General features: G+C 43.1%; 36 protein-coding genes and 1 pseudogene. 24 read left to right on the forward strand and 13 right to left on the reverse strand.

The annotated features are described in order from the left end of the window. Positions 1-269 precede the first annotated feature (269 nt). Positions 270-1,187 carry a helix-turn-helix transcriptional regulator gene (locus AB6D58_RS18795; RefSeq protein ID WP_136978104.1) on the reverse strand — a complete coding sequence of 306 codons (918 nt, stop codon included), beginning with the start codon at positions 1,185-1,187 and terminating at the stop codon, positions 270-272. A gap of 287 nt (positions 1,188-1,474) precedes the next feature. Here AB6D58_RS18795 and AB6D58_RS18800 point away from each other — a divergent pair, with 287 nt between their 5' ends. From AB6D58_RS18800 to AB6D58_RS18845, 10 genes are all read left to right on the forward strand, one after another. Continuing rightward, entirely contained in the window at positions 1,475-1,990 is a 516-nt protein-coding gene (locus AB6D58_RS18800) for a hypothetical protein (protein WP_372158047.1), read from the forward strand. 69 nt (positions 1,991-2,059) lie between these two features. Further along, positions 2,060-2,575, forward strand: a complete 516-nt coding sequence (locus tag AB6D58_RS18805) for a hypothetical protein (RefSeq protein WP_136978102.1) — start codon at positions 2,060-2,062, stop codon at positions 2,573-2,575. 35 nt (positions 2,576-2,610) lie between these two features. Beyond that, entirely contained in the window at positions 2,611-5,325 is a 2,715-nt protein-coding gene (locus tag AB6D58_RS18810; protein ID WP_372158050.1) for a TcfC E-set like domain-containing protein, read from the forward strand. A 10-nt stretch (positions 5,326-5,335) separates the two neighbouring features. After that, on the forward strand, positions 5,336-6,058 hold the full coding sequence (locus AB6D58_RS18815; RefSeq protein WP_372117660.1) for a hypothetical protein: 723 nt from the start codon (positions 5,336-5,338) through the stop codon (positions 6,056-6,058). After that, positions 6,058-7,089 (forward strand): hypothetical protein, encoded by a 1,032-nt coding sequence (locus AB6D58_RS18820; RefSeq protein ID WP_372117662.1) that lies wholly within the window; start codon positions 6,058-6,060, stop codon positions 7,087-7,089. The genes AB6D58_RS18815 and AB6D58_RS18820 overlap by 1 nt, the downstream gene beginning before the upstream one ends. Position 7,090: 1 nt before the next feature. After that, positions 7,091-7,888, forward strand: a complete 798-nt coding sequence (locus AB6D58_RS18825; protein ID WP_372158054.1) for an outer membrane beta-barrel protein — start codon at positions 7,091-7,093, stop codon at positions 7,886-7,888. A 177-nt stretch (positions 7,889-8,065) separates the two neighbouring features. Further along, positions 8,066-9,088, forward strand: a complete 1,023-nt coding sequence (locus AB6D58_RS18830) for an OmpA family protein (protein ID WP_136978097.1) — start codon at positions 8,066-8,068, stop codon at positions 9,086-9,088. Between the two features lie 421 nt (positions 9,089-9,509). Further along, positions 9,510-10,178, forward strand: coding sequence for a hypothetical protein (locus AB6D58_RS18835; protein WP_136978096.1), 669 nt, complete (start codon positions 9,510-9,512; stop codon positions 10,176-10,178). A gap of 199 nt (positions 10,179-10,377) precedes the next feature. Then, positions 10,378-12,966, forward strand: coding sequence for an Ig-like domain-containing protein (locus AB6D58_RS18840; protein ID WP_372158057.1), 2,589 nt, complete (start codon positions 10,378-10,380; stop codon positions 12,964-12,966). 95 nt (positions 12,967-13,061) lie between these two features. After that, complete coding sequence (locus AB6D58_RS18845; protein ID WP_136982830.1) at positions 13,062-13,364, forward strand: hypothetical protein; 303 nt, start codon at positions 13,062-13,064, stop codon at positions 13,362-13,364. Positions 13,365-13,627: 263 nt separating this feature from the next. Here AB6D58_RS18845 and AB6D58_RS18850 read toward each other — a convergent pair whose 3' ends face one another. The 5 genes from AB6D58_RS18850 to AB6D58_RS18870 all read right to left on the reverse strand — a co-directional run bounded on the left by AB6D58_RS18850 (position 13,628) and on the right by AB6D58_RS18870 (position 15,743). Further along, positions 13,628-13,897 (reverse strand): reverse transcriptase domain-containing protein, encoded by a 270-nt coding sequence (locus AB6D58_RS18850; protein WP_136978105.1) that lies wholly within the window; start codon positions 13,895-13,897, stop codon positions 13,628-13,630. A 207-nt stretch (positions 13,898-14,104) separates the two neighbouring features. After that, complete coding sequence (locus AB6D58_RS18855) at positions 14,105-14,398, reverse strand: transcriptional regulator (RefSeq protein WP_372158060.1); 294 nt, start codon at positions 14,396-14,398, stop codon at positions 14,105-14,107. Positions 14,399-14,515: 117 nt separating this feature from the next. After that, on the reverse strand, positions 14,516-14,758 hold the full coding sequence (locus tag AB6D58_RS18860) for a hypothetical protein (RefSeq protein ID WP_136978093.1): 243 nt from the start codon (positions 14,756-14,758) through the stop codon (positions 14,516-14,518). Positions 14,759-15,080: 322 nt separating this feature from the next. Continuing rightward, positions 15,081-15,485, reverse strand: a complete 405-nt coding sequence (locus AB6D58_RS18865) for a TfoX/Sxy family protein (RefSeq protein ID WP_276605621.1) — start codon at positions 15,483-15,485, stop codon at positions 15,081-15,083. A 24-nt stretch (positions 15,486-15,509) separates the two neighbouring features. Then, on the reverse strand, positions 15,510-15,743 hold the full coding sequence (locus AB6D58_RS18870) for a TfoX/Sxy family protein (RefSeq protein WP_372158064.1): 234 nt from the start codon (positions 15,741-15,743) through the stop codon (positions 15,510-15,512). Between the two features lie 125 nt (positions 15,744-15,868). Between AB6D58_RS18870 and AB6D58_RS18875 the strand changes: the two genes are divergently transcribed. From AB6D58_RS18875 to AB6D58_RS18890, 4 genes are all read left to right on the forward strand, one after another. Next, a complete protein-coding gene (locus AB6D58_RS18875) occupies positions 15,869-16,177 on the forward strand; it encodes an Hpt domain-containing protein (protein WP_136978091.1) in 309 nt (102 codons plus the stop codon). Between the two features lie 10 nt (positions 16,178-16,187). Then, entirely contained in the window at positions 16,188-18,512 is a 2,325-nt protein-coding gene (locus AB6D58_RS18880) for an ATP-binding protein (protein ID WP_136978090.1), read from the forward strand. 265 nt (positions 18,513-18,777) lie between these two features. Next, positions 18,778-19,638 (forward strand): helix-turn-helix transcriptional regulator, encoded by an 861-nt coding sequence (locus AB6D58_RS18885; protein ID WP_136982826.1) that lies wholly within the window; start codon positions 18,778-18,780, stop codon positions 19,636-19,638. After that, on the forward strand, positions 19,631-20,833 hold the full coding sequence (locus tag AB6D58_RS18890) for an EAL domain-containing protein (protein ID WP_372136971.1): 1,203 nt from the start codon (positions 19,631-19,633) through the stop codon (positions 20,831-20,833). Before AB6D58_RS18885 ends, AB6D58_RS18890 begins: the two co-directional genes overlap by 8 nt. A 54-nt stretch (positions 20,834-20,887) precedes the next feature. Here the strand turns inward: AB6D58_RS18890 and moeB are convergent, their stop codons facing one another. Continuing rightward, positions 20,888-21,640, reverse strand: a complete 753-nt coding sequence (gene moeB / locus AB6D58_RS18895) for a molybdopterin-synthase adenylyltransferase MoeB (RefSeq protein ID WP_372158069.1) — start codon at positions 21,638-21,640, stop codon at positions 20,888-20,890. Positions 21,641-21,652: 12 nt separating this feature from the next. Then, a complete protein-coding gene (gene moeA, locus AB6D58_RS18900; RefSeq protein ID WP_017061724.1) occupies positions 21,653-22,888 on the reverse strand; it encodes a molybdopterin molybdotransferase MoeA in 1,236 nt (411 codons plus the stop codon). 215 nt (positions 22,889-23,103) lie between these two features. Here moeA and folE point away from each other — a divergent pair, with 215 nt between their 5' ends. Then, on the forward strand, positions 23,104-23,757 hold the full coding sequence (gene folE, locus AB6D58_RS18905) for a GTP cyclohydrolase I FolE (RefSeq protein ID WP_017061725.1): 654 nt from the start codon (positions 23,104-23,106) through the stop codon (positions 23,755-23,757). Between the two features lie 261 nt (positions 23,758-24,018). Here the strand turns inward: folE and AB6D58_RS18910 are convergent, their stop codons facing one another. The 4 genes from AB6D58_RS18910 to AB6D58_RS18925 form a co-directional block, all read right to left on the reverse strand. Beyond that, a complete protein-coding gene (locus AB6D58_RS18910) occupies positions 24,019-24,672 on the reverse strand; it encodes a hypothetical protein (RefSeq protein WP_240492681.1) in 654 nt (217 codons plus the stop codon). Further along, positions 24,665-25,204, reverse strand: a complete 540-nt coding sequence (locus AB6D58_RS18915; RefSeq protein ID WP_017061727.1) for a YaeQ family protein — start codon at positions 25,202-25,204, stop codon at positions 24,665-24,667. Before AB6D58_RS18915 ends, AB6D58_RS18910 begins: the two co-directional genes overlap by 8 nt. Before the next feature lie 117 nt (positions 25,205-25,321). Further along, on the reverse strand, positions 25,322-25,531 hold the full coding sequence (locus AB6D58_RS18920) for a cold-shock protein (protein WP_010430417.1): 210 nt from the start codon (positions 25,529-25,531) through the stop codon (positions 25,322-25,324). A 448-nt stretch (positions 25,532-25,979) separates the two neighbouring features. Beyond that, positions 25,980-27,065 (reverse strand): PQQ-dependent sugar dehydrogenase, encoded by a 1,086-nt coding sequence (locus AB6D58_RS18925; RefSeq protein ID WP_372056859.1) that lies wholly within the window; start codon positions 27,063-27,065, stop codon positions 25,980-25,982. A gap of 270 nt (positions 27,066-27,335) precedes the next feature. Here AB6D58_RS18925 and AB6D58_RS18930 point away from each other — a divergent pair, with 270 nt between their 5' ends. The 9 genes and pseudogenes from AB6D58_RS18930 (at position 27,336) to AB6D58_RS18970 (ending at position 39,579) form a co-directional block, all read left to right on the forward strand. Further along, positions 27,336-28,529 (forward strand): multidrug effflux MFS transporter, encoded by a 1,194-nt coding sequence (locus tag AB6D58_RS18930; protein ID WP_372158073.1) that lies wholly within the window; start codon positions 27,336-27,338, stop codon positions 28,527-28,529. Between the two features lie 478 nt (positions 28,530-29,007). Continuing rightward, complete coding sequence (locus tag AB6D58_RS18935) at positions 29,008-29,820, forward strand: crotonase/enoyl-CoA hydratase family protein (protein ID WP_372158076.1); 813 nt, start codon at positions 29,008-29,010, stop codon at positions 29,818-29,820. Between the two features lie 93 nt (positions 29,821-29,913). Continuing rightward, positions 29,914-31,083 (forward strand): OmpP1/FadL family transporter, encoded by a 1,170-nt coding sequence (locus AB6D58_RS18940; protein ID WP_372158079.1) that lies wholly within the window; start codon positions 29,914-29,916, stop codon positions 31,081-31,083. Beyond that, positions 31,083-31,771: pseudogene (locus AB6D58_RS18945) on the forward strand (hypothetical protein). Before AB6D58_RS18940 ends, AB6D58_RS18945 begins: the two are co-directional and overlap by 1 nt. Before the next feature lie 287 nt (positions 31,772-32,058). Continuing rightward, complete coding sequence (locus AB6D58_RS18950; RefSeq protein WP_371706344.1) at positions 32,059-33,171, forward strand: NADH:flavin oxidoreductase; 1,113 nt, start codon at positions 32,059-32,061, stop codon at positions 33,169-33,171. 419 nt (positions 33,172-33,590) lie between these two features. Further along, positions 33,591-34,226 (forward strand): CatB-related O-acetyltransferase, encoded by a 636-nt coding sequence (locus AB6D58_RS18955; protein WP_371706345.1) that lies wholly within the window; start codon positions 33,591-33,593, stop codon positions 34,224-34,226. Between the two features lie 151 nt (positions 34,227-34,377). Beyond that, positions 34,378-36,024, forward strand: a complete 1,647-nt coding sequence (locus AB6D58_RS18960) for an ABC transporter transmembrane domain-containing protein (RefSeq protein WP_372158082.1) — start codon at positions 34,378-34,380, stop codon at positions 36,022-36,024. Then, complete coding sequence (locus AB6D58_RS18965) at positions 36,021-38,273, forward strand: peptidase domain-containing ABC transporter (RefSeq protein WP_372158085.1); 2,253 nt, start codon at positions 36,021-36,023, stop codon at positions 38,271-38,273. The genes AB6D58_RS18960 and AB6D58_RS18965 overlap by 4 nt, the downstream gene beginning before the upstream one ends. Then, positions 38,266-39,579, forward strand: coding sequence for an HlyD family type I secretion periplasmic adaptor subunit (locus AB6D58_RS18970; RefSeq protein WP_017061737.1), 1,314 nt, complete (start codon positions 38,266-38,268; stop codon positions 39,577-39,579). The genes AB6D58_RS18965 and AB6D58_RS18970 overlap by 8 nt, the downstream gene beginning before the upstream one ends. A 76-nt stretch (positions 39,580-39,655) precedes the next feature. Here the strand turns inward: AB6D58_RS18970 and AB6D58_RS18975 are convergent. After that, positions 39,656-45,339 (reverse strand): VCBS domain-containing protein (locus AB6D58_RS18975; protein WP_372158088.1); only part of this gene is annotated, 5,684 nt, incomplete at its 5' end.

Consider the following 45,339-nt stretch of genomic DNA (forward strand, 5'->3'; position numbering starts at 1 on the left):
TTACCGACTATAAGTTTAGACGGTGGGTGGAAGTGTCCATATCATTAACAACGCCAGGTAAAACTAAAAGCCAATCTTCGCACCACATGCGAAAAACGTTCGATTCGATAAGTAAGGTTTACTGGAAAGAGAACATTGTTTTGTCGTGAGGTTACTTTGCCTGTAGTGAATAAGTCATGGCCAATTATATAAGACAATAGGGCGACAAGGATTCGGTCAACTCTGCATGGAGCTGTCGCTGTAAATGCTCCGTGAATGCATCGGGGTATCTAATCTCCTAATAAATTGTGCATGTGATCCTGAATAAATGGAAGCATACTTGATATTAATTTCGATGCGAGAATACTTTCAGATTTGATTCTAATTTGCGCATATTGGTAATTTTTCCCAAAAACTTTAACGCCTCCGAAAGGGATTTCGTTACCTTTTGATACAAGTTCATAGTCTGTACCCGCTTCGAACAGCGCATAGGCTTCTTGATCATGACAATTTAATACTAGATTTTTGATGCGAGTATTTTGGCACAATATATCTAACATAAACATAATACTAACCATTCTAGGGGTAGGCAAAGTACCGAACGTAGAGATTACATACAGATCTACAGGTTGTTCCATGCTTTTTTCTATATCTACAAAGGGGCAGGCTGATAGTTGGTTTGGATTAAGTGATGAAGCTTGCTGCTCGATCGGCACAAAACCGTAAAGTAAATGTCCTACTAACATACTTGAAGAGTCACTAAATGTATTCAAACCCATTTTACTTTGTTGTATATCCCCAGCGTCGACACATATACCCATATAGTTTTGGTGAAATCCAACCAACTGCTCACACAAACTATGTTGTTTAGCTAATGAGCCGTGATAGTAATGAGAAAACGTTTCAGGAGCTGTTGAGTATGGCTGAAGGATACGGTTGGTCATTTTCTCAAAATGACGTTTATTCTTTATTTTGCCTTCAACGTCTGGATCAATGAGTTTTAAGACGTCTTCATCCATCAATCTCGCTATGAGTAATTGCTTAGATAATTTGGGTGATGTTACTCCTCTCTCCCAGCGACTGAAGGTTGTGAGGTCAAGCTTAGAAAAATCCGCGTCAGAGCTACTAAGTAAGTCGACCATTTCCTGTTGTGTCAATTTTTTATCTGCTCTTACGTATTCTAAAAACTGGGAAAATGTGAGTCTCATTCTTTTGTCCTGTGATTATTTTTAATTCTAGTATTGTTTAGTTCATTTCATAGTTCAAGCGCTCTAGGGGAGTTGGATTAAATGATTGAGGCCTGTGTCAACTAGATAGGATAAAACAAACTCGCATGTGAGCGTTGAATCGAGTTGGCACTCTTGTATATATAAATTTGTTAATGCCCAATATTTTCCATCAGTGGTTCCGCATAATTCATTTCATCCGGTTAGCGAGGAACGTCAATAACGGGTTTAATCATTAATGAAATATATAAACTTAAAGGAAAGTAAAAATGTCAAATTTCAAAAAAAGCGCACTAGCATCAGTTCTTCTAATGGGTATGGCGGCAAACGCTAACGCAGCAGACTCTGCAAGTGCTACAGTTGTTTGGACTGGTCTAGTTCCAGGTTCTATTGCATCAGATTCGTTAATCATCACTGGTGAAGATTCTAGCACACTCGAACTAACAGGTGTGATTGTCGCAGAAGCTGATGGTACATTTCAGACATCAAATGTTGTTCTAGAAGCTCATAAAAATACGGCTACATCAGGAGCTGAACCTGTAATTGGTGCGCTAGCTTCAGCTAACTGGACAGTTCATAGTATGAACGCTACCTACGACAACGCAGTACAACCAGGTCAAATTCTTGAAGCCTACGTGGATGGTAGTAAAGTAGCGAAAGGAGACTCTGTCGATAATAAACAGTCTATCTCAGTTTCACTAAAGCAAACTGCTGAACTAGATTCAGCCAACGTTGCTGATACTACTGTACAAGCGTCGCTAACGGTTATGGCTGACGTTGTTTAATTTGTAGACAATTCCCGATTTTAAGGCTCGTAATAATTACGAGCTTTTGTTTTTTTAACGGTGGTCAATATGAAAATAGTCTTAATACTATTGGCTTTCATAAGTATGAATGCCGATGCCGCTTTTAAAGTGCTTAACATTACCACGAGGCTAGACGTAGGCAATCTATATACAAACTCAATTACTTCTGTTGAATTTATTCCTGCAGTTTTGGAGTTAGCATCAAACCAAGATAAAACAAAATTTGATGACGTTAATACCACATTAAGAATTGAAACAGATATTCCATTTGAATCTTCGGATATTCCTTATGTTTCAACGTTGACGAAAAATACGTCAACTTGTACTGACTACTCTGGAGTGAGCAATGTTCAGGATGATTTCGTTCAATTAACGATTGATGGACAAAGCATATCGGAGGGAGAATCCGTCTCTTTTTTAAATTTCAATTTAAATGATGGCGATAATAAGTACAGTGAGCATGACATTGTATTAAATTTTAAGTCATTTAAAGATATCACCACAACAGGCCAACCGGAGAGATGTAATGGTGAGATAGAGTTCAATATTGAGGTAGATGTATAATGTTCAGGTTCAAACTCACAACAATGGCAATTTTAATGCTAATGCCTTTATATTCTTATTCAAGTTATAGCCAAAATATTCCAGAAGGTTTTGAAGAACTGTTTGAATTGAAAGAATCAATGGTTCGTATGCGTAACTTAGATGGTTCCCTTACTTCACCGATCCCATTTTTAACGTCGTTTAACACGTTAAAATTAGACTCGAATAATAAAAAAGCGATCGCAGAGGTATCTGACTATTTAAATGATAATGCAGTGTCGGCTGAGTACCAGCAGAAAATCATAGAACAATTAATGGTTGGCATACAAGATCAGTCTGAGTGTTTAGGTAAGCTCGATAAATGTAAGTTGTACCCAGAAACATTTGAAATTGTTCATAACTATAACGATCAAGAAGTCTATGTTTTTGTATCTCCACAGATACTGTCATACTCTAATCTCGACGAAGAACAGGCATACCACTCGTCTCTGAGCCAGCACAATGGGTTAATTAATTCATTTGATCTGTACGTGAGTGAATATCAAGATCAAGACTCGATCGTTTCTTTAAATAATAAAACGACACTGGGGCTGCCTTACGGGTACCTCAAAACTGATTTCAATGCCAACAACAGTGATAACGGTTCTGAATTGTATGAAGCGGCGTATCATTTAGATATCGATTCTTATTCAATAAAAGCCGGCCATTTTGAATTTGAGCCAGAGGTTAACTCTACCGACTTCTTGAATGACACTGCTCGTGTTGCTCAAAACTCGATTACGGTAGGTAACTCTAAAAAGTTACTCGTAGGTGGGCATAATAACGATAAAGTTTTAAGCTTTTATGCACCAACAAGTGGTGGAGTACAAGTATCCCGCGATGGTCGATTAATTTTTCAAGATAACGTACCAGAAGGGCAAAACTCAATTCCTTACAGCAAGTTACCATCAGGTCGCTACGAAGTCGTACTGGAAGTGACAAGTGGTGGACAAGTTATCAATACCCAGACTTATCAAGTATATAACACCAAAAGTGACTCTCTGACTCAAGGGGAAGTGGATTTCGTTGCTAGTGCCGGTATGTTTTCAGGAAGCCATTACGACTACATGGAACATGGCATTCAAAACATTGAAGATGATGCTTTTGGCAAGGTATTAGCTAACTACCAACTCTCCCGTTCGCTACAAATAGGCTTGGGCGGATTGGTAACGGATAGTGGCACCATGTACACTGTTGGTGGTGCATATAATCTGATTGATTGGGATTTGAGTACCGAAGCCGTTTACAGCCAATTCGAAGATGCATCTCACTTGAACGCTAATATTGGTATCCCTTATTTAAGTCTCTCTTACGAATCTTTAGATAATGAGCTTGGAGATCCAGTTGCTTCTTATATGTACGGATATGCTGATTATTCACGTCTATCGTTGAATTCTTCGTACAGCTTCCGTGATGGACAATCTGTGTATGCGGTTTACTCGCTTAATAACGACAAGCAGCTAGACAATTTAGGTAACTCGGATGAACAGGAACAACAGTTTATTTCCGTTGGTTACAGCACGCCCACAGTTTTAGATTCTCGAGTTAATATTAACGTCGATTACTCTGAGGCAACGGACGACACATCAATTAATTTGTTATGGAGTGTTCCGTTGTCAGACACCGTAGAAACCATCGTGGGACTGACGAGTGATAGTGATGACATTAATCAATTTAAAACAACCGTAAGACGAAATCAGTTAATTGACTCAGACTCATTTAATACGTCGCTTGAGGTGAGCAACACCTACAATCGACAACAAGATGATATGTATCAAGATGTACTGTTGGCGACAAGCGGCACGACTAAATACGCTCGAATGAACGCCTCCGCCCATACGTCAACTAATGGCATGAATGGTATCAATGCAGGTTTGTCTAGTACACAAATAGTGACAACTGACGGTGTTTATATTACCGATAAAGCAGCAACATCTTATACGCTTGTCGATATTCATCAGTCGCAGAACACAGAGCAGGCGCTTGATGAGAAGGGTTACTTCTCTCTTAAAAAAGAAGGGAAAAACAACAGTAAGTTCATCGTATATAGCGATGAAACCATTGTGCCTTTGGAATCTTATAGTCAATATCGCGCGAATTTTGATTCAGAGAGCGTTGACCTTTATAACTCTGGTGATAGCAACGTAACCGTGTTTACACACCCAGGAACGGTTGCTTCTATAGAGCCAAGAGTCAGTCGAGTAGTTTCGTTCGTCAGTGCTTTTAATGACATCTCAGAACAACCGATTACAGAAGTAGAGTGTCATGGAGAAGGTTGTATCGAAGTTAATGAAATGGCCGATGGTGTTTATCGAGTAACTGTATTGGAAAGCATGAACTTTGAATTGTCAGCGAAAGAAAGCCAGTGCTTATTGCCTTATGAGTTTACTTCAACAAATCAGATGAACTTTGGTCAAAACTATTGTTTGCCAATAGCTCAAGACAAACAGATAGACTTGATTGATGCAGATGAACGGCTACAAGCGATGTATTTAGGTGCATACGAAAGCTCGACTCAACTGAATAAAGCGCTTAAAAAGCTCGAGTCACACGGTTATCGAGTTATTCAGAAAGAAGTCGGTTCGTTTAAGGCAATCTATATAGCTCATGAATCTATAAACATGGCGGAAACAATAGCGCTTCATAAAAGAGATATCGATCAGTTAAAACTGCTGGCAAAGCGACTTTATCGCACCAACGCCATTACATACCCTGTCGCACAAGCTAATTAAGGAGAGCGAAATGAAATCAAATAAAGTATTATTAAATTTAGTATCACTCACCGCCATATTGTTATCTATAAGTGTACAAGCTTTTACGGTAGATAAAATGGTTATTGTCTCTGATGATAAAGGGAACGGTATCGTTACGTTAACCAACGACGAGTCTCAACCAATATTTGTCCAAGCGAAGGTTGATGAGATAAATATTGTTGACGGAGAGCAGGTAGAAAAAAAACAGTACACAAGAGACAACTTAAACGATTGGAAGGTGTCATTAACGCACCAGAAGTTGGTTTTGAAACCCGGAGAAGAGAAAGACGTTGGCATACGTAGTTTATGCCACAACGCTGCATGCGATAATTCGCAAGATTTGATGTTTATGTTGTCTTTTTCTCCAAGTGAATACAGGCCTGATGAAGTAGTGAGTGGTGTGGAAATTAATTACGGATTCGCACCCGTTTATATTATTCCTACAACACAGCCGAATTATGCTTACGAATTGACCAATAACGGTGACAGCCTGAGAGTCGAAAATAAAAGTAATACTATGCTCAACTTTTTTGTTGATGCATGTAGCGCTGTAAATACAGCCCAATGCAAACAAAAGTTTACTGTTGTATCGGGAAGAAACAAGACGTTCCCTCTAATTGAAAGTATGCAAAATAACGAGTTGACCATCACCGTGACATCTCACGACAAAAGCTATTCAAAGAAAGAAACGGTGACGAGAGGAAAAATCTAATGCCTGGACGTATCCTATATATTGCAGCGCTTATTGCATTAATGACGACAAATATGGCTCAAGCTGCGTTTGAAATTCGCGCGGAAGTTAAGGCTGGTGGTGTTCGTTGGGACAATGTGACACGTTACAACGGTAAAATGCTGCCAAGTAAGTGGGAAACTCCTCCTATGCTGCAGGCTTCAGAGGCGTGGGCGGCCGCGACGTTTTCGGCCCCCCCCCCAACTTCGATGACTTTAATCGGGGGAAGTGGAAATACTTCACCATCAATATCGATCGATATATCGGGCGTTCAATACAATACCACTGGAATTGAATTTGCCCAGTCAGCGAATACGGTGGGTGGTGGTTGCTCATTTGATGAAGTGTCATTACCAATTGTTACTGTTGAAGGTGCGAACTGTGTTTCTTCTGTTCGATTGATTAATAAACAAAAATCGAGCCCATTTATTTTCCTGAGACCTATTTTCGATATTAACGAAAGTGAAATAGTATCTGCATTCAGTGGGCTACCAGAGGGGCTATATTCCGCCTCAGTTCCGGTAAATATTCGTTACTACTACGAAAATGACGGCATAATGACTTATCGCAACATCAATGAAGTGATGTTGTTTTCATTTGATTATCAGCCTGTGCAACTCGACAGCGTGCTTGTAACTGGAGATGGTGTCATGACGCCAGTCTACGACACAATTGGGAAAAGAATAACATCGACAACATCATTCGATATTACAGCGAACGGTTATTTTAATGACGGAATTGTTTTAACCATGCCCCAACAGTCATACAAACTGGTTAATTCAAATAGCCATGGTGTGGTTATTCCTTATAGCATAAATTGCGTTCAGTGTGACCCTAGTAACTTAGTCAATGAAGGGGAATTAAGGAATCAAACCACGGCTATTTCAGAAGGTGCTGGAGTGCAAACAAGTATCAGCTTCACGTTGGACTTTGATTACGATATCGAGGGCAGCTCAGCTGTTTCCGGTGATTATTTTGATGAAGTTACGATCATGTTGGAGCCTGGTATTTAATATGAAAAAAATAAACCTAATGACATCGATTATCGCTGTGTTCTTATCCATTAGTACGTCAGCGAAAGATTTGCCTATCCAGATGAGTGGTGGTATGACGTTTTCTGCATTTGATGACAACATGGGTCAGACTGAAGCTCTTGGTTATAAGGCCTCGGTCGGATATAACATTAATGAAAACGTACTATTTGAGCTAGGCTATGCTGATTTTTCTGCCTTTTCTGACCCTGAAATAGATAGCCTCCGAGCGGTGATGATTGAGACAGATTTACTGTTACCTGTCAGTGATTTTGCTTCATTATATGCAGGAGTCGGAGGGGCGCTTTCTAGTGATGATACCAATTTAACGGCATCACTTGGTCTTAAATACCAATTGAGTAAAAATTGGAGCGCCGACCTTGGTTACCAAGGCGTCTTTGATTTAGCTCGTCAACAAGACGATCTATACGCATTTAATGCACTGTTGGTTTATCGTTTTTCAAGCCATGAAGCCGCAGAAGGCCTTTCAGATATTAACCCAAGGCCCAATGTTGACCAGCTTGTTGAAGAGTCGACCCAAGTATCAAGGCCGAAAACCCAATTGGCGTCTATTGTCCCAATTAAGAAGGCGCCATCGTGTCAGCAGCGTTTAGTTGAATACCGAGTGGTTCCTGGCGACTATTTGCACCGAATTGCAAGAGCATTTGATAGCTCACTTGATGAATTAGTCGAAGCAAATCCAAATCTTAATAATCGTGATTTGAATTTGATTTACCCTGAAGAGAAAATACTTTACCCGAAAGTTAGCTGTTTAGATTAAGTTGCCTTCCTTGAAACAGAAACACTGCCATTTTGGGCAGTGTTTTTTTTCGTAGCTATAAAACTTCGACTATCTCTAAATATCACCTGTTAAAAATCGATTTTAGGAATGCTATTTAGTTTACTTTAAGGTTGTCTATAATTTACCTTTCAATTAATTAACTTAGAAAATGGAATAATGAAATTAAACTATTTACTTGTTTGTACAGCATTAATATCATCAGCAACCGCATACGCTCAGTCAAACCAAAGCGATGTATTTGTCGGGCTACAATCCGGCTATAACTTTGCAGATGAAGTTAAAGATGTTGATGAGATGAAAGACAGTTGGCTTCTCGGTATCTATGGTGGCTATCAATGGAACAAGAACTGGAGCGTTGACCTCGGTTACCAACATTGGGACACCTTTGATGCTAACAACAATGCCTCAGACATTGAGACAAGTATCATCCAGTCTGGTGTTCGTTATGATTGGGTGTTTTTAGAACAATGGTCTGCGTTTGGTAAAATCGGTGCTGCATATTGGAATTTAGACAATAAAAGCAATCAGTCGGGCAGAAAGCAGAGTGACTCAGGCGTTTCGCCAATGGGTGAATTAGGTTTAGCATACAATATTTCAAGACATTGGCAGGTGAATACTAGCTACCAATACGTTCATGAGGTAGGTGATAACTCACCTTCGATTGGGTTGTTTAATAACCACAGCGCATTGTTAGGGTTAAAATATCGATTTGGATTAGGTAAGGAAACATCGAATGAAGTTATTGAGAGTCAGCGTCCTAGTCAACTAATCGAACCTAACGTTGTTGAAAGCAAACTAAAAGAAGAGGTCGAAAATACAAATAAAGTACCTTTAGTGCTACCTACTAGCGTTGACATCGATTCGTTTGCCGTGTCGAGTTCTGACTTATCAAAAGTACAGGCCTTTAAGGTAGATAAAATCATTCAATTGATGAAACAGAGGCAAGAGTTGCAAGTGATTATCGTTGGCCATTCTGACAATGAAGGTTCGGAAACTTTGAATAAGCAGCTAGCAGGAAAGCGTGCAAGTAGTGTTGCTCAATATCTTGAAAACGCACAGATTAGCCGTGATCGAATGAATGTTTTTTCTGATGGCGAGACCAACCCAATAGCAGATAACAATACTAATGCTGGACGTGCCAAAAACCGTCGCGTAAATATTGGGTTTGCTTATAACTAGATGATTATGGTGACACAAGTACAAAGGGCACAATCGTGCCCTTTGTACTGTTTTCTTTGTCTTACATTTTATCAACCACATCAATCCCGCATCCCGCATCTTAGAAATTCAGAAATGCCCAATACCTTCAAACCTGAACGCGCGATACTCCTCATCAATCGAGCTACTCACCTTTTATCGGTTGGGCTCGTAAATATGCCAATTAATACCTCAGTTATATACATGAAGGTCAAATATAAGAGAGCGGAGTAATGATCGGATCAAATATTTTAAACATGTATGTACTCATTCTTTTCGCGCTTGGTGCTATATACGCACTCAGTAAAATAGACGAGTAACATCAATAAATATATCATTTTTAGTAGAGAGAAACATGATAATTAAATCTAATCTATTCACAGTATTCGTAATTAGTGCGGCAATGACTTCTACCGCAGCCAATGCTTTTAATGTCGATAAAATGATAGTCGTCGCGGATCAAAAGGGCAATGGTGTCGTGACACTTATTAATGACGAGCCTCGCTCGATTTTTGTTGATGGAAAAGTAGAAGAAATTCAAGTGGTTGATGGTGACAAGATCGTTCGCCATCGTTATACAAGAAATAACCTGAATGATTGGAAAATATCTCTTACGCATCCAAGGTTAGTTTTAAAACCTGGTGAAGAGAAAGACGTGGGTATTCGTAGTTTATGTCACAACATGTCTTGCGATAACAGCAAAGATTTGATGTTTATGCTGCCATTTACTCCTAGTCGTTATAAAGAAGAGGGAGAGAACATTCACGGTGTCGAGATAAACTATGGTTTTTCACCAGTTTATATTATCCCAACGACAATGCCAAGTTTTGATTATAATATTTACAATCAAGGTGACAATTTGCGCATCGATAATAAGAGTAATACGTTAATTTATGTCGATGTTAATTCATGTAATATCGATAATAAAGTGCAATGTAAGCAAAAATTCACTGTTATGTCAGGCAGAGATAAAACGTTTCCTCTATTGAGTGGTGTTCAAAGAGAGCAGCTTAATGTGACTGTCACGTCTTATGATAAGAGTTACTCTAATGGAATGAAGTTAATTAACTAAGAGTGGGTGATTGTATTGTAAATTATTAGTGTCTATTTAACTGATTAATTTTAATTTAGGATGGTTGGTCTTTGATAAATTTAAAAATAACAGACATGGCACTTTGATTTATAAAAAAATCACATATGCCCAATGTATTTTTGTTGGCAAAGGGTAATATGAAATTTAAAAATGTATGAAGAAATTAGTGAGAAAAACTATGAACGACTTAAATAAAAACTTGAGGTGCGGTATAGGTCCGAGCTTAGCTTTTGCAGTAACACTTGGTCTTGTTGGGTGTGGCGGTGGCGGCGATGGCGGCGAAAGTAGTACCGGGCAGTCTTCTGAAACTCAATTAGCAACAGTTTCAGCTCAAAATGCCACTTACTCAACTGGTTATTCAGAATTATTTGAAGTTGACCTATCATCAAAGGTCTTTTCATCTACTGGCGGCGGTTTTGCGCTGAGTGAAGTCGAGGTCTTGTCTAACGATAATAGCTGCCAAGTAGAAAGTATGACAGAAACTGGGTTTGTAATTCAGGCCTCTGATACCAAGGTGTGTGATTATCGGTATCATGTGACCCCTAGAACATTGTCGCCAATGGGACGTGTAGCTGAAGCGCCAATGGCAATGAGCAATAATAGTAGTGGAGAAGATTCGAACTCTGCGATCGCACGCATTGCGGTAAGTAGCGATCCTAGCTCAACCGAATTGGTTCCAGTGAGCGCAACAACACTGATTAACGAAGATGTGAGCGTTTCACTGAAAAGCGAACTGGATAAAGTTGGCTTTACGTTAGGTGACGAGTTTGTATTAACGGAGCTTACACTGCCGTACGCTCGTTCTAGTTCAGTTAAAATAAATGATACAGATGATCAGGTCTTGGAATATACACCGCCGCAAGGTTTTACCGGCATTGACCGTGTGCTCTATACCTTCGAAGATTCAGGGAACGGCTTAGTATTAATGGGTGTTTTGGATATCGCAGTAGGCTATGAGGCGAACCAAGGCTTTACGATTAATGATCCTATTGAATATCCCGATGCTGTTAACGTCTCTACGGAAATAGAAATCGACATCAGTGAATTTGTAACATCTGATGATGGTGATGATTATCAATTAGTTTACGTTAATACATTCAACGCCGAAGCAGCCTCTAAAGATCCGCAGAACACCGGGAACAAAAAGATCGTCTTTCAAGCATCAAAGCCGGGCTATCACTACATAAGTTTTGCCGTCAGTGATCATAATGGCGTTTATGATATGGGTTTGATTCGTGTAGAGGTTGTAGACCCAAATCAGTCAGGTAAATGGGGAGACATTCCTTATTTAGCGGATGTGTTTACTGCGCCCCTTACTGCGGTTGACGCAGCAAATCAAGGCCTAGCTTACGATGCCAAACTCAGTGATACAGCGTACTCGCCGGCAATCGACATGGCAGGGGTGCGTTACCCAACAGCGGTAGAGTATTGTCAGCAAAGCGGTGCTTCGCTGCCAACGGTAGAGGAACTTTCGCAGATGGGAACAAACATCAATGTGCAAACTCTGCACAATTGGCCTGCGGACTACACGTACCTTGCTTATGACGATGTGGCTGAAGAGGCTAAGTGGGTAGACTTGTCTGACAGTGGCAGCGTTCAGACGGGAGCCCTTAGTCCGACAGGCTATTACTATGCGACATGTTTCAAGCAAGGCCTGATTCAGGTGCAACCTGACTCAAGTACAGAGGTGGTGGCGAATGGTACCGATGTTGGTACGGTATCTGTGGAGCTGAAACTGGGCGATGAAGTTAGGCCAGATACGCAAATCAGTGCATCGGTCTCTGGTGATTACGCAACACTTTATCCTGAGACGCAAACAACCGACAGCCAAGGTATCGCTGAGTTTACATTAAGCAGCACGAAAGCTGAGACGGTGACTGTAACTTTTGATGTCGGCGGTGTGACTCAAACTCATGAAGTAAAATTCATTGGCGATGAAAAGACCGCAGGTGTGACATCAGAAGCGACGATCAACAACGCTTCCTACACCTCAGTTGAAGGTAACCAGGTAACGGCAACCCTGAAAGATGCCTATGACAACCCGGTAGAAGGTTATTCGGTTACGTCAGAGGTAAGTAGCGGCGAGCACCCTGACACGTCCGAGATTGTCAAACCCCTTTTGGTAAAAGAGACGGAAAACACAGATTCGAAAGGTGAGCAAAAAGTCCGCGTAACATGGGATCCGCAGTATCAAACGCCGAACGCCAACATGACGTTTAGCGTGAACTCGTCTTACACCACCACAGATGGCATGACTTCTGATTCAACCAGTCAAGTGACCTTTAATGCCTACCTTTGTGGGGGGCAAGTCGGCGATGATGATAAAGCAAACGCCGCGGGTGACTGCATCAAAGTGGCGGAAAACGGCGGAAAGCTGTATACCGGAAACCCAAGTGTCAGCTTTTTACAGGCTATAGACTACGCTGAGTATAGTGGTACTTACAAGGAGTCTGGTGACCGCGGCCCTACTAACGGTGTGTTTGCTCGTTTCGATCCCTCTAAGGCCGTCCAACTTTGTACTCAATATAACAACATTAACCTCCTAGGTAAGAGTAATTGGCGTTTAGCAACGAAAGATGAGTTGGTGAGTCTTTATAGCACCCATTCAAATATGTTTACTGCGAAGGGTTGGGCGGCCAACCTCTACTACAGGTCGTCGACGCCTCTTGGTTCCACCCTCGACTACACCGTGTACCTCTACAATGGCAGCGTCAACAGCACCAGCGCAACCGGTCAGCTCTACGCCTCGTGCGTTTCAGGTTCTTAGGGTTTCACGTTCAATGTTTAGAGTTTGCGGCCCGCAGGGCCGTTTTTTCTTTTTAAAAAATTAAAGGTTTATTTTTAAACTCAGTAAGGATAGAGATGGATATTGAAACAAAACTCAAGCTGAGTCAGCAACAAGGTAAAATCATCGGTATTCATGAAGGCATATTTGTTCGCTTTTATGACCAAGCGCTCTACGCATGGCAGCAGTGGGTGGAAACTCGCCCCTCTTTGCCTGCTTTAAAAGTCTCGGCTAAAGTGGTGAAAAAAATCGGTTCACAATGTGTTCTATCGGGTGGGTTACCCGCAAGTAGCCTTGCGAAAATAGGCGTGTATCCTGACAAAAAAGGCGTCATCAGTATTGATTTTTGTGCCGATATGTCTAATTGGTCATCCATATAACGAACGTTACCTTTTACTTTAACTCGTGCTCAATAAAGTGCTCTAGGTCATTGAGGTAATAATTACCCATTATTGGCTCGTGACGCTACCTATCGGCAGGCCTACCCTTAGGTAAGGCGCTTATGTTTAGGGATCGCGTGCAAAAGAAACTGCTCCCCTGTTCGAGTAAGAGCTTCACGTGCGGTATCGTGAGTAATAATTTCCTTGGTTACTTCAATAAGGCAACGCTGTTTAAGTAGGGTAATGGTGGCATTGGCAACAAGCTACTCTATTTTATTGAGTAGAAGGGATTCATCTATCTGGTTAAAATAGCTGTATATGTCCAACGACATTGCCCATTGGAGCTTTGGTTGCCTCATTAATTTTTGGCTTTTTTCTATAGCCGCGTAGGTTCCTTTCCCTTTACGGTTTGCGTAAGTGTCGTCAATAAAACGCTTTTCCATTAGCGGGATTAAGTGACTACACACCCACATTTGAGCAATTCGGTCTTTGAATGAAGGGGCATAAACCTCTCTGAGTTTAGGTTCGGTAATGGCGAAGTGTTGGTGGGCTCAAGGCATACGAGCCGCTAAGTATGGCATGATAGAGCTCGTGGCAGTGTGTTGTAACTGCAATGTCTGTGTGGCCTTTTGTTGGCTACGACCTGCAAGTTGCGCACTACGGAGTAACTCAGAGACAAGTTTGTGACGAATTGACTAGGGATAATTATGGGGCAAACTCACGGGAAAACACGTATTTCGTCAATTTTTATGCAGACTGTAGCCAACCCTATAAATGGTATTAATTTCAATCCATCCACCTAACCTAAGAAGCTTCTTTCTCAAAGACATGATCACCATATTTAACGCATTATCACAAACGTACGAATTGGGCCAACCAGTTTGGAGCAGGTGATATTTTGTTAAATGTTCCCCTTCATGAGCGAGTAACTCTTCGAGAACTAAAAATTCACTGAGTGTGAGCTGGATGGGTTTTATCGTTGGGTGGTCGGCTAGCGAAATTCTTAGCGACCCTTTATGTAAGATTAAGTGCATAAACAAACAGCCAGTTTAATTATCATACCCGTATTATTTCTCTTCTGTGCTTGAGGACAAGGTCGGGTTGCATATTAAATTGGTTGTTATGCCTACCTAATGGCTTTTCATTTTAACTTACAGATCAAATGAGACCATCTTGTTCTCTGTTTTGGTCGTCGTGGTTACTTCACTTTGTTTGAGCTCTAGCTTGCAGCGTTCACTGAGTGAGTCGAACGCGACTTGATTGCTAATAGGGTTTGAAGCGCAGTCAGAAGTCGGTACTTTCCCTGTCCAACGCACAGTGACATTTGCGGCCGCCGAGTGAAAAGAGATAAGTGTTGATAATACTGCTGTTGAAATAAAGAGTAACGAACGCATATTTAGGCACCTTTTGCCATTGCTGTATTCATGTGCCTAGTTTGGTAGCTATAGGGCAGGTTGTAAAATAAATAGTTATAAATTCAGTTGCATTGAAACTTGAAAAGTAATTTGTAGCAGAGGGAATAATAGGAAACCAAAATAAAGGCTGGCAGTGAAAATTAAAACGGAGTGGGCGATGAAAGGGGAGGTTAATCTAAGGACGTTAAACTTGAGGGAAATCATTTAAGGGCAACGGGTTAGCCTAATGAACCGTAGTTAGGAATAGCCACGGCATCAAATTAACCGCATTTGGAATTAACAAGAATCTAAGCTTCGTAGGCTAACAATAACTTTGAGCTTGGGTGCGCAATGCATTTTTTAGCTTCGTCGGCAGTTGTGAACGGTGTATACCCTGGATAGCACCCTCTAACGACCAAACCAATTCGATGGTTGGCTTATGGCGGGTATGCTGTTGGATAGCCTCTACAGCCCCAATCGTGCCCAGATTTTTGAGTTTCTCAATGGAGTTGATGCCCGCTTTCTCAAGAAGTTGCTCGGTTGAGAATCGCATGTTGGGTAAGTCTTTGAGCCTTTCTGGCTCAGAAAGATAACTACTACGTGATCTTTTTATTTGGTCTAGTGCGAATTCCGTTTCACATAGGGTTAAAGAATACTTGCTCCAAGGGCTTGCTGGTAACTTGTAATAATCCGCATTCTGACATATTCCTAGTGAGATTGCATTCACCTTGGGATAGTTTTTGTTAATAAACTAGCTTTCTTGTGCCGATGTACCTCTGAGATACAGCTCCCCACTTTTATGTAGCACGAGCAAGACGTTATCTACATAGAAGGCCGTTACGCCAAATATTTGTTTTATAGACACTCGACCTAATTGTTCCAAGTGTCTAAAAGTATGTCTGAAAAGATGAGCCATTATTTTTATTCGATGATTGTACATAGTCACTTTTATTATCCAAATATAGCCGCGTAGTGAATATGGCATAAGTCAAATTAAAAAAACAGTAAATGCCATGGGCATGCCGGTTATTTAAATTCTCGATCTGCCATATCAGTTTTGTAACAGACGTTCAAAATTAAGGGTTTTCATGGAAGGCGGGAGAAATTGGTATGTATAGCATTGACACAAAAGTATTTTTTATGGCGACGGGTTGTAACTTTCAATCGGATATTGGCGTTCGTTTTCGTCAAATTGTTATTAGGAGTTTGCACAAGGTTAGTGACGATATTCTTAACGGGAGTGAGTCCAATCGAGCGCTTGCCCATAAAGTGAAAGGCATTGCGTTATCTTGCGGGGCTATAGAGATTGCAAGAGTTTGTCTCAAGTTGGAGCAATATGACGCGGTAATCAATGAAAGTGCCGGGAAAAAGATTTTGATAGATGTCTCTAACGCCATGATTCGCCTTTGTGACGCTTAAGTTGGAGGGTATGAACGTGTCATTCAAAAACAAAATCATTTTCACCAACGCAGCAATACTGGTTCTATTTGTGGTATTGCTTACGTACTCTGCTATCGAAATCGTCCAGGTTTCTTCACAAAACCAACTTGAAGAGATAAAGGAGAGCATTACTGGGAATAACAAAAAGCTTCTACTTACCTTTGTGAAAGCTCAAAGTGTAAGCCTTGATAAAGAGGTCGAGTTGGTCACTGAGGAAGTGGGTCATGTGGCGATTGATTTTGCTCGTGATTTTGTTAATGAATCGAAAAACGAGGCACTTCGTAATATACAGTTGGCTTATATCAATACTAAGCTTAAGCCCTTTATCAAAAAGGTCCGTTTTATTGACACTGAACGTAATCAAGAAGTCTCTATCACCGAAAATGGCATTGAAAGCCGCTATATTTCTGTCGATCTTAGTCGCATGATCCACTATAAGAATCTCTATATAGATAAAGAAGTTAAAGAAAAGCGCGTCGTTAGGTTTACCATTTATATTCGTCCAGAGCACTGGGATAACGCGTTACTCAAATTTGATGTCGATTTAGAAGATTTTTCTCGTTCACTGACTTTTGAAAATATGATCGATGAATTCCAATATCGTTATTTCTTAATAGACGACAACGGCAAGCTTATCGCGTCGAATCTACAACAGAATGTTGACCAATTGATGTCTGAAAGTGTTTTTGATGAACAAACTCAGAAGAGTGTCGAAAGCTATATCATGTCATATAACTTGGGTAGTTTTGTGGTAAGTGGCGAGAAGGGCGTGTTCAATGTCACTTTTGTTAAGAACCGTCTAACCGGCTGGAGGTTAATTTTGGTCACGCCAGAGCATGTGATTCGTTCTAGCTATGTGACCACCGAAGCGCTGGTTTTATCTGGTGATAACTCGTTGATCAAAAGCCTGTTCTTCGCCTATATCCTTTTGCTTGGTTTGTTTTTGGCTATTAACTCAATCGCGGTGAATAAGATGCTCGTGCCTATTACTAAATTGATTGCACAAGCTAAACATTTAAAGCAGCGTGATTTTAATAAAGCCATACATACGGTTCACAGTAATGGAGACGAAATTGAGCAGCTTTCTAAGGCTTATTCTGAGGCTGGGGTTCAGATTAAAAATTTAATTGAAGGGCTTGAATATGAAGTTGAAGAGCGTACGAAACAGTACGAGGTAGCAGCGCAAGAGGCGAGTGAGGCGAATAATCAGAAATCAGTGCTGCTTTCAAATGTGTCCCATGAGGTTCGCACGCCACTGAATGCGATTATTGGTTATACGCATATGCTAACTAACAGCAAATATTTTGATGACCATAGCCATCAGCTGAATGGCATTTCGAGTGCGAGCAATACTATTTTAGGTATTGTGAATGACCTATTGGATTTTGAAAGAGTAAAAGCAGCAAGCTATTCATTAAACCCTAAATGTCTGTCGGTGATGAGTTTAATACGCGAAATTGAAAATACGTTTTTGCCGCTTAGCGAGTCTAAACAATTGTCGCTTGATATTATCTGCAACGTCGATTCTTCGACAACATTGATGATTGATGAGCTTCGTATAAAACAAGCGATCAGTAATATAGTTTCGAACGCATTGAAGTTTACAAATAAGGGGGGAGTGACAATCGAAATTTCATCCGACGATAAAGTATTCAATATCTCAGTAAGCGATACTGGAGTCGGTATTCCCCAAGATAAATTGGATGCGGTGTTTAACGGCTTTGAACAGGTTAATCAAGAAGATCATCAGTTTGGTTTTGGTTTGGGCTTGGCAATAACTAAAACCATCGTAGAATTAATGAAGGGTTCGTTGCGTGTTGAGAGTGCGCTCGGCACCGGTAGTACTTTTGTTATCTCACTCCCTGCCCAAGAAATTATGGATGTTCTTGAGTGTTCAAACGGTGTTGCAGAGCTGACATATGATATTAGAGAGCGTTTAGACTACACAAGTAAAAAAGCCTTGATCGTTGATGATGTTGAGTTCAACCGAGAAATTCTAGAGTTCCACTTAAACGCGTTGGGTTGTGAATGCATGACCGCGAATGATGGTTTGGAGGCTTTGGCGCTCGCTTCTGAACATGAGTTTGATGTTGTACTTACGGATATTTCTATGCCGGTTATGGATGGTATTGAGCTTGCTTCTGAGTTAGAAAAGCGTAAGCCATCGTTGCCTATAATTGCCGTTACGGCACGGGCCACCATTCAAGAAGAGTCTCGAATGAACCAATACTTTTCGTGCTATTTAACCAAACCGCTTAACCCGAGCGATTTAAAGCTAAAGCTTCATTGCGCTTTATCAGGTGGTACTTGCTAACTTAGTTAAATACTCCTGCCAATAATCTGAGGGTAAGCAATCTTCTGATCTTCACGTGTTATTTTCATCTTTTTTTTTGACAGTTATGATGAGCATTGCCATCAAGGCAATGCTCAAACTGTTATGAAAATAACACTCATCCAATAAGTGTTGATTGTGACTGGTTAGGCATTTCTAAATTATTCAATCACAGTTTGCCCTTAGCTTTTGTTCGTATTTAATTAAAAATAAGCTAAACCACAATAAAAAATAAGAAAGTAAAGCTATGTTTGGAAATATTATACGTACGTTTCGTGTTAACAATGGTTTCTCTCAAACTAATTTTGTTGATGCGATTCAAAGAAGTAGCTCTAACTTTAATAACTTGGACGTTGTAACACTAAGCCGCTGGGAAAGGGGAGTAACAACTCCCCACTTAAAACGTCAAAACGAGTTACTGGATCTTATTGGAGTCAACATATTTGATGTTTGGGAATCAAACGACTCACACTCAGTCCTCACAGGGTTAACGAATAAATTTAATAACAACGGTTATATTGACATGAACATGCACGTCCAAACAGAAGTAACGACGATAAACTCAAATAATTCCTTTCTTCTGGGAAAATTAACCAAATTAATTGATGTCATATTTGAATATGAAGATAACGTTATTCTAAGTAATTTAGAAGATTTAGGTCTGAGTAGAAAGGCAATTATTGAAAAAATAATAAATCAATATTCTGGGGAACTAACGCTTGTTACGGTTAATGGGCAATTAATTGGGCACTTATTAAGTGCCAACTATAAACTTGCAGTAGATTTTTTTGAGACAGTCTTAGTATCTAAAGAAGATAGAGCACATTTAGTGGTTACTTTTAACTGTACTCATTATTCGTCATTTACAGACACAATGGGCAGAGAGGCCTACAAGTATCTACAAAGCCTAAATCCAAACAAGGATCTTTATATACTGTTGAAAAATAGGAGGATTTTTGATCTGTTCTTTTCGTTGGGCTGTGAGTATCGAAGTGTAAGAAGTAACGATAGAACAATGAAGGTCATGAATTTGGATTCAAAGAAAATGAAATCACAACGCTCTTGGATGGATATTATTGCAAACTATAAAGGTGAAGAGAATGAATAACACAGTATTGATTGTTGACGATGTTGAGCTATCAAGAGAAGTCATTAAAAATGCGGTCTCTTCATCTAATAAAAAAACATCTGTACAGTTTGCAGAAAATGCGTTCGACGCAATGAGCAAAATGAAAAACACATCATTTGATTTGGTTATCATGGACATTATGATGCCCAATGGGGATGGATTTGAACTCTTGAGTATGATGTCGCAACAAAATATTGAGTCTAAAATAATCATTACTTCAGGTTTGGATAAATCCATTGTTAGCTCGGTGAGCATGCTTGGAAAGCTCTATGAGTTAAATGTTGTCGCTTCATTAGAAAAGCCTATTTGGTCTAACCAGATAAGCGAGTTGGTTGATAAAACACTTGAAGTTGAAACCATAACTAAAGGCGAGAATGGCTTTGGTCATCGTGCGACAATCATTGATGATGACTTTCCTATAAACCTGGTTTATCAGCCGCAAGTTGTTTCGGATATAAATGTGATTTCGGGGCTTGAAATGTTGTCACGATGGTCTGATGTAAACGGGACCTTACTTCCACCGAGCTATTTTTTGCCAGTAATTGAAGAGCTGGGAAAGCAAAAAGTTTTTACCAATATCGTGATAAATAAATTTATTCAGGATTATCACCTTTACTTCAGTGAATTGGACAAATCGTTGAGGTTCTCGATTAACATCGATCCTAATTTGCTGATTGACGAATCTGTTGTCGATAACCTACTTGATATTTATAAGCAGGGTATTGAGCATACTATCGTTGTAGAGCTGACGGAAAAGGGTCTTTCTGGTAATATTGAAAAAGAATTGTTGGCAAATGTTTTACGACTTAGGCTGAATGGTTTTGAGATCTCTATAGATGACTTTGGGATGGAAGCGTCGAATATTGAACGTATTGTCAAATTGCCTATTAGTGAGATAAAGATAGATAAAACCATTACATGGGGACTTTGCCATAACATCGATTACATGCAAAAAATCGATGAAGTTAAGAAGCTCGTTTCGGTTAAAAACGCGCGTATTATCTATGAGGGTGTTGAAAACAAAGACACCTGTGTGTTTCTGGAAGCTCTAGGCGGCTTTAACCAGCAAGGTTTTCTTCATGGGGTTCCATCACTACCAGAAATTGTGGTTGAGATTCTCGCAGAGCAAAAGGAGCTAGATTACGTCGCTTCTGAATATACTTCTAATCATTAACAACGTATTAGGGTAACGAGCCAAAGCCAACTCAATGGGCTTTGGCTCTTTTTATTACTTACCACACACCGAACAATTAGGCATCTTTATTAAATTCATTTCACGCCAGCTGTGAGACATGGCATCGAGAATCAAAAGTTTGCCTTGCTTTGGTTGTCCAAACTTGGCAATAACCTTGATAGCTTCCAAAGCCTGAGCCGCGCCTACCATGCCAACAACAGGTGCCATCACACCGGCTTCAACACAGCTTAGAGCAGCGTTGCCAAATAGAGCGCTTAAACACTGGTAACAGGGTGCGTCAGCATCTTGATAAGTGAAGACACTAATCTGACCTTCCATGCGAATCGCAGCGCCCGATACAAGTGGCGTTTTTGAGGCGTAACACAAACGGTTAAGTTGATTGCGCGTTTCAACGTTGTCGCTGGCATCAAGTACTAACGAATGCGCTTCAATGAGCTTTGCTAGTGCCTCGTCATCAAGTCTGTGGTCGACCGTTTCAACTTTAAGGTGTGGGTTTAACACCTGTAATGATTCAGCGGCTGAAACGACTTTCTTCTTACCAATATCAGCATCGGTGTGAAGCACTTGTCGTTGCAAGTTTGAAAGCTCGACAACATCGTCGTCGATCAGCATTAGCTTACCAATACCCGCAGTCGCAAGGTATTGAGCAGAGGCACAGCCTAAACCACCCGCACCTAACACCAAAATCGAGCTCTGTTTCAGCGCTTCTTGACCCTCAAAATCAAACTGCTTGAGAATGATCTGGCGGTTATAGCGAAGCATCTCTGCGTCAGACAGTATTTCCATCAGCAAGCCTCGTTAGTAAAGCGTGGAGTTAAACAGTTGAATCTGAACCGTTTCACCGACTTCAACACGGCCACGTTCGCGCTCTAGTACCACAAAGCAGTTTGCTAAGCTCATTGAGCGGAAAGCGCCAGAGCTTTGGTTACCTGTTGTTTCTACTACAAACTTACCGTTTTCAATCGAGTAAATACCACGTTGATAATCAGTACGGCCTGGGCCTTTTTTGAATGCAGATTTAGTGATCGCAGGAATCGATTCTGGTGCTGTCCACGCAGTGTGACCGGCAAGTTTAGCCAGCATAGGTTGAACTAACACGTACATGGTCATCATTGCAGACACTGGGTTACCCGGTAGGCCACAGAACCAAGCGTTGTCTAGCTCACCAAATGCGAATGGTTTACCTGGTTTGATTGCTAGTTTCCAAAAGCCGATTTCGCCAAGCTCTTCAAGAATGTCTTTGGTGTAATCAGCTTCGCCGACACTTACGCCACCAGAAGTGACAACTACGTCTGCCAGTTCTTGCGCTTTTACAAAGGTTTCTTTAAGCGTTGCAGGGCAATCAGGAATAATACCTAGGTCAATTGCTTCGCAACCAAACGCTTCAATCAGTGGTTTGATACCGTAGCGGTTGCTGTCGTAGATCTGACCATCTTCAAGAGGCTGACCTAATGGCTTGAGCTCATCGCCAGTAGAGAAGAAAGCGACTTTAGGTTTGTGTGCCACAGTTACATGACTCACACCGAGCGAAGCAATCATTGGAATGTCACGAGGTGTTAAACGTTCGCCACGGCTAAGAACGATATCGCCTTGCTTGATGTCGTCACCGGTAGGGCGAATGTTATTGTTCAGCTTGATGTCGTCTTGCTGAATCTCAATGCCAGCGTCAGTTTCAGCAGTGTTTTCTTGCATGATTACGACGTCACAACCTTCCGGGATCTTTGCGCCAGTCATAATGCGAATACAGGTGTTTGCTGGCCATTCACCTTCAAAAGGTTGACCTGCAAAGGACTTGCCCGCTAAAGGCAGCACTTTACTGTTCTCTAGGTCTGCTAAGCGCAGTGCATAGCCGTCCATTGCTGAGTTATCAAAAGGAGGTACGAAAATAGGGGATAGAATATCTTCAGCAAGTACGTAACCCAATGCTTCTGCCAATGGCAGTGATAAGGTCGTTCGAATAGGTTGAATTGGCGATAGCAGCTTATCTAGTGCTTCTTCAATTGGCATCAAGCCCGGAGCGTCGCAACAGCCCATAATTGAAATCCTTTGATCGTTATTGTTTTGATTTTGTGGTTGGCAATGGTGGTTAAATAGTGATCAGAGCACCTGATTCGCCAACGAAATTCTAGCCACTCTAGCACAGTTTAAGCCCCGTAAATAATGACCTCCCTTAAAATATGGGTGTATTTATTCAAAATTCCGAGTATCCTTGTTTGCCATCCAGAAGGGGTAATAAAAGAGGAAGTTCAATGTCAGGTCTTAGCGAATCAGCGAAGTTGGTTAAAGATGCGCTAGCAAGCCGTGGTTTAGAGACACCAATGAGTCCAAACCAGGTTAGCCGAGAAGAGAAAAAGGAACGAATCGAACACCATATGCGTGAGATTCTCACTCTCCTTGAACTTGATCTTACGGACGATAGTCTGGAAGAAACACCGCAACGTATTGCTAAAATGTACGTGGATGAAATTTTCTCTGGTTTGGATTACGCCAATTTCCCTAAAATTACGGTAATCGAAAACAAGATGGGCGTTCGTGAGATGGTACGAGTAAAAGACATTACCGTGACCAGTACTTGTGAGCACCACTTAGTGACGATTGATGGTAAGACTGCGGTCGCTTATATCCCGCGTGGAAAAATCATTGGTCTTTCAAAGATTAACCGTATTGTTCGATTCTTTGCTCAGCGCCCACAAGTTCAAGAGCGTATGACGCAGCAGATCCTTGTTGCATTGCAAACGCTACTCGAAACCGATGACGTTGCTGTCACCATGGATGCGGTTCACTACTGCGTGAAATCTCGCGGTGTAATGGATGCAACCAGCGAAACGACAACAACAGCTCTAGGCGGTATCTTCAGATCAAACCCAGCAACGCGCCACGAGTTCTTACACGGCCTGCGTTGATTCACTGCATTATTAGATGAATTCAATTTAGCCTCTGTAAATTGATGTTCATTGAAATATATTCTAAGCCTCGCTTTATGCGGGGCTTTTTTACGCCTGTAATGAAGTCAACTGTAATGGCTGAGAATGCTGTTATTCCCTAAAGTGAAGAATGCACGTAATAGGGAATCTGTTGCGGCCAAGCAGAAAAAGCACGCTCTATATCTTAACGTTTGTTGAAAGCATATAGAGCGTAACTAGAATCAGTCGCTGGTGGAGTGCTTAAGAAAGGTTAAACAAACGCTTTAAGTGGTGAACAATACCGGATGGCTTGTTCTCGGCTTGATAGATGCTCAAACCATCGTAAAAACTCGCCATGAACTCTACGCGAATCTCATCATCACTGCTTCTCGATATACGAGACAGTAGCGTAGCGGCTACAGCTGCGTGATCATTGGCTAGGCTGTAATCCATTCCTAGTCGTCCTTGAATGAACAACCACAAATGCGTGACTAGTTTTAACTGTTGAGCGTTAGAGTTTTGAAACTTGTCGCTGTGCTCAGTTCCCACTGTATTATCGAATACATTTTGCATCGCCTCATTCGCTTCTTTATTGCTTTCAAAGCGATAGCTTGCATCGATATGTTCCTTGGTTAGCAAGCCAAGCAACGTCTGACGTGCAGAGTTCTCCGGCTTGTTCTCGCAAGCGTGTTTAAACAAAGCGTGGTTTTCATCAATAAATGACGACAGCTCTTTCTCGTAGCCTGTCGAGAGCGCTTTGACTGAACCTAAACCTGCTTCTTTTAAACACTGGTGAAGCTTGGTTCTAGCTTGTTGTTTAGCTTTGATTTCTTGCTGCGCGTCGGCTTGTTGCTTGGCTTCTTCTAGCTGGCTAGCTGCTGTTTGCGAATTATTCGGGGTTGGACGCTCAGTCATTACTCTGTAGCTCTTCCCACGTTACTTCTGCCGATTGAGTATCGCTGTTAATGAAAGCAGAGTTACCCGTCAGCATGACTGAAAGATCCATCGTACGTTGTGTCATCGCCGCTAGCTGCTCAATACCATCGTTGTCTAGACGAACGATCTGAGCTTTTAGGTAGCCGAATTTACCTTTGTTCTGCTCCCACCAAACGTTTGATTTAGTGTTGAAGCTGAATACGCGTACTGATTTAGATAGGCGAGTTGCCTTCTTAACACGCTCTGGATCGGGTTCGCCCACATCGACCCATTCTAGGATTTGATCGTCTAACGACTTCTGCCATAAATCGGGTTCTTCAATGCTAGACAATCCTTTAGTGAACTCAAGTTCAGGAGATGCATTGATACAGAAAGCCATGATTCGAGCCATCATTCGCTGTTCTGTTTCAGAAGGGTGTTGTGCAACCGTTAGATTGAAAGAGTCGTAATAGTCGCGATTCATATCGGTTAAAGAGATACGAAACTTGTAGATTGTGGGTTTAAGAGCCATTGAGAGGGTGTCTTAGGTAGAAATAGTGAAGGGGAATATTACCTTAAATCTCTGAATAGCGGGTAAAAAAATAGCCAGCAGAGGCTGGCTATTTTTAGAAAGCTTTAAAATACTAGATTAAAGTACTTTGATGCTGTCAGCTTGTGGGCCTTTTTGACCTTGAGATACTACGAACTCAACTTTTTGGCCTTCAGCAAGAGTTTTGAAACCGTCGCCAGTGATAGCAGAGAAGTGTGCGAATACGTCTGGGCCGTTTTCTTGTTGAATGAAGCCGAAGCCTTTAGTTTCGTTGAACCATTTTACTGTACCAGTAACTGTGTTAGACATGATGATATCCTAAAATTAAATTTTTATTTTGAGCCAATTGTGGCACTGATAGCGTGGAAAAGTTTATTGCTATTGCGTACAACACAACGGGGTTACTAGTAATCCAACGAAATGTTTATATACAAAGAACTTTCTTTCTAGCCGGGAACGAGTCTAAATCAAATCAGGGGATAGTCAATCGAATACATAGGGAAAGGTTGCAGAAACTTGGGGGTAGTCAAACTTTGCATTCCTTAAATATCATGGAGTTACAGTTGTATGGTGATTTGTTGTAGTTTTTGTGAAAAAGGTGGTCGAAATTGATGACGAATTTGGAGTAAATGCACTGTTTTAGCGCATTCATTTTTGCAAATTTAAAGTCGCTAACTGGGCGTTGAGCCCACTTTTAACGGCTTATATTTATAAATGTCGTTGTAAGGTAAGTGCCTTTACTTGAACGAGGTCTCGGCTACTTTTTCAAGCGGTACAGGTTGCCATTATCAGTGCTGAAGAAGATGTCTCCGTTTGGTGAAGTTTCGATGTCTCTTATCCTTTCGCCCAAGTCCTCTAAAATGCGTTCTTCCTCGATTGCCTCACCTTGTTCATTGACTGTCACAATATTGATGTGAGTAAGTTTTAGTGCGCCAGCCAGCAGTTTGCCTTTCAGCTCTGGGTATTTGTCTCCTTGGTAAACAATCAAACTGCCCGGAGCGATTGAAGGAACATAGACTTTTTTTGGCGCTTCAATACCATCTTTGGTTTCCGATTCGCCAACGCTGATAGGGCCCCAATACTCTTTTCCGTGTGAGGTGACAGGCCACCCATAGTTGGCACCCGCTTTTATTAGGTTAATTTCATCACCACCGCGAGGCCCGTGTTCAATCGACCAAAGCTTTTGAGTCGGGAAATCGTAATACAGACCTTGTGGATTACGATGGCCAAAGCTCCAAATTTCATTGAGCACTTTGTTGTTATCCGTGAATGGGTTATCGCTTGGTGTGCTTCCATCGGCATTCAGTCGTAATATTGATCCGGCGTGAGTCATGGTGTCTTGGCCGTTGTCTCGATCACCACGGTCGCCGATTGAAAAATACAGGTGGCTATCATCAAAGGTGATACGGCTACCAAAGTGACGTCCGGTGTCCGTTCTAGATTTAGATACAAACACATCTGTCCAATTGGTGACTTCATTATTGCTGTAATTAGCAGAAGCCAGTGTCGTTACGCCTTCACTATCGACGTCTTTACTGTAAGTGACGTAGAACTTTCCGTTTTCAAAAGGGGAGAGTGCGATATCCAATAATCCACCTTGGCCTTTCGCCCATACATTGGGCAGCCTGAACAGTGTGTTTTGATCGCCTGTTTTTAAATCGACATGTTTAATGACGCCTGATTTTTCTGTGACTAACATGGACTTATCGTTGACATAAGCCAGCCCCCAAGGGATCACGAGTCCGTCGGTGATCTTCTCTGCCTGCCATGCAAAGGCTGACGTTATAGGACCAGAGGCAAGCAGCGCCAAAGCACATGAAAAAATACGGTGATGAGTGTTCATTGAAATCCCTTGATTATGAGCATCTAGTGTTAGTCTAGCGCTTGTGACCGATTGGCGGAAAGCCGAGGTTGCTGAAAAGTGACTATTCACATATTTAGTTGAACGCCTATTGTATGATTATACAAGCTCACGTATGTTTACTGTGCCTTTCTCTATTTGATCCCGTCGGAGCATTATGAACAACTCACCAGCAGCATTTTCGCTATTTTCTCAGTTTTTATGTTGTGAGTTAGATACGCACGATTTTTCTTCGAACGGACCTATTAAACGATGAGTCGTGGATTTGATTTTAAATCGATCTTACTTGCGTGTTTGGTCATCAGTATCGGCCAGCTCAGTATGGGCTTGGTGTTTCCTTCTTTGCCTTGGATCGCAAAAGATTTTGATGTCTCGCTAGAGCAAGCCCAGCTTTTGGTGAGTGTGTATTTATTAGGCTTTGGCCCTTCCCAGTTTATTTATGGCCCTATTTCCGATGCTTTGGGACGCAAGAAGGTACTGCTAAGCGGTTTGTTGATTGCCATGCTTGGGTTATTGATGATCATCTTCTTCAGCCATTCGTTTACTAGCATGGTGATGGGGCGATTCCTGCAAGGCTTAGGAACCGGTTGTTGCGCGGTACTTGCTCGTGCTTCTACGCGAGACAGATTCAGTGGGGCAGACTTGCCTTTGGCGATGTCTTACATTGCTATGGTTGCGTCTATAACACCTTTGATCGCGCCCGTTATCGGTGGATTCATTAACTTCCATTTTGGCTGGAGCATGGTGTTTATCTCGCTACTTGGCTATGTCTCATTAGCTTGGGTGGTGTTAGCGTTCAAATTTAAGGAAACCGTCACTCAGGTTTCGGCGATCCCTTCGCCTAAGAGAATGGTTTCTCAATATAAAGAGTTACTCACTTCTCGTTATTTTATGAGCTTTGCGAGTATCGGTTGGCTTAACTTTAGCTTGATGATCACCACTGTGTCGGTGATGCCATTTATCATGCAGAACCAGATTGGTATGACGTCAGATGAATACGCAATGTGGGCGGTGATTCCAGCATTAGGCATGCTTGGCGGAACAGGCTTATGTAACCGTATTCGCCCTATGCTGGGTAACAAGAAAACTCTGTTATGCACACCTGTATTGCACGTTGCTGCGGCCTTGTGGCTGTTCTTCTGTCCACTCGAACCTTTGTATCTCATGCTTGGCCAGTTCTTGATGATCCTTGGTAATGGTATTGCGTTACCTTGTGCTCAGGCGTTAGTGATGTTGCCTTATAAGAAGAACGCTGGCGCGGCGGCTGCGATGTCTGGTGGCGGGCAGATGGTGGTGTCTTCAATGGTGAGTATGGGCCTGGTTCAGTTAGGGTTAGGGGAAGCGTGGCATTTATCGCTCGTTATCATGCTGTTCACATTGATTACCCTGTTTAACATTTTGCGTGGTTTCAGAAGCCAAGAAGCGAGAGAGTCTCAGCTCAGTTAGTTGCTTAGGTAATTAGCTAGCTGCCTGGCTAGTAGGAACGAGAAGGCCATTGAAATGATGAATTTCAATGGCCTTTTTAATGTTCAGCGCTTTGGTTTAAGTTACCAGAATATATGCTATTTTCTGACTGCTTAGGGCTAGTGGTAGTGTTCCGAGCGCAGCTTGCGGCAGGGACGTTAGTTTCCATTATTGCTGGCAGCTACTTTATCTTCTTGCTACTGAAATCTCGAAGAACATAGGTTTTGCTCATGACCGAAAGCCATTGCTAATCAAAGCTACTGGCAATCAAAGCCATTGGCGATAAAAGCTACGGATGAAAAGCAGTGAATGGAGCGATCCATCACTGCTTTTTTGTTGATGTCGTTTGTGTAAAGGGAAAGACGTTAAGCAACACAGGTCTCGCTTCTTAATGTGCAAGTTTGGCATATGTTAATAAAATGTATAACCTAAAGGTCTGACCACTGATAAGGTAGCCACCATGCCAAACCTCGATCGTATTACTTGTTCTATCGATGAAAACCAAATTGCGACGGTTGTGTTGAATCGACCCGATAAGCTCAATGCTATTGATATGGCAATGTTTCAAGGCGTGAATAACATGGTGACTCAGCTGAAAAAGAACACCGAGATTCGTGCCGTAATAGTAAAAGGTGAGGGTTCTGATTTTTGTTCAGGGCTTGATGTTAAGTCCCTATTAACCAGTAAATCTGGGGCGATGAAGCTCTTGTTTAAATGGCTACCGACATTGCCTAACGCTGCACAACGCTTTTCATTGGGTTGGCGAGATATTCCATGCCCTGTCATTTTTGCGATTCATGGTCGTTGTTGGGGAGGCGGCCTGCAATTGGTCAGTGGGGGTGATTTTAGAATTGCTAGCCCGGATGCGAACTTCTCTATATTGGAAGCAAAGTGGGGTCTGATTCCAGACATGGGAGGCGCTATCGCTTTTAGAGAGCTGATGCGTAAAGATCACACCCTTGAAATGGCGATGACGGCCAAAGTGATCGACTGTGAAACCGCTAAAGAATATGGGTTGGTGACCAAGATTGCCGAAGATCCTTACGCTGAAGCCTATGCGTTGGCACTTGAGTGTGCGAATCGGTCGCCAGATGTCGTCGCTGCTAACAAGAAGCTCTACAACAAGACTTGGTGGTCAAGCCCCGGAATGGCTGTGTTCTACGAAACTTGGTATCAGATCAAAGTAGGGTTAGGTAAGAACCGAGCGATAGCAGCACAGCGTGAAATTCATCCTGACAAGCCACGCTCTTACTTAGCAAGAAAGTTCAAATAATGTTTGTACAGGAATAATCGATATTCCCTTTGTTTATTGAGCTTTGCGGTAACCTTAGAGCAATTTAATGTCTAAGGCTAAATGAGCGCTCTGATGAACAAAACTTTTACTTACTCTCTAGCTGCCACTGCAATTTTTACGAGCTTAAATGCATTCGCAAGTGGCCTGTTTTTGCAAGAAGCTGTCGTTGCCAACGCTGGTACTACTGGCGCTGGTGATGGTGTTTACACTCGATCTGCAGCGGCGATGTGGACAAACCCTGCCACTATGTCTCACATGGGCGAAAGCAAAACGACCATCAACACCATGGCATTCGATCTTGAAATGAAGTATCAAGATAACGGTGGTAATCCAGATGGTAAAGCTCATTCCGTAATGCCGTCATTTGGTGCCTTCCACGCTCATCAAGTCACAGACAAATTACACCTTGGTATCGCGCTTGGCGCTGTTGGCGGCTCTAGCCTTGATTACGGCAGTGATTGGGCGGGTGCTGCACTTCTAGAAGATATCACTCTTACTGCAATGCAAGTGAACCCATCACTGAGTTATAAGCTGAATGACCAATGGTCAGTAGGCGCGGGTGTGCAATTAAGTTGGGCTGCATTACAGCAATCATCCTCTCTTTTTACAGCTAAGCAAGACACTGATTGGGCTTATGGCTATAACCTTGGCGTAATGTACAAACCGACAGACAAGCTTAAATTGGGTGCTAGTTATCGTTCTAAACTCGAACATGAATTTAACAATGATGTGAATGTATTTACTGGCGGCCAGCGTTCATTAAATACTGGTATAGATGTACCTGAAATTGTTGATGCCAGTTTGAGTTATGCATTTAATACTCAGCTTGATCTATTAGCTAGTGTGCAATTTCATCGTTGGAGTCAATGGGATAGCACTGTTTTAGATTTGGGTACAAACCAAAATGGTAACCTTCCAATTAATCAAACACTATTGCGCGATTGGGACGATGTATGGAAGTTTGCAGTTGGTGCAGATTACCAACTTAACTCAGACTGGCGTTTGAAAGCCGGTTTCTCTTACGAAACTTCTCCACAAGACGACCCGACAATGCAGTATGTTGATCTTCCCGTTGGTGAGCAGTATCGCTACTCAGTGGGTGCATCTACCTATTGGGATGATATCTTAATTGATGTGTTCTACGAATATGCTGACTTGGGTTCAGTAGATATGGACCGATTCATGGTTGACGGTTCATTCGATGGCCGTATCCACTTTGTTGGTGTTAGCGCGACCTTCTAATGACATTACGTAATCTACTAATCATTACTTTAGTGTCTTTATTTTCAACGGGTGCTTTTGCTGAAGAGAAGCACCCTGATGATCCGACTAAAATCGTAACCAAAGCTGGCGTTGCTTATAACGAAGATCTGCAGTTCTCTGGGTCTATTGGGCTTGATGAAGCGCGAATGATCAACGCTCGTGTTAATGCTGACGGTGAAGAGTGGCGAGTAGGCGGTTCATGGTTGTTGCCTATGGGGATCGTCAATTTCAACTTTAGCCGCTCTGAATACGACAACGATGCTTATAAGAACAACTACAGTATTGGTACGTTTATACCACTGAGTTATTTCGACATTGAGCCGTTCGGTTGGCAAATCTTCCCTATGGCTGGTTACAGCTATAATGACGGCGAAGTAGCGGTTTTCGATGATGATAATGTTGGTTCTGACTATGTATTGATGTCGAGCTCAACACACGGTGGCTACATTGGTGCGTTTGGTTTAAAACGATTACTGATGAATGGTCTATCATGGGCTTCGGTGGCGGTTCAATGGGGTCTGATGATTATTCAGGGTATTGGGCAGGCGTCGGTGCTAGCTACAAGTTGAGTGACGCTCAATCATTCAACTTCTTCACTATTTTTGCTGAGGACGATTTCGGTGAAAATAACAGTGTTGGCGCGTCTTACACCTATGAGTTCAAATAACTGTTAGCAGGCAGAAATTCGCAGGTGGACACCTCTCGTAAGAACCATTGACTTAGTCCATATTAAATTGAACAAAGTCGCTTATTAAAACTTAGCGACTTTCTTTTGTTACCATTTCTCCAATCTTTTTTATCTCTTTTTGATGCTTTCTATATCTTTCTCACATGAGAGTGCCGCTCTCTTAATCTAGATTAAGTTTTCGCTGCCTTATTCTCTGTAGTATCCGCCTGAATCAGTGCCCATGCTTAATGGGTAACTTGCGTAACACGATTTTGAGAGGAAGACACTTGAGCACTTTGTTTACAGAAACCCACATTGGCAAGATAACACTAAAGAACCGCTTCATGAGAAGTGCAACGTGGGAAAATATGGCCACCGAAGATGGGCATATGACAGATAAACTGTACGCTATCTATGAAGAGCTGGCTCAAGGCGAAGTCGGCCTGATCGTGACGGGTTACGCGAACATCGTTGAAGAAGAAAAGCCGAATGCGGGCATGATGGGTATGTATAACGACTCGTTCATTGAAGAGTATCAGAAGCTGACTCAACTGGTGCACGACAACGACTCTAAAATCGTGATGCAGTTGGCTTATGGTGGCACCAAAACCACACATGATCTTGGTGAACGAGTAATCTACGCACCAAGTGAGGTTCCAGAAAAAGGAACTCAAACACTAGGCAAAGCGATGACCAAAGACGAGATCGACTACATTGTTGATGCGTTTGCTCAAGCGTCTTTGAGAGCACAGAAGTCAGGTTTTGATGGCGTTGAAATTCATGCCGCTCACACCTACCTGATTAACCAATTTCTAAGCCCTTATTACAACCAACGTGAAGATGAATACGGCGGTAGCTTAGAAAACCGCATGAGATTTTTGTTAGAGATCTATACCGCGACACGTAAGCTGGTGGGTGATGATTTCCCTATCTTAGTTAAGCTCACGGCATCCGAGTTTTTTGAAGGTGGCGTCACCTTTGAGGAAACACGTATTGTCTGTAAAAAGCTTGAACAAGTGGGTGTGGATGGCATTGTCGTGTCAGGCAATATTCATGGCAAAGCAGACACTATGATTGGCGAGTCGCACGATGGTTTTACCATTCAAGCTGAAGGCTACTTCCATGAGTATGGTCACGCGATTAGCCAAGACGTTAATATCCCAGTGATCACGGTAGGTGGTCTAACGGATTTTGATGCTATCGAAGCGATTGCAAACAACACGGGCATTGAGTACTTCGCGCTTTCAAGACCGCTGCTTTCTGAACCGTATTTAGTGAAGCGTTGGAAGGAAGGGGATAGAAGCCCTGTTGAATGCGAACGATGCTCTAAGTGTCGTACTAAGCGCGGTAACTTCTGCGTGGTGAATAAAGACAGAAAAGTACAGCTTGCACGCATGTAGTCGCTGAGCCCAGCTCCAAGCGAGCTCCGAAGTTTATAGCTGAGTCTAAGTTTTAGCCTGTGTAATCGCGCAGGCTCTTGTTCATTCCGTATTCCACGAAACGAAATTTGAAACCTTATTAATCACATCTTCCTGTCAAATTGGCGCGACTAAACAGTTACACTACGCCTGTAAATTATCCAACCAAGTTATCGATAAAAACTGAGCAAACTTTGAAACTACTTCCTCTTCTTAAGCAACCTCGAATCCACTGACGCCTCTTTAGTTTTAGCGACATTGCTATGATTTAAGCGTGATACTCACTATTAATCCCAGTGAACCCTGTGTTTATAGGGCGTTAGTTTGTGCACCTTGGATTTGCATCGTCGAACATTTTGATAGTTAACGAATAAAACTAAATAGATCATTCAGAGGTAAAAATGCAAAAGAAGCATTGGTCCAAATTCGAGTTGCTGCATGAAGTCGTAACCAACCCCAATATTCATGTAAAAGGTCAACACAGTTATTACAGCGATTGCTGGGATAATGGTTTTGAACAATCGGTAGTGCGCTATTTACACGGCGACGAAGTCAGCCGTCAGTGGGAGCCTCGATGGGAAATCGACGAACTCTATATCGGTGATTATGTCTGTATTGGCGCAGAGGTCGTGATTTTGATGGGTGGCAACCATACCCACAGAGTTGATTGGTTTTCGCTGTACCCATTTATGGATGTCATCGACGATGCCTACATTGGCAAAGGTGGCACTCACATTGAAGATGGGGTGTGGTTAGGCATGAGAGCGATGGTGATGCCCGGTGTGACGATTGGCGAAGGCGCTGTAGTTGCAGCGAATAGTGTGGTGACTAAAGACGTCGCTCCATACAGCATTGTCGGTGGTTCTCCAGCTAAAGTCGTCAGATACCGCTTTGATGAGTTCGTTATTGACGAGCTCATTTCATTCAAAATATACGAGTGGCCCTCAGATAAATTTGAAGCGCTGAAACCGTATTTATGTAACTCAGACTTTTCAAAGTTAAAGCAGGCGATAACGGATTACGACAATTGTTTGTAAGGAGCGATTTAAGGTACGGGTTTAGCCACAGATTTGTGTAAAAAGATCTGTGTCATATTTATATTGAAAAACACGTTAAATCAGTCCGTTACCTTGCAATACTGAACATGGTGTACCAATCTTATTTCATAAGCATGGATAAGGATTGTGTATGCCCGTAAGTTCAATGAAAAACAAAGGGGTGGTGGGGAAAGTCCTACTGCCTTCTTTACTCATAAATCTTCTCTCTCTCGCCGTTCCGTTAACGGTTTTACAAATTTACGATCGTATTTTACCTAACCAAAGTTACGGTACTGCCACTCTGTTGTTGGCGGGTGCAGCGTTGGCTGTTGCCATGGAAGCATTGATCCGGTTTGTGCGTACTTGGCTTTTGTCAGCCGCGGCCAGCAATACCGAGAAAGCGACCTATCAAACTTTGGTTGAAAGAGTAACAACGGCTTCATCAGGCCATCTTCGCCACATTGGTGTTGGCGGCGTGGAAGAGGGGCTGGGCTCAGTATCAAAAGTCAAAGATTGGTATTCCGGTGGTGTGATTGCAGGCTTTATTGATTTGCCTTTTGCATTGATCTTCTTGGGCTTGGTGGCTTACATCGGCGGTGAGCTGGTGGCGATACCTTTGGCAGTTTGGCTGATTACTCTCGGAATCGTTTGGTTATCTTCTATTCGCGTTAAAAGCTTAAGTGAAGAAGCTTCCCAAGATGAGCAGGAGCGAAAAGCGTTCTTGATTTTACTGAGCCAAACCATTCAGGGAATCAAACGCCAGGCCGTTGAGTCTCGAATCTTCAATCAGTTTAAATCCCTCAATAATGTTCGCTCTCAGTCTAAAGCGAGAGAAGAAGAACAGAATGCCTTCGCCCAAGAATGTATTCAGCTTGCTGCATTAGCCACGTCAGTTTTACTCGTGATTACGGGGAGCTTGTGGGTGTTGGATGGCCAGTTAACCACTGGTGGATTGGCGGCATGTTCTATCTTATCGGGCAGAGCCGTCGCACCTTTAAGTGCTTTGGTGGGAGTTCGAATTAAGCTTAATTCAATACACAGTGCTAATCAGGCAATAGAAAAATTGAGTGACTTATCACTATCGGATTCTTCAGATTCTGAGCAAGCCGAGAACTACTTATCTGACTTTGAGACGTTGGAAATTAAGCAAGCGACCGTTGAAAGATACGGTGAACTCTCTCATGCAGATGTCACCTTGAATAAAGGTGAGTTGGTATTGTTAGAGAGTGAAGATCGCCACACCAACAGTCATTTATTGTCGTCGATTGCAGGTATTGATGATCTAAAAGCGGGTGAGTGCTTCATTAACGGAGCTGCAGTTTCAATCGCATCCGTAACCAATATTGTGGCCTACTGTGGCGTTAAAGGGCAGTTGGTGTCAGGTACTATTCTCGACAACTTGTGCGGGTTTGACCCTGAGAAAACGCAAAGCGCCAGTGACTATGCAAAGCGTTTGGGTTTAACCAAAGAGATTACTCGATTACCCGATGGACTAGAGACACAAATTGGCCATACGAGTGCTTCTTTGTTGAGTATGGGTAACGTGAAAATGCTCAATATCGCGGCTCAATTGGCAAGTGATAAACCCATAATCATGTTGGAAAGGCCGGATTCTTCACTTGATTTAGACGCCCTTGGGAATCTAGCTAAGGTGTTGGAAGAAGAAGTAACGGCAGGACGCACGATACTGATGGTGAGCTACCATTCGAAGCTTCGCGAATTTGCTAATCGAATCATTACAGTGGAAAGTCGAGCTGTTACGGTCGACAGCGAGAACAACCAGGAGGCCGTCGTATGAATCGTTTAGATATTGGTAACCCTTCAGGTACGAACAACCGTGCAGATACCAGCGGTCGACAAGAGGTGATGAATCATTTAGAAACTGAGAGCCTTTCCGTTCTTAAGCAGTTGGAAGTTAATGCTAATATCCAGTTGTTCGCACATCAATGGGTCGATGAAAATGGCATTGAATCAATCGACGATATGTTTGCCTTGTTCGACAGGCTTGCACTGCCTTATCGCTTGGTTGCCAACCTAGATGAAGTTGGTGAACATAAATTGGCCTTACTGGTACTTGGTGAACATGAGCTGGTCTCTGGTCATTTAGAATCCAAGCAATTTGTTGCCTTTAATGCCAATGACGACATCACCGATGTCCCTCAGTTTTGTATTGTTATCGAAGGGCCACCATTAGAGAAGGCCTCTCCTGATTGGGTTGGCGAAAGGTTACATGCGTTTCGTCCCATCATTCCTAAATTGTTGTTGGTCAGCTTTATCACTAACTTATTTGCGCTTGCTGTTCCCTTCATCACGATGTCGATTTATGACCATGTGATTGGCGGTGATGCAGGGCATGAGTTGCAAGGCATCGCTATTGGCGCGGCGTTGTTGTTTGTGATGATGGGTTGGTTGAGAACATTACGTAGCCGAGTGTTTGCTTCAGTTTCCAACCGAGTAAGTCGTGAGATTTCTCAATCCCTCGTGCAGCGTCTGCTTCGTAATAGCTATGCTCAAAATCAGCAAACAGCTTCTTCTAGTCAGCAAAACCAAGTGATGCTGTCGGAGCGTATTTCAGGTGTGCTATCGGGGCCATTAGGAAATGCGCTGTTTGACCTACCATTCATTCTTATTTTTGTACTTGCGATAGGTGTTTTAGGCGGATGGTTGGTACTGGTTCCAGTCGTCTCTTTAATCCTTTATTACTTGCTAGCAAAACGCTCGATACGCTCTAGCAGCAAGCGCTCTATGCAATCGACAGTGGCAGGTACGAATCGTCAAAACATGACTAATGAGCTGTCATCCAAGCTTGCTTTTATTCGCAGTGCTGGATTCTCAGAGCACTGGATTCAACGTTTCAAAAAGGCCAATCTTCTTGCTTCAACAGTGACCTTTAATCAATCGGTTCTCCAGAGCCGGTACACCTCGATTTACTATTTCATTGGTGTGGGGTCGACACTCGCCGTGATGGGGTTAGGAATAGGACTTATTTTTGAACAAGTGATGACGCCCGGTGGTTTGATTGCTTCAATGATGTTGATATCTAAGGTGACTGGCCCAGCTCAGGTGTTGGCAAACAGCGCGATGCGTTTTAATAGCTTTAATCAATCCAAGCTGCAAGTGAACCGTATTTTGTCTCAGCCGTCTGAGCGTGAATTCAGTTACCAGCATCACCCGTTACCTGTGGTAGCGCCTAACTTGAAATTAGACCAAGTGACACTGCGCTATCCCAAACAGAGTCGCCCTGCCTTGAATGGTGTGAGTTTTGATATTGAAGCCGGTGAAATTGTCGCGATTACCGGCCCTTCTGGGAGCGGTAAATCAACATTAATTGAAGTGCTGTCTGGCTTGCAGCCTATCCAAAACGGCATGGTTGAGCTTGAAGGCGTTAACCTCGTTCAATACGATCCGCAGCTTTATCGCCACTGGTGTTTCATTCGAGCCGCATATCCTGATTTGCTTACGCTGAGTATTCGAGAGTGGCTAAACGACGGTCACAAAGTCGAAGATCAGAAAATGATCTCTGCAATTGAAATGGTCGGCGGAAAGCGTTGGTTCGAGACATTGTCAGGTGGGCTAGACACCTCCATCAGTAGTATTCAACCGGACAGCCTTTTTGACATGTTGTCTGGCAGCGTCGCGCAGATCCTCATTGATGCAAAAGCGCTGGTTTATGACTACCCAATGTTCTTAATGGATAATCCTGTGCCTGATGCTCACCCAAATGCTAAACGTATATTTGGTGAGTTTGTGCAGTCGAAAAAAGGAAAAGCAACGGTGATCTACACGTCCCACGATCCGGATTTAATCAAGCTTGCCGATAAAGTGGTGGTGTTAAATGAAGGAGCTGTAGTTTATGCAGGCCCATTAGAGCCGGAGCAGTCTTCGAAGCAGGAACAGCCTTCAGAGCCTCAAGTTTCTCAAGAACCGCAGTTATCTGAGCAACCGTTATCTCAAGTGCTACAGCCGTCAACTCAAGAGGCGTCTGCTCAACAAAATGCAGCCCAACAAGAACAATCAAAGTCTAAGCAAGGAGTCGCTAATGACTAAACAATCTATCGAGAAGGGCAAGCGCTACGGTGAACTTGTTGAATCACAAAATACGGCTCGTACATTGGCACTGGCCACATGGTCGGTTGCCTTATGTGTTATTGCTTTTGCCACTTGGTCTGTAGTCACTCAAGTTGATGAAATCGCCAAAGCCAAAGGTGCTGTGATTCCAGAAGGCGAGAAGCAAGTATTACAAAGTGCGATTGGCGGTAAGTTAAAGCAAATTCTCGTTAAAGAAGGGCAGTTGGTTGAGAAAGGCCAGCCGCTTGTTGAGTTTGATGCCACTTTCCAGCGTACCGCCCTTGAAGAGCTAAAGTCCCAACAAGTGACGCTTCTAGCCAGTGTGGAACGTATGAATGCGCTGCTTGAGCAGCGTGAGCCTAACCTTGCTGAGTTTGAGGTCGATTACCCAGAGATCGTCAGCCAACAAAAAGCGCAGCTGAACGCGCAAAAAGCCCTCTACTTCCAAAAGCGTGTGGTGCTTGAGAAAGAGAGCGAGCAAATTGCAGAGCAGCTTCGTAGCGTAGAAAAGGCCTTGCCGAGTTATGAGAAAGAGTTAAATGCGACTAAGCAAGAGTTGAACATACTGGAGAAGGGTTATAAAGCGGGTAACATTTCACGTTTACGTGTGCTTGAAATGCGACAAAAATTGGCCAGTATCGAACAGAAAATCGAAGAAGCTCGTGGTAAGAAGTCGGTATTGATTAGACAAGCTGACAGTAATGACCAAAAAATCATACAGCTTCTGGCGGAAGCGAAAGCTAAAGTGAGCGATGATCGTTCTAAAGCCGTATCTGACTTATCAGCATTGAATGCTAGAGTTCGTTCAAGCCAAGCTAAATTGACGAACACTATGTTAGTGTCACCGCTACAAGGCTTGGTGCAAAGCATACCAAGCACGCAGGATGGTGGTGTTATTCAGCCGGGTGGCACGGTAGTTGAAATTGTGCCTGTCGGAGGGAACGCTGACTTCAAAGCACGTTTGTCCCCAAGAGATATTGGTTTTGTGAGTGTTGGGCAGCCCACTCGAGTCAAGATTGATGCGTTTGATTACAGCCGCTTTGGGGCTTTAAAAGGGGCGGTAGAGAGTATTTCACCGACCACAAGTCAAAGCGAACGTGGCGAGATCTATTATGAAGTTGTAGTGTCGGTTGATACGCCTTACTTCCGTGATAACCCTGAAAGCTTTTCCATACTGCCGGGTATGACGGGTGAAGTAGACATCACAACTGGCGAGAAGTCGGTGTTCCAATACTTATGGAAACCGATTTATACCAATGTTAGCGTGGCGTTTGGAGAGAGGTAAAGTCCTCCACTCTGGCTTGCATAAAAAAGGAGCACATGCCGTGCTCCTTTTTTTATCTAACCGAAGGGGTGATGTTCTAGTTATTTGGGTCTATGTCAGGCAGTCCGTCAACGTCATTATGATGGTGTAAAGAATCATCAATAGATGGGTTATCGGTATGGTGAGACAGCCCATCACTCATACCATCGTCAGTTTGCTCAGCCCCATAAGCACTCTCGGCATCACTGAAAATGATATCGATATCATGCGCTACTGGTACATTGTGTGACGGTGAATCTATAGACGGCGAGTCAGCATTAATACCCAGAGCGTCTAGGTAAGCATGGGCACCAGAACGCTGTTCGTGTTCGCCTATCGCTGTATGTTCTAGGTTTGCCGTCACCTCATCAAAATTAAGAGTAACTTCATCAGGGGTGCTGAAAGAGGCATCCGGTTCATCCGCTTGGCTCATGCCGGGTGCTGGAGGAGGTGATGGAGCGATTGGCGATAAATCCATGCCAGTTAGTGTGGTTTGGTCAATGTGATGTCCGCTGTTTCCATGGACGGATTGCGAGTGCAAATGTAGGTGCACCGCGACTTGTGAGTTTTGATCGCCTCCTAGGGTTAAAACAAACGAGTCGGTTTCGTCTGTACCACTACCGTAAGAGCCTCCTGTATGTGTCTTAACGACGCCTGATGAAGTTTGTTGGTAATCGTAACTCAACTCTCCGGTTGCAGGATTGACATGCAAAGTACCAAATTGACCGTGTAATGCAGTGAGAGAGTGTCCGTGGTGATCTGATATTCCCCAGCCTGTCATTGGCGTAGGCGTTCCTTGGTGAATAATTGGAGGAATTCCGATTGAGGCATGCAGGTCCTGATTGCCTGCACTGCCGGTAATTTTTGCAGGGGCAACTAGGGTTGGCATTGGTGGAACATCGCTGTGTCCATCAATGCGCATTTCAACTTCTTGAGTTGTAATGCCCCCGTGTCCATCATCGACTAATAGAGAAAACTTATCGGTCAATTGTTCACCATTATTTAAAGCATTAACATGGCTATTGCTGTTATTAAGTGTGTAGACCCAAGTTTGTGTATTGCTATTATAGGTAACAGAACCATACTGTGGCTGATGTTGGCTATCAATACTGACAGAATGTTGATCGCTATGATCAACATCGCTGATAATAATTTGCCCAGAGGTCGCATTTGCAGCATCTTCATCAATGTTATGTGCACCTGCGATAACTTCAGAAACTGTTGGTTTATCATTAGTGCCATGCACATTGATGGTAATAATTTGTTTATCACCACCAGCGGTCGTTACTTCATATTGAACCTGCTCGACTTGCCCTGCCGCTAAGTGCTGAATATTGGCATTGGGAACCGAATAAGCCCAATCACCGGCTTTTCCAATGGTCAGATGACCGCCATAGGGATCACTGATCGCATGGGCATTACGAGTGTCGTAAAAATGATCTTCACCGGCATCAGGATCGATAACATTCAACACGCCAGTGACAAATATCGTATGTTGGGCATCACCTTGTACGTGGCGATCTTCTGTTATTTGACCGCTTTTATCTCCGGCGAAGATCGCAGCATCGCCAACTGCCGAGAGTGTTGTTGATGCACCGGTGTGGGTCACACCACCGTGGGCATCTTTGACGTCATAGCTAAAATGGACATCGCCGTTATAGTCTTTTTCTGGCGTAAAGGTAAAGGTGCCATCGCCATTAATTAATATCGAACCATGGTCGGCGTGTAGGTTCTCAATGGATAATTTGCCAATATCGTTATCATCGATATCAGTTGTGTTAGCAAGTAGCAGTGCTGGGGTGAGGACAATTTTGCTATCTTCTAAGCCATTCGCTAAACGCACTTCAGCCGAGGCAATTGGCGCATCATTGGTGCCATGAACGGTCACTGTGATATCTTTTTTAGCACTGCCATCAATAGATTCAACGGTAAAGGTTTGCTGGAAGCTTTCCCCTGCGCCTAAATGTTGGACTTTATCATTGTCAATATCGTATGACCAATGGCCCTTTGCGTTGATATTGAACCGACCACCTTCGGCGGTGGTGATGGTTTGTGCAATAAAACCGGCTTGGTCGTGATCGGGGTCAATCACGTGTAACGTGCCGCCACTGCTGAGCTGATTAGTGGTATTGCCAAAGGAAGTGTGATCTTCGTAAACATGATTATTGAGGCTGGAGTAGGGCGTTACTTCAATTTTTGCTTGGTTATCTTCACCGGTCACCTTCACCATAATGGTGAGCTTTTGACCATCATTGGTTTCGATTTCGTAGGGGAGCTCCATCGACTCGCCAGCATGTAGGCTACCAATGAGATCGTCCGCATGACGATTGGTAACAGCTTCTAATCTGAATTGATAAGTGCCATTAGGCCAAACATCAAGGTGACCAGGCTCAACCCCTTGGCCTAAATACTTCCCGCTAAAAACAAACTGAGTGTTATCACCACTATCAGGGTCAATTAGCTGAAGCTGGCCTCTATAGAATTTAAATTCACTATCCAGCGCTTGTGTTTCAGTGAGCTGAATGACATTAGAAACCAGTGTGGCTTTATCATCTGTCCCGGCAATCGTAAGCGTGGCGGTTTGTTGCGTACTTCCACCATGGCCATCTTCTACTTGATAAGTGATAGCGATTTGTTGCGACTGACCATTGGCCAAATGGTTAAATGCGGGATCAGTGGCATCAACAATTAATGTATGACCATCAGTATCTAAGGTGATACCTGCGGGGATTTTCCCTGCCTGAAGTTGACCATCGATGGCATATTCAAGGTGACTGATGGTTAAAGCGTCGCCGTCTTTGTCTGTGGCACCTACTAGCAGATTGAGGGTGTGATGATTATCGACCCCCTCACTGACACTGTCGGTTAAAGGTGTCACATCAGGGTTGTCGTTAACCGCAGCTAAGTTGGTGGTTGCGCCGGTGTGGGTCACACCACCGTGTGCATCCTTAACGTCATAGCTGAAGTGTACATCGCCGTTATAGTCTTTCTCTGGGGTAAACGTAAACGTACCATCGGCATTGTTTAGAATAGAGCCATGGTCGACATGGAGGTTTTCAATGGTTAGCTTACCGGCGTCATTGGCATCCACATCGACGGTATTCGCTAATAGTTGCGCAGTGGTTAAGGTTTGGCGTGTATCTTCACTGCCATTTGCAAGCACAACTTCAGATGAACAGTAAGGTCTGTCGTTACTGCCGTGAATGGTGATGACAATATCGTGTGTTGTACCATCTTTTGAATGGACTGTAATCGCATCGGTTAGGCTTTGCCCTTCACCAAGCTGGTCAATTGCAGTGCCACGCGTTGTGGGTCTAGCACCTATACCTGATAGATGCCCAGCATCGGCATGGTAATGCCAGGTGCCATCGGTGAGTAAGATTAGATCGCCATAGGTGCCGTGATAGTCGTAACCATTGCTGCCTTGGCGTTCAAATCCTGACTCGCCTACATCGGGGTCTGTGATGGTCAGCTTGCCATCCGCATAGAGTGTTGTATTGCCAAGTGTGGCTATGCCTGAGTGAGCATAGTCAGGTGACATGTCGACACCCGCGCTGCTTTCGGTTATTGAACCAGTATCAACGCCAGCGATTTGGGCAGCATCGCCAACCGCCGAGAGCGTCGTTGATGCGCCAGTGTGGGTTGTACCACCATGCGCGTCTTTCACATCGTAGGTGAAGTGGACGCTGCCGTTGTAATTGTGGCTTGGAGTGAAGGTGAAGGTTCCATCGTGATTGTCTTGAATCGAGCCATGGTCAGCATGCAAATTAGCGATAGTGAGCTTACCTGCATCGTTGGCGTCTACGTCAACAGTATTAGCGATTAGCTCGGTTGCTGTGATGGTTTGAGCAAGATCTTCTTTACCGCTGTTCAGTTGCACTTCACCAGAACAATACGGACGGTCGTTATCGCCATGAACGGTGACAACAATATCGTGAGTGGTGCCATCAGCCGATTTGACGGTGACAGTATCCGTTATCGATTCACCTTGGCCGAGGTGATCAATCTTTCTACCTGTTGCGTCTTGGCCTATGGAAGCGTAGTAGCTCCAATCTCCGTTACTCTGAAGTATGACACGACCATGAGTGCCGTAATAAACGCCGGTTTGGGCATGGCTTTCACCGGAGTCTGGATCAACAATGTTCAGGTGACCATCAGTGTGTATTTCGTCGTTCCATAATTTGCCGATGTTTCCATGCATATGATCTGGTGAGCGATCATCGACGTAGCCACCAGACATTGTACCATCTGGTGCTGTATAGGTATGCCCTTCATGAACATCTCCAGTATAGACACCGCCGATAACGGCAGAATTATTAACCCCTGTAATCGTTATTGAGAGGTTTTGAGTGCTGCTCGCATTATGCTCGTCTGTGACTGTTACTGGAACAGTCAATGTCTTCGTGACACCTGATGCTAACGATTGATAGCTAGAGTGAGCAGGATCGAAGCTATAACTGCCGTCCGGATTAACCACCAAGCCATCAATCTGCGGTGCGCTGTAAGTCAAGGCCGCACCGGTATCAATATCTTGGCCAACCATTTGTCCATTTAGAACGCTTCCACCTTCAGTCACTGAGTGGGACTGAGCATTGATGGTTGGGGCATCGTTGGTACCATGAACCGTTAGCTCTATCGTGTGTGTTGTACCATCTGCTGAGCGTATAATGGCTGAATCGTGTTTAACTTCGCCTTGCGCTAAGTTCTGTATATTGCGGTTGTCGAGGGTATAGGTGTAGTGACCGTCGCGCATGAGCAGTATGTGCCCACCCAGTTTGGTGTCGTAGCCAATACCTTGATAGGTTTGTGAGCCTATATTCGGATCAAACTGTGCCTCTCCCTTATCAGGGTCTTGGATGTTTAATCTGCCGTCGTAATGCAGTTGGTAGTGGGTATCTATATAGCCGCGATCTTCAGTTACTCCCCGTAAGTCTGCATTGGCTTGTGCGTCGGTAATAATCGCGTTATCTGGAGTTGCGATAAGATCAAACTTAGCTTGAGTGCTGACGCTGCCCCCATGGCCGTCAACCACATCATAGGTGAGTCGAATCTCACCATTGAAATCTTTATCTGGCGTGAAGGTATAAGTGCTATCTTTATTATCAGTCAGGCTACCGTGTGTCGCTTGCAAATTTGTCACGTGCAATACATCGCTACTATCCACATCGCTTGCATGTGTTAGCAAGTCAGAAGCCTTGATGGTTACGGGTTGATCCTCTTTACCCGCAGGAAGCTGAGTCCACGCACTGACAATTGGTTTGTCGTTGCTGCCTTGCACATCGATAACGACTTTATGAGGGACTGTCGCTCCTGTTGAATCGGTAGCGGTGATCCAGAATGATTCAGACTGATGTTCACCAGCCGCGAGTTTATCCGCGGCACCGCCGGTTGAATTGTCTAGCTGATAGTGCCAATGACCATGCTGATCAATCGACAGCGTTCCCCATTGACCTTGGGGTTGATTGATTGCCCACGTAACGGTGTCGGACTTATCTATATCAGTCGCGATTAAGCTCCCTGTCGCATCGGGGTTTCCTGCCGTGTTCAAGCCCTGTTCGATCACCGCGCCACTTGAGGTACCTGAGATAGTAGGGCGGTCATTGGTGCCATTAATCGTCACTTTGATGGTCGACGGTGTGCCATCAACGGAAGAGACGGTAAAGGTTTCTTCGACTTTATCGCCGACGTTCAATTGATTAAACGCACTGTTGGCGGTGAATGTCCATTGGCCATTAGCACCAA

Source organism: Vibrio sp. 10N.239.312.D08, assembly GCF_041466145.1.
Lineage (GTDB): Bacteria > Pseudomonadota > Gammaproteobacteria > Enterobacterales > Vibrionaceae > Vibrio > Vibrio crassostreae_C.

What these genes read in the sequence shown, in the direction of transcription:
- AB6D58_RS18800 (WP_372158047.1), top strand. Translation starts at nt 1,475, where the DNA reads ATGTCAAATTTCAAAAAAAGCGCACTAGCATCAGTTCTTCTAATGGGT.
- AB6D58_RS18930 (WP_372158073.1), top strand. Translation starts at nt 27,336, where the DNA reads ATGAGTCGTGGATTTGATTTTAAATCGATCTTACTTGCGTGTTTGGTC.
- AB6D58_RS18925 (WP_372056859.1), bottom strand. Translation starts at nt 27,065, where the DNA reads ATGAACACTCATCACCGTATTTTTTCATGTGCTTTGGCGCTGCTTGCC.
- AB6D58_RS18860 (WP_136978093.1), bottom strand. Translation starts at nt 14,758, where the DNA reads ATGCGTTCGTTACTCTTTATTTCAACAGCAGTATTATCAACACTTATC.
- AB6D58_RS18890 (WP_372136971.1), top strand. Translation starts at nt 19,631, where the DNA reads ATGAATAACACAGTATTGATTGTTGACGATGTTGAGCTATCAAGAGAA.
- AB6D58_RS18885 (WP_136982826.1), top strand. Translation starts at nt 18,778, where the DNA reads ATGTTTGGAAATATTATACGTACGTTTCGTGTTAACAATGGTTTCTCT.
- AB6D58_RS18855 (WP_372158060.1), bottom strand. Translation starts at nt 14,398, where the DNA reads ATGCACTTAATCTTACATAAAGGGTCGCTAAGAATTTCGCTAGCCGAC.
- AB6D58_RS18955 (WP_371706345.1), top strand. Translation starts at nt 33,591, where the DNA reads ATGCAAAAGAAGCATTGGTCCAAATTCGAGTTGCTGCATGAAGTCGTA.
- AB6D58_RS18835 (WP_136978096.1), top strand. Translation starts at nt 9,510, where the DNA reads ATGACTTCTACCGCAGCCAATGCTTTTAATGTCGATAAAATGATAGTC.
- AB6D58_RS18920 (WP_010430417.1), bottom strand. Translation starts at nt 25,531, where the DNA reads ATGTCTAACACAGTTACTGGTACAGTAAAATGGTTCAACGAAACTAAA.
- AB6D58_RS18960 (WP_372158082.1), top strand. Translation starts at nt 34,378, where the DNA reads ATGCCCGTAAGTTCAATGAAAAACAAAGGGGTGGTGGGGAAAGTCCTA.
- AB6D58_RS18965 (WP_372158085.1), top strand. Translation starts at nt 36,021, where the DNA reads ATGAATCGTTTAGATATTGGTAACCCTTCAGGTACGAACAACCGTGCA.
- AB6D58_RS18805 (WP_136978102.1), top strand. Translation starts at nt 2,060, where the DNA reads ATGAAAATAGTCTTAATACTATTGGCTTTCATAAGTATGAATGCCGAT.
- AB6D58_RS18875 (WP_136978091.1), top strand. Translation starts at nt 15,869, where the DNA reads ATGTATAGCATTGACACAAAAGTATTTTTTATGGCGACGGGTTGTAAC.
- AB6D58_RS18915 (WP_017061727.1), bottom strand. Translation starts at nt 25,204, where the DNA reads ATGGCTCTTAAACCCACAATCTACAAGTTTCGTATCTCTTTAACCGAT.
- AB6D58_RS18935 (WP_372158076.1), top strand. Translation starts at nt 29,008, where the DNA reads ATGCCAAACCTCGATCGTATTACTTGTTCTATCGATGAAAACCAAATT.
- moeA (WP_017061724.1), bottom strand. Translation starts at nt 22,888, where the DNA reads ATGGGCTGTTGCGACGCTCCGGGCTTGATGCCAATTGAAGAAGCACTA.
- AB6D58_RS18880 (WP_136978090.1), top strand. Translation starts at nt 16,188, where the DNA reads ATGAACGTGTCATTCAAAAACAAAATCATTTTCACCAACGCAGCAATA.
- AB6D58_RS18970 (WP_017061737.1), top strand. Translation starts at nt 38,266, where the DNA reads ATGACTAAACAATCTATCGAGAAGGGCAAGCGCTACGGTGAACTTGTT.
- AB6D58_RS18795 (WP_136978104.1), bottom strand. Translation starts at nt 1,187, where the DNA reads ATGAGACTCACATTTTCCCAGTTTTTAGAATACGTAAGAGCAGATAAA.
- AB6D58_RS18845 (WP_136982830.1), top strand. Translation starts at nt 13,062, where the DNA reads ATGGATATTGAAACAAAACTCAAGCTGAGTCAGCAACAAGGTAAAATC.
- AB6D58_RS18825 (WP_372158054.1), top strand. Translation starts at nt 7,091, where the DNA reads ATGAAAAAAATAAACCTAATGACATCGATTATCGCTGTGTTCTTATCC.
- folE (WP_017061725.1), top strand. Translation starts at nt 23,104, where the DNA reads ATGTCAGGTCTTAGCGAATCAGCGAAGTTGGTTAAAGATGCGCTAGCA.
- AB6D58_RS18815 (WP_372117660.1), top strand. Translation starts at nt 5,336, where the DNA reads ATGAAATCAAATAAAGTATTATTAAATTTAGTATCACTCACCGCCATA.
- moeB (WP_372158069.1), bottom strand. Translation starts at nt 21,640, where the DNA reads ATGGAAATACTGTCTGACGCAGAGATGCTTCGCTATAACCGCCAGATC.
- AB6D58_RS18940 (WP_372158079.1), top strand. Translation starts at nt 29,914, where the DNA reads ATGAACAAAACTTTTACTTACTCTCTAGCTGCCACTGCAATTTTTACG.
- AB6D58_RS18910 (WP_240492681.1), bottom strand. Translation starts at nt 24,672, where the DNA reads ATGACTGAGCGTCCAACCCCGAATAATTCGCAAACAGCAGCTAGCCAG.
- AB6D58_RS18830 (WP_136978097.1), top strand. Translation starts at nt 8,066, where the DNA reads ATGAAATTAAACTATTTACTTGTTTGTACAGCATTAATATCATCAGCA.
- AB6D58_RS18820 (WP_372117662.1), top strand. Translation starts at nt 6,058, where the DNA reads ATGCCTGGACGTATCCTATATATTGCAGCGCTTATTGCATTAATGACG.
- AB6D58_RS18870 (WP_372158064.1), bottom strand. Translation starts at nt 15,743, where the DNA reads ATGCCATATTCACTACGCGGCTATATTTGGATAATAAAAGTGACTATG.
- AB6D58_RS18810 (WP_372158050.1), top strand. Translation starts at nt 2,611, where the DNA reads ATGCTAATGCCTTTATATTCTTATTCAAGTTATAGCCAAAATATTCCA.
- AB6D58_RS18840 (WP_372158057.1), top strand. Translation starts at nt 10,378, where the DNA reads ATGAACGACTTAAATAAAAACTTGAGGTGCGGTATAGGTCCGAGCTTA.